Source organism: Pseudomonas sp. GW821-FHT07G10 (assembly GCF_059418545.1).
In genome coordinates this window covers 226,705-275,915 of the sequence record NZ_JBWKQB010000004.1, presented here as the reverse complement: position 1 = coordinate 275,915, position 49,211 = coordinate 226,705, and the positions used below count along the sequence as shown (strand labels likewise).

45 protein-coding genes, 2 tRNA genes and 2 pseudogenes (2 of these 49 only partly in view) are annotated in these 49,211 nt (G+C 58.1%); 17 read left to right on the top strand and 32 right to left on the bottom strand.

The features are described 5' to 3' along the window. From AC07O1_RS08865 to AC07O1_RS08850, 4 genes are all read left to right on the top strand, one after another. Positions 1–62 (top strand) — tRNA-Met (locus tag AC07O1_RS08865) (it extends 115 nt beyond the left edge of the window). A gap of 240 nt (positions 63–302) precedes the next feature. Next, positions 303–379, top strand: a tRNA-Met gene (locus tag AC07O1_RS08860). Between the two features lie 280 nt (positions 380–659). Beyond that, positions 660–3,302: a bifunctional lysylphosphatidylglycerol flippase/synthetase MprF gene (gene mprF, locus AC07O1_RS08855; protein WP_495088533.1), complete on the top strand. Its 2,643-nt coding sequence runs from the start codon at positions 660–662 to the stop codon at positions 3,300–3,302. Then, a complete protein-coding gene (locus AC07O1_RS08850; protein WP_495088532.1) occupies positions 3,302–4,597 on the top strand; it encodes a virulence factor family protein in 1,296 nt (431 codons plus the stop codon). Before mprF ends, AC07O1_RS08850 begins: the two co-directional genes overlap by 1 nt. Before the next feature lie 60 nt (positions 4,598–4,657). Here AC07O1_RS08850 and AC07O1_RS08845 read toward each other — a convergent pair whose 3' ends face one another. After that, positions 4,658–6,499 carry a potassium transporter Kup gene (locus AC07O1_RS08845; RefSeq protein WP_495010375.1) on the bottom strand — a complete coding sequence of 614 codons (1,842 nt, stop codon included), beginning with the start codon at positions 6,497–6,499 and terminating at the stop codon, positions 4,658–4,660. 350 nt (positions 6,500–6,849) lie between these two features. Here AC07O1_RS08845 and rimO point away from each other — a divergent pair, with 350 nt between their 5' ends. The 6 genes and pseudogenes from rimO (at position 6,850) to tsaA (ending at position 11,046) form a co-directional block, all read left to right on the top strand. Continuing rightward, positions 6,850–8,184 (top strand): 30S ribosomal protein S12 methylthiotransferase RimO, encoded by a 1,335-nt coding sequence (gene rimO / locus AC07O1_RS08840; protein ID WP_495088531.1) that lies wholly within the window; start codon positions 6,850–6,852, stop codon positions 8,182–8,184. Between the two features lie 115 nt (positions 8,185–8,299). Next, positions 8,300–8,773: a GNAT family N-acetyltransferase gene (locus AC07O1_RS08835; protein WP_494992596.1), complete on the top strand. Its 474-nt coding sequence runs from the start codon at positions 8,300–8,302 to the stop codon at positions 8,771–8,773. Positions 8,774–8,855: 82 nt separating this feature from the next. Beyond that, positions 8,856–9,566 (top strand): rRNA pseudouridine synthase, encoded by a 711-nt coding sequence (locus AC07O1_RS08830; protein WP_495088530.1) that lies wholly within the window; start codon positions 8,856–8,858, stop codon positions 9,564–9,566. Positions 9,567–9,633: 67 nt separating this feature from the next. Beyond that, positions 9,634–10,095 carry a YehS family protein gene (locus tag AC07O1_RS08825; protein WP_495088529.1) on the top strand — a complete coding sequence of 154 codons (462 nt, stop codon included), beginning with the start codon at positions 9,634–9,636 and terminating at the stop codon, positions 10,093–10,095. Positions 10,096–10,164: 69 nt separating this feature from the next. After that, positions 10,165–10,254, top strand: a pseudogene (locus tag AC07O1_RS08820) (3-oxoacyl-ACP reductase); the annotation flags it as partial. Between the two features lie 96 nt (positions 10,255–10,350). Then, positions 10,351–11,046, top strand: a complete 696-nt coding sequence (gene tsaA, locus AC07O1_RS08815) for a tRNA (N6-threonylcarbamoyladenosine(37)-N6)-methyltransferase TrmO (RefSeq protein ID WP_495023418.1) — start codon at positions 10,351–10,353, stop codon at positions 11,044–11,046. 113 nt (positions 11,047–11,159) lie between these two features. On the opposite strand, the gene fpr is transcribed toward tsaA, so the two are convergent. Further along, on the bottom strand, positions 11,160–11,939 hold the full coding sequence (fpr, locus tag AC07O1_RS08810) for a ferredoxin-NADP reductase (RefSeq protein WP_494992593.1): 780 nt from the start codon (positions 11,937–11,939) through the stop codon (positions 11,160–11,162). A 148-nt stretch (positions 11,940–12,087) separates the two neighbouring features. Here fpr and AC07O1_RS08805 point away from each other — a divergent pair, with 148 nt between their 5' ends. Next, positions 12,088–13,014, top strand: a complete 927-nt coding sequence (locus tag AC07O1_RS08805; protein WP_494992592.1) for a LysR family transcriptional regulator — start codon at positions 12,088–12,090, stop codon at positions 13,012–13,014. Positions 13,015–13,021: 7 nt separating this feature from the next. On the opposite strand, the gene AC07O1_RS08800 is transcribed toward AC07O1_RS08805, so the two are convergent. Together AC07O1_RS08800 and erdR are read right to left on the bottom strand one after the other, a co-directional pair. Beyond that, positions 13,022–13,384 carry a diacylglycerol kinase gene (locus AC07O1_RS08800; protein ID WP_495088528.1) on the bottom strand — a complete coding sequence of 121 codons (363 nt, stop codon included), beginning with the start codon at positions 13,382–13,384 and terminating at the stop codon, positions 13,022–13,024. A gap of 73 nt (positions 13,385–13,457) precedes the next feature. Further along, entirely contained in the window at positions 13,458–14,108 is a 651-nt protein-coding gene (gene erdR / locus AC07O1_RS08795; protein ID WP_495088527.1) for a response regulator transcription factor ErdR, read from the bottom strand. Between the two features lie 238 nt (positions 14,109–14,346). On the opposite strand from erdR, the gene AC07O1_RS08790 reads away from it, so the two are divergent. Continuing rightward, on the top strand, positions 14,347–15,240 hold the full coding sequence (locus AC07O1_RS08790; RefSeq protein WP_495088526.1) for a DMT family transporter: 894 nt from the start codon (positions 14,347–14,349) through the stop codon (positions 15,238–15,240). A 3-nt stretch (positions 15,241–15,243) separates the two neighbouring features. Here AC07O1_RS08790 and AC07O1_RS08785 read toward each other — a convergent pair whose 3' ends face one another. Next, positions 15,244–15,954, bottom strand: coding sequence for a tRNA-uridine aminocarboxypropyltransferase (locus AC07O1_RS08785; protein ID WP_495088525.1), 711 nt, complete (start codon positions 15,952–15,954; stop codon positions 15,244–15,246). A gap of 190 nt (positions 15,955–16,144) precedes the next feature. On the opposite strand from AC07O1_RS08785, the gene AC07O1_RS08780 reads away from it, so the two are divergent. Next, positions 16,145–16,564 carry a quorum-sensing-regulated virulence factor family protein gene (locus tag AC07O1_RS08780; protein ID WP_494992587.1) on the top strand — a complete coding sequence of 140 codons (420 nt, stop codon included), beginning with the start codon at positions 16,145–16,147 and terminating at the stop codon, positions 16,562–16,564. Here the strand turns inward: AC07O1_RS08780 and AC07O1_RS08775 are convergent, their stop codons facing one another. Continuing rightward, entirely contained in the window at positions 16,565–16,759 is a 195-nt protein-coding gene (locus tag AC07O1_RS08775; protein ID WP_494992586.1) for a hypothetical protein, read from the bottom strand. Between the two features lie 506 nt (positions 16,760–17,265). Between AC07O1_RS08775 and AC07O1_RS08770 the strand changes: the two genes are divergently transcribed. Beyond that, positions 17,266–18,384: an LOG family protein gene (locus tag AC07O1_RS08770; protein WP_495088524.1), complete on the top strand. Its 1,119-nt coding sequence runs from the start codon at positions 17,266–17,268 to the stop codon at positions 18,382–18,384. A 60-nt stretch (positions 18,385–18,444) separates the two neighbouring features. Here AC07O1_RS08770 and recX read toward each other — a convergent pair whose 3' ends face one another. From recX to AC07O1_RS08750, 4 genes and pseudogenes are all read right to left on the bottom strand, one after another. Next, a complete protein-coding gene (gene recX / locus AC07O1_RS08765; protein ID WP_494992584.1) occupies positions 18,445–18,912 on the bottom strand; it encodes a recombination regulator RecX in 468 nt (155 codons plus the stop codon). 8 nt (positions 18,913–18,920) lie between these two features. After that, positions 18,921–19,973, bottom strand: a complete 1,053-nt coding sequence (gene recA, locus AC07O1_RS08760; protein WP_495088523.1) for a recombinase RecA — start codon at positions 19,971–19,973, stop codon at positions 18,921–18,923. A gap of 83 nt (positions 19,974–20,056) precedes the next feature. Beyond that, positions 20,057–20,557, bottom strand: coding sequence for a CinA family protein (locus AC07O1_RS08755; RefSeq protein ID WP_495088522.1), 501 nt, complete (start codon positions 20,555–20,557; stop codon positions 20,057–20,059). 399 nt (positions 20,558–20,956) lie between these two features. Further along, positions 20,957–21,526 (bottom strand): annotated as a pseudogene (locus AC07O1_RS08750) (XRE family transcriptional regulator). Between the two features lie 51 nt (positions 21,527–21,577). On the opposite strand from AC07O1_RS08750, the gene mutS reads away from it, so the two are divergent. Then, on the top strand, positions 21,578–24,145 hold the full coding sequence (gene mutS / locus AC07O1_RS08745; protein ID WP_495088542.1) for a DNA mismatch repair protein MutS: 2,568 nt from the start codon (positions 21,578–21,580) through the stop codon (positions 24,143–24,145). A 190-nt stretch (positions 24,146–24,335) separates the two neighbouring features. Continuing rightward, positions 24,336–24,659, top strand: a complete 324-nt coding sequence (fdxA, locus tag AC07O1_RS08740) for a ferredoxin FdxA (RefSeq protein ID WP_007908827.1) — start codon at positions 24,336–24,338, stop codon at positions 24,657–24,659. Positions 24,660–25,224: 565 nt separating this feature from the next. On the opposite strand, the gene rpoS is transcribed toward fdxA, so the two are convergent. From rpoS to AC07O1_RS08700, 8 genes are all read right to left on the bottom strand, one after another. After that, complete coding sequence (rpoS, locus tag AC07O1_RS08735; protein ID WP_495088521.1) at positions 25,225–26,229, bottom strand: RNA polymerase sigma factor RpoS; 1,005 nt, start codon at positions 26,227–26,229, stop codon at positions 25,225–25,227. Between the two features lie 105 nt (positions 26,230–26,334). Next, positions 26,335–27,192, bottom strand: coding sequence for a peptidoglycan DD-metalloendopeptidase family protein (locus AC07O1_RS08730; protein WP_495088520.1), 858 nt, complete (start codon positions 27,190–27,192; stop codon positions 26,335–26,337). A 209-nt stretch (positions 27,193–27,401) separates the two neighbouring features. After that, entirely contained in the window at positions 27,402–28,037 is a 636-nt protein-coding gene (locus AC07O1_RS08725) for a protein-L-isoaspartate(D-aspartate) O-methyltransferase (protein WP_494992579.1), read from the bottom strand. Positions 28,038–28,078: 41 nt separating this feature from the next. Beyond that, on the bottom strand, positions 28,079–28,828 hold the full coding sequence (gene surE / locus AC07O1_RS08720) for a 5'/3'-nucleotidase SurE (RefSeq protein ID WP_494992578.1): 750 nt from the start codon (positions 28,826–28,828) through the stop codon (positions 28,079–28,081). Next, the gene (gene truD / locus AC07O1_RS08715; protein WP_495088519.1) at positions 28,816–29,874 is read right to left on the bottom strand and encodes a tRNA pseudouridine(13) synthase TruD; all 1,059 of its coding nucleotides are present in this window, start codon (positions 29,872–29,874) and stop codon (positions 28,816–28,818) included. Before truD ends, surE begins: the two co-directional genes overlap by 13 nt. Further along, the gene (ispF, locus tag AC07O1_RS08710) at positions 29,871–30,344 is read right to left on the bottom strand and encodes a 2-C-methyl-D-erythritol 2,4-cyclodiphosphate synthase (RefSeq protein WP_495088518.1); all 474 of its coding nucleotides are present in this window, start codon (positions 30,342–30,344) and stop codon (positions 29,871–29,873) included. The genes truD and ispF overlap by 4 nt, the downstream gene beginning before the upstream one ends. A 52-nt stretch (positions 30,345–30,396) precedes the next feature. Then, the gene (gene fghA, locus AC07O1_RS08705; RefSeq protein WP_495088517.1) at positions 30,397–31,242 is read right to left on the bottom strand and encodes an S-formylglutathione hydrolase; all 846 of its coding nucleotides are present in this window, start codon (positions 31,240–31,242) and stop codon (positions 30,397–30,399) included. A gap of 8 nt (positions 31,243–31,250) precedes the next feature. After that, positions 31,251–32,363, bottom strand: coding sequence for an S-(hydroxymethyl)glutathione dehydrogenase/class III alcohol dehydrogenase (locus AC07O1_RS08700; protein WP_019692107.1), 1,113 nt, complete (start codon positions 32,361–32,363; stop codon positions 31,251–31,253). 106 nt (positions 32,364–32,469) lie between these two features. On the opposite strand from AC07O1_RS08700, the gene AC07O1_RS08695 reads away from it, so the two are divergent. Further along, positions 32,470–33,366 carry a LysR substrate-binding domain-containing protein gene (locus AC07O1_RS08695; protein ID WP_494992574.1) on the top strand — a complete coding sequence of 299 codons (897 nt, stop codon included), beginning with the start codon at positions 32,470–32,472 and terminating at the stop codon, positions 33,364–33,366. Positions 33,367–33,418: 52 nt separating this feature from the next. On the opposite strand, the gene ispD is transcribed toward AC07O1_RS08695, so the two are convergent. The 14 genes from ispD to AC07O1_RS08625 all read right to left on the bottom strand — a co-directional run. Beyond that, a complete protein-coding gene (gene ispD, locus AC07O1_RS08690; RefSeq protein ID WP_495088516.1) occupies positions 33,419–34,126 on the bottom strand; it encodes a 2-C-methyl-D-erythritol 4-phosphate cytidylyltransferase in 708 nt (235 codons plus the stop codon). Further along, positions 34,123–34,401 (bottom strand): cell division protein FtsB, encoded by a 279-nt coding sequence (gene ftsB, locus AC07O1_RS08685; RefSeq protein ID WP_494992572.1) that lies wholly within the window; start codon positions 34,399–34,401, stop codon positions 34,123–34,125. The genes ispD and ftsB overlap by 4 nt, the downstream gene beginning before the upstream one ends. Before the next feature lie 289 nt (positions 34,402–34,690). Next, positions 34,691–35,980 (bottom strand): phosphopyruvate hydratase, encoded by a 1,290-nt coding sequence (eno, locus tag AC07O1_RS08680; protein ID WP_494992571.1) that lies wholly within the window; start codon positions 35,978–35,980, stop codon positions 34,691–34,693. A 163-nt stretch (positions 35,981–36,143) separates the two neighbouring features. Continuing rightward, the gene (gene kdsA / locus AC07O1_RS08675) at positions 36,144–36,989 is read right to left on the bottom strand and encodes a 3-deoxy-8-phosphooctulonate synthase (protein WP_494992570.1); all 846 of its coding nucleotides are present in this window, start codon (positions 36,987–36,989) and stop codon (positions 36,144–36,146) included. 17 nt (positions 36,990–37,006) lie between these two features. Beyond that, the gene (gene pyrG, locus AC07O1_RS08670) at positions 37,007–38,638 is read right to left on the bottom strand and encodes a CTP synthase (RefSeq protein WP_494992569.1); all 1,632 of its coding nucleotides are present in this window, start codon (positions 38,636–38,638) and stop codon (positions 37,007–37,009) included. A 273-nt stretch (positions 38,639–38,911) separates the two neighbouring features. Beyond that, positions 38,912–40,225 carry a tRNA lysidine(34) synthetase TilS gene (gene tilS, locus AC07O1_RS08665; RefSeq protein ID WP_495088515.1) on the bottom strand — a complete coding sequence of 438 codons (1,314 nt, stop codon included), beginning with the start codon at positions 40,223–40,225 and terminating at the stop codon, positions 38,912–38,914. A gap of 136 nt (positions 40,226–40,361) precedes the next feature. Continuing rightward, positions 40,362–41,309: an acetyl-CoA carboxylase carboxyltransferase subunit alpha gene (locus AC07O1_RS08660; RefSeq protein WP_494992567.1), complete on the bottom strand. Its 948-nt coding sequence runs from the start codon at positions 41,307–41,309 to the stop codon at positions 40,362–40,364. A 151-nt stretch (positions 41,310–41,460) separates the two neighbouring features. Further along, entirely contained in the window at positions 41,461–44,982 is a 3,522-nt protein-coding gene (gene dnaE, locus AC07O1_RS08655) for a DNA polymerase III subunit alpha (RefSeq protein ID WP_495088514.1), read from the bottom strand. Between the two features lie 75 nt (positions 44,983–45,057). Next, positions 45,058–45,684 carry a ribonuclease HII gene (rnhB, locus tag AC07O1_RS08650; protein ID WP_494992769.1) on the bottom strand — a complete coding sequence of 209 codons (627 nt, stop codon included), beginning with the start codon at positions 45,682–45,684 and terminating at the stop codon, positions 45,058–45,060. 11 nt (positions 45,685–45,695) lie between these two features. After that, positions 45,696–46,826 carry a lipid-A-disaccharide synthase gene (gene lpxB / locus AC07O1_RS08645; RefSeq protein WP_494992565.1) on the bottom strand — a complete coding sequence of 377 codons (1,131 nt, stop codon included), beginning with the start codon at positions 46,824–46,826 and terminating at the stop codon, positions 45,696–45,698. A gap of 2 nt (positions 46,827–46,828) precedes the next feature. After that, positions 46,829–47,605, bottom strand: a complete 777-nt coding sequence (gene lpxA / locus AC07O1_RS08640; protein ID WP_494992564.1) for an acyl-ACP--UDP-N-acetylglucosamine O-acyltransferase — start codon at positions 47,603–47,605, stop codon at positions 46,829–46,831. Continuing rightward, positions 47,602–48,042, bottom strand: a complete 441-nt coding sequence (gene fabZ, locus AC07O1_RS08635; RefSeq protein WP_494992563.1) for a 3-hydroxyacyl-ACP dehydratase FabZ — start codon at positions 48,040–48,042, stop codon at positions 47,602–47,604. The genes lpxA and fabZ overlap by 4 nt, the downstream gene beginning before the upstream one ends. Before the next feature lie 109 nt (positions 48,043–48,151). Beyond that, on the bottom strand, positions 48,152–49,207 hold the full coding sequence (lpxD, locus tag AC07O1_RS08630) for a UDP-3-O-(3-hydroxymyristoyl)glucosamine N-acyltransferase (RefSeq protein WP_494992562.1): 1,056 nt from the start codon (positions 49,205–49,207) through the stop codon (positions 48,152–48,154). A 3-nt stretch (positions 49,208–49,210) separates the two neighbouring features. Further along, position 49,211, bottom strand: partial view of an OmpH/Skp family outer membrane protein gene (locus AC07O1_RS08625; RefSeq protein WP_017130863.1) — a 1-nt sliver only. It continues 503 nt past the right edge of the window; just 1 of its 504 coding nucleotides falls inside the window; its start codon lies off the right edge, out of view; its stop codon straddles the right edge of the window (only 1 of its three bases is visible, at position 49,211).

The window sequence follows — 49,211 nt, the reverse complement described above, 5'->3', positions numbered from 1 at the left end:
TCTGGTAGCTCGTCGGGCTCATAACCCGAAGGTCGTCGGTTCAAATCCGGCTCCCGCAACCAAACATCAAAAAAGGCTACTCGAAAGAGTGGCCTTTTTTGTGCGCGTCGATTTTTACAACCCCATCCTCTGGCAGCACCTCTCCCGTCAGCGACTGAAAACAGTGCAAAAGGAAAACCCTTTGCGCTTCTGGCACTTACCCCACCCAACCGACCGTTCGCCACTTATTTGCGCTTATTTGACCCAATAGACTATTAACGGTTGACACTCAAGCGATCGCCTGTAGAATGCCGCCACACAGACGCGGGATGGAGCAGTCTGGTAGCTCGTCGGGCTCATAACCCGAAGGTCGTCGGTTCAAATCCGGCTCCCGCAACCAAACATCAAAAAAGGCTGCTCGAAAGAGTGGCCTTTTTTGTATCTGTCGAAAATGCCCTTTCGCAACAATGATCTGGCAATGTGTGCCGCGCTGTCGACGGTCAATCGGAATCATCTCGGCGCAGGCTATGCTGAGTCGCAGGCAATACTCTCTACTGCTGGTTGCGCGCAGTCGTCCAGTTACGATGAGACGCGTTAATATTTGAAATTATTTTTTTCATAGGGATTGGTAACTTGGCTGGATACCCCCATCCTGTCGCGCACAATCCAAGAGGTGATTGATGCGCGCCAACTCGTCTGATCCACAAGACACCGTCACAGCGACCCAACCGATTACAGCCACTCGCCTGCGCTGGCTGGAGCTGTTGAGCAAATACCGTCAACCCATCGGCCTGGCAGTCACTCTGCTGCTATTCTCGATCGCGCTGATTGCCTGTCGCCACCTGCTGAGCGAACTCGATCTGTATGCCCTGCACGACTCAATCCTGGAAGTGCCGAAGCCGGCCTTGCTCGGTGCATTAGGGGCGACCATTGCTGGCTTCATCATTTTGCTGGGCTATGAGTGGTCAGCCAGCCGTTATGCCGGCGTGAAATTACCGCCGCGCACGCTGGCCCTTGGGGGATTCACCGCGTTCGCCATCGGCAATGCCATTGGCCTTTCGCTGCTCTCCGGCGGTTCGGTGCGTTACCGCTTGTATGCACGCTTTGGCCTGGGGGCCTCTGACGTCGCCCACATGACGCTGTTCGCCAGCCTTTCACTGGGTTGCGCCCTACCACCACTGGCAGCCCTGGCGACGCTCAGCAACCTGCCAGCAGCCGCTGCTGCGCTAAACCTGTCCGAATCCCTGCTGGCCGGGATTGCCCTCACAGTGCTGTTTCTCGGGGCGGTACTGGCGATCGGCATCTACCGTCGCCGTCTGCCGGAACAACCATCCCCGGACAACTTGCTGGTCCGTGTCGGGCGCCGTACCCTGCGCCTGCCAAGCCGCCGCCTGACCCTCCTGCAGCTGGTGATCACGGCACTGGATGTGGCCGCTGCCGCCACCGTGCTCTATCTATTGCTACCTGAAGCGCCCCCCTTCGGCGCCTTCGTACTGATCTACCTGTTGGCGCTGGCTGCCGGTGTACTCAGCCATGTGCCCGGCGGCGTCGGGGTGTTTGAAGCCATTCTGCTGGCAGCCTTCGCCGACAAGCTCGGTGCCGCACCACTGGCGGCAGCCCTGCTGCTGTATCGCCTGATCTACGTGGTTCTGCCACTACTGGTAGCTTGCCTGTTACTGCTGATCAGCGAAGCACAACGGCTGTTCCAGTCTCGCCAATCGCTGCGGGTAGCCTCGGGCCTTGCTGCGCCAATCCTCGCGGTGCTGGTGTTCCTGTCCGGTATGGTTCTGCTGTTTTCCGGTGCTACACCGGAAATCGATACCCGCCTCGAAGCCATCGACTTCCTGGTCCCGGACCGTTTGATCGATGCCTCACATTTCGGTGCCAGCCTGATCGGCGTACTGTGCCTGCTCCTGGCACAGGGGCTGCGACGCCGCCTGTCCGCAGCATGGATGCTGACCATGGTGATGTTGCTGGTCGGTGCTCTGCTTTCACTGCTCAAAGGCTTCGACTGGGAAGAAGCTTGTCTTCTGACACTGATCGCCTGCCTGCTCGGCGTGTTCAGGCGTTCGTTTTATCGCCCGAGCCGCCTGACCGAGTTACCGTTTTCACCACTTTATCTGGTCGCCAGCCTCTGCGTACTTGGCGCATCGACCTGGCTGTTACTGTTTGCCTATCAGGACGTGCCCTACAGTCATCAACTCTGGTGGCAGTTCACCCTCGACGCCGATGCTCCGCGCGGTTTGCGCTCGTTACTCGGCGCCGCGGTGCTGCTGGTGGTAGTGTCGCTGACCTGGCTGCTACGCACTGCACGCCCGGTGATCCATCTACCGACCGCCGAAGAGCTCGACAAGGCGGTAAAAATCCTTATGTCCTCAGCCCAACCGGACGGCGGTCTGGCCTTGACCGGTGACAAGGCGTTGCTCTTTCATCCCAACAACGACGCATTCCTGATGTACGCCCGTCGCGGTCGCAGCCTGGTAGCGTTGTACGACCCGATTGGCCCGACCCAGCAACGGGCCGAGATGATCTGGCAATTCCGCGACCTTTGCGACGTCCATCACGCCCGCCCAGTGTTCTATCAGGTGCGCGCCGAAAATCTGCCGTATTACATGGACATTGGTCTGTCGGCAATCAAACTCGGTGAGGAAGCCCGGGTCGATCTGCAGCGCTTTGATCTCGAAGCCAAGGGCAAAGAGATGAAGGACCTGCGTTACACTTGGAACCGTGGCACACGGGACGGCCTGTCGCTGGAAATCCACGAGCCGGGTCAAGCCCCCATGGATGAATTGAAAGTCATCTCCGATGCCTGGCTGACCGGCAAGAACGTACGCGAGAAAGGGTTTTCCCTTGGCCGTTTCAGTGATGATTACATCAAGCATTTTCGCGTTGCGATTATCCGTTTCGAAGGGCGCCCGGTAGCGTTTTCCAACCTGCTTGAGACTTACGGCCATGAACTGGCCAGCCTCGACCTGATGCGCGCCCATCCAGATGCGCCCAAACTGACCATGGAGTTCATGATGGTCGGCCTGATTCAACATTATAAAAGTCATGGATATGCACGATTCAGCCTGGGCATGGTCCCATTGTCGGGGCTTCAACCCCGTCGTGGCGCACCACTGACTCAGCGCCTCGGCTCGATGGTGTTCAGCCGTGGCGAGCAACTCTACAACTTCCAGGGTTTGCGTCGCTTCAAAGACAAGTTCCAGCCTGACTGGGAACCCCGTTACATGGCCGTGCCCGCCGGACTCGATCCGCTGGTGGCGCTGGCCGATACCGCCGCCCTGATTGCGGGCGGCTTGACTGGATTGGTGAAACGCTGATGATTCAACGCTCCTGGCGGTATTTACTGGCCACTCTGGTGGCGCTTGCCCTGCTCCTCGGTGGCGGCTATTGGTTCTGGAACCGCCCAGCGCCAGAACCGACACTTGAACACCTGGCACAAGCCGATGGCTCGACAATGACTCGCGTCGTTCCTGGTACCACTGCGCGCGCGCAAGTGGTCGTGGCAGTGACCGATGAACAAAAGCTCAGCGATGCACAACTGCTGACCCTGGGCCGTGGCGGTGCTGCGCAGATTGTTCAAGTCATCCTGCCTGCCGACTGCACGTTGCAGGGCAGCGCACTGCAGTCGGCCATGAAACAACTCAACGGTCCAGCCACCCTGGTCAGCGGTATCGGCCCTGGAGCAATTCTGGCCTGGCGCTGGCTGTCCGAGCAAACCAGTGACAAGGCCCAGGCCGTGTCCGTGGACCTGGCACTGGAAAAGCCCGGCTGTACCCATCTGCTGCCCAAAACCGCAGCTCACGGTCACTGGCTGGTGGCCTGGAACGACAACCCTGACGACACAAGCGCAGGCTTTGTCCGCGATCAACCCAACGCCGAAACCAGTATCAGCGACTACGATATCCACTTGCCGCAAGTCCTGAACAATGAGTTACGCAAGATCCTCGTCGGCTCAGACAAGGGCAATGGCGGGCTGAATATCCCGGTGGTCGAAGTACCCGCCGGCCAGGCAAAAGACACGGTGACCCTGTTCCTGTCGGGTGACGGCGGCTGGCGCGACCTGGACCGTGATGTGGCCGGCGAAATGGCCAAGATTGGCTACCCGGTGGTCGGCATCGACACCCTGCGCTACTACTGGCAGCACAAGAGCCCGGAGCAAAGCGCCACTGACCTCGCCGAACTGATGCAGCACTATCGCCAGAAATGGGGCACCAAACGCTTCGTACTGACCGGTTACTCCTTCGGCGCCGATGTATTGCCGGCCATTTACAACCGTCTGCCAGAAGCCGAGCAGCAAAGGGTTGACGTTATTATACTGCTGGCCTTCGCCCGCACCGGCAGCTTCGAAATCCAGGTCGAAGGCTGGTTGGGCAACGCCGGTAAAGAAGCCGCCACCGGCCCGGAAATGGCCAAGCTGCCAGCAGACAAAGTGGTATGCATCTATGGCGCAGAAGAAGTCGACGAAAGCGGTTGCACCGAGAAGACCGCAGTGGGTGAAGCCATGAAACTGCCTGGTGGGCACCACTTCGACGAAAACTATCCGGCCCTGGCTCAACGCCTGGTCGATGCGATCGAGAAGCGTCAGGGCAAGACCAAGGTCGCTGAAGAGTGATCTGATCGCCCACAAAAAAGCCCCCGCTGCCGCAAGGCAACGGGGGCTTTTTTGTGGGGCTTACATTTCGACCTGAGTACCCAGTTCGATCACCCGGTTCACCGGCAACTTGAAGAACCGCAGGTTACCGTTGGCGTTCTTCAGCATGAAAGCGAACAACCCTTCACGCCAACGGGCCATGCCTTCGAGCTTGGAAGCGATGACCGTCTCACGGCTGAGGAAGTAGGTGGTGCGCATCGGGCTGAAATCCAGCTCATCGAGATGGCACAGTTTCAGGGCTTCTGGCACATCCGGCTCGTCGATAAAGCCGAAGTGCAGGATCACCCGGAAGAACCCCTGGCCATAAGACTCCACCTCGAAACGCCGTTGCGCAGGAACTCGCGGAGTGTCCTCGTTCTGCACCGTCAGCAACACGACCTGCTCATGCAGCACCTGGTTATGCAACAGGTTGTGCAATAAGGCATGAGGTACCGCATCCGCCCGGGCCGTGAGGAAAACCGCAGTACCTTGCACGCGATGGGGCGGCTGCACACTGATACTGCTGATAAATATCGGCAACGGCAGGCCACCTTCGTCCAGACGATCCACCAGCAACTGCTTGCCGCGCTTCCAGGTGGTCATCAGGATGAACAGCACAATCCCCGCCAATACCGGAAAGGCACCGCCCTGAATGATTTTCGGCACGTTGGCGGCGAAGAACAGCCCGTCCACCAGCAGGAAGCCGATCAGGATCGGTACCGTCAAGATCGGCGGCCATTTCCACAGCAACAGCATCACCGCCGCAACCAGAATACTGGTGATCAACATGGTCCCGGTCACCGCCACGCCGTAGGCCGAAGCCAGCGCACTGGAAGACCCGAAGCCGAGCACCAGCAGGATCACCCCGACCATCAGCGCCCAGTTCACCGCACCGATATAGATCTGGCCTTTTTCAGCGCTGGAGGTGTACTGGATGTGCATGCGCGGTATGTAACCCAGCTGGATCGCCTGAAGGGTCAGGGAGAACGCGCCGGAGATAACCGCCTGGGAAGCAATCACCGTGGCCAGGGTCGACAGGATCACCAACGGAATCAGCGCCCAACCCGGTGCCAGCAGGTAGAACGGGTTCCGCGCCGCTTCCGGGTTTTCCAGCAGCAATGCGCCCTGGCCGAAGTAGTTCAGCACCAGCGCCGGCAGCACGAGGGCGAACCAGGCACGAGCGATCGGCTTACGACCGAAGTGGCCCATGTCCGCATACAAGGCTTCAGCACCGGTCAGGGCCAGTACCACCGCTCCCAGAATCGCCAGGCCCACGCCCGGATGAACGCTGAAGAAGCGCACGCCCCACGCCGGATTGAGCGCATGGAGCACTTCGGGATGCTGGACGATGCCATGAACGCCCAGCACACCCAACAGGACGAACCACAACACCATCACCGGCCCGAACAGCTTGCCGATTCGGTCCGTGCCGTGCTTCTGGATCAGGAACAATCCGACCAATATGATCAGTGACAGCGGCACGACCCAGCGCTCGAGCCCATCGAATGCCAGCTCCAGACCTTCGACTGCTGACAAAACCGAGATCGCCGGGGTGATCATGCTGTCGCCGTAGAACAGCGAGGCGCCGATCAGACCGAGAATCACCAGCACCATCCGCAGCCGCGGATAGGGCGCAGCCGCGCTCCGGGCCAGCGCAGTAAGGGCCATAATCCCACCCTCGCCCTGGTTGTCAGCCCGCAGAATGAACAGCACGTATTTGATCGAGACCACCCAGATCAGCGACCAGAAAATCAGCGCCAGAATCCCCAATACTCCGTCATGGCTGACCGTAACCCCGTAACCGCCGGAAAACACCTCTTTGAGGGTGTACAAGGGGCTGGTGCCGATATCGCCGTAAACTACCCCGACCGCCGCCACCAACATTCCCAAGGGCCTCGCCCCGGAATGCTCAGAGCCCACCGCCTGACTACTTGCCTGACCCATCAACCACTCCTACTACTCAGACCCGGACTTCTTTGAAAGAAGCACTATGCTTTGCCGTGCAGCATGCGCTGTTTTTCTTATCGTTACAGTCGATTTGTCGACCGTAAAAACTCTCTATCGCGCGACGCGGCGAAGCATAGCGCAGCAGTCGTCGCATTTCCCTGCATAAAGCTGGTCAAGTGCGCTGCCCATCGATAGAATTGCGCACTTTTTGATCAGAGGCGCGCCAAGCGCCCGTCCGTCGCCTTGCCGCTCACGGCTGGAGGCGTCACAAAACACCGAGGTTAGACATGTCCACCACAACGCCAGCCAACCCCAAAGTTGGCTTCGTATCCCTGGGTTGCCCGAAAGCACTGGTCGACTCCGAGCGCATCCTTACCCAACTGCGCATGGAAGGCTATGACGTCGTGTCCACGTATCAGGACGCCGATGTCGTGGTGGTCAATACCTGCGGCTTCATCGACTCGGCCAAGGCCGAGTCCCTGGAAGTCATTGGTGAAGCCATCAAGGAAAACGGCAAAGTCATCGTTACCGGTTGCATGGGCGTAGAAGAAGGCAATATCCGCAACGTTCACCCAAGCGTGCTTGCGGTGACCGGTCCGCAGCAATACGAGCAAGTGGTCAACGCTGTACACAACGTCGTGCCGCCGCGTCTGGATCATAATCCGCTGATCGACCTGGTACCGCCGCAAGGCATCAAGCTGACTCCGCGGCACTACGCCTACCTGAAGATATCCGAAGGCTGCAACCACAGCTGCAGCTTCTGCATCATTCCCTCGATGCGCGGCAAACTGGTCAGCCGTCCGGTCGGTGATGTGCTCGACGAAGCCCAGCGCCTGGTCAAATCCGGCGTCAAAGAGCTGCTGGTGATTTCTCAGGACACCAGCGCCTACGGTGTCGACGTAAAATATCGCACTGGCTTCTGGAACGGCGCACCGGTTAAAACCCGCATGACTGAACTGTGCGAAGCGCTGAGCAGCCTCGGCGTCTGGGTTCGCCTGCACTATGTTTACCCGTACCCGCACGTCGATGAGCTGATCCCGCTGATGGCCGCCGGAAAAATCCTGCCGTACCTGGACATCCCGTTCCAGCACGCCAGCCCGAAAGTGCTGAAGGCGATGAAACGCCCGGCCTTCGAAGACAAGACCCTGGCACGCATCAAGAACTGGCGCGTGATCTGCCCGGACCTGATCATCCGTTCGACCTTCATCGTCGGTTTCCCCGGCGAAACCGAAGAAGACTTCCAGTACCTGCTCGACTGGCTGACCGAAGCCCAGCTCGATCGCGTCGGCTGCTTCCAGTACTCGCCAGTTGAAGGCGCACCGGCCAACGACCTGAATCTGGACGTGGTACCGGATGACGTCAAACAAGACCGTTGGGAGCGCTTCATGGCCCACCAGCAGGCCATCAGCTCGGCGCGCCTGCAAATGCGCGTCGGCCGTGAAATCGAAGTACTGGTCGATGAAGTCGACGAGCAAGGCGCGGTCGGCCGTTGCTTCTTCGATGCCCCGGAAATCGACGGCAACGTGTTCATCGACAACGGCAGCAACCTCAAGCCAGGCGACAAGGTCTGGTGCAAAGTGACCGATGCCGACGAATACGACCTGTGGGCTGAACAGATCTAAACGCAAGAAATACGAAAAGCCCTGCTCTCTTCACGGGATGCGGGGCTTTTTTACGTCTATCGTTTTGTTCAGCAAAAGGATTTCACCTCACACTCAGCACAAGGGGCAGGCGGGCATGCGCCATCATTCGGTCATCCACACACCGAAACACAGCGACTACGAAGAACTGACCCGGGTCTGGGAGGCATCGGTGCGTGCTACTCATGACTTTTTGCCGGACAGTTACATCGACCTGCTGAAAAACCTGGTGCTCACCCGCTATCTGGATGCCGTCATGCTGATCTGCACCCGCGACCGACGCCAGAACATCACCGGGTTCGCCGGTGTCGCGGCGGGCAAGATCGAAATGCTCTTTATCGCCCCCGAACACCGTGGCGAGGGCCTGGGCAAACAACTGCTGCGCTATGCCCTGGAACACCTCAACGCCGATGAACTGGACGTCAACGAACAAAACCCCCAAGCCTTGGGCTTTTATTTCAAACAGGGCTTCGAAGTCATAGGACGCTCGGATCACGACGGCATGGGCCAGCCCTATCCGCTACTGCATATGCGCCTCAAACAGGCAAATCAGCGGGCCCGGCGCGGCTAAAAAACACACGCTTTAAATGGACCCGCGATTAACCGGCGCCAGGCAGGTACAATGGGCGCCCTCTTTTGTTACGGCCCCTGTCATGACTGACCCGATTCGTCTCTCCAAACGCCTGATCGAACTCGTCGGCTGTTCCCGTCGGGAGGCTGAGCTGTTCATCGAGGGCGGCTGGGTAACGGTGGACGGCGAAGTCATCGATGAGCCGCAGTTCAAGGTCGACACGCAAAAAGTCGAGCTCGACCCCGAAGCCAAGGCCACTGCACCGGAGCCGGTGACCATCCTGCTGCACGCGCCGGCGGGTATGGATGCACAAAGCGCCATGCAATTGATCGGCCCTGAAACCCTGAGTGAAGAACACCGCTTCAGCAAACGCCCACTCAAGGGGCATTTCCTGCGCCTGACCGCCAGCCCCGACCTGCAAGCCAACGCCAGCGGGCTGCTGGTATTCACCCAGGACTGGAAGATCCTGCGCAAACTCACGGCCGATGCCGGCAAGATCGAGCAAGAGTATGTGGTCGAGGTCGAGGGCGAGATGGTCGCCCACGGGCTCAACCGCCTGAACCACGGCCTGAGCTACAAGGGCAAGGAACTGCCGGCGGTCAAAGCCAGCTGGCAAAACGAAAACCGCCTGCGCTTCGCGATGAAAAACCCCCAGCCGGGTGTCATCGCTCTGCTCTGCCAGGCCGTCGGCCTCAAGGTCGTTGCCATCCGCCGCATCCGCATCGGCGGGGTTTCCATCGGCAAAGTACCGATGGGCCAATGGCGCTACCTGTCGGCCAAAGAGAAGTTCTAAGGCTGCCACACACTTTGGCGTCGCAGCTCCCTGCGGCGCCCACAGCTGAATGATCAGGACTGCACACATGATTCATAACGACGTACTGCGCAGCGTGCGCTACATGCTCGACATCAGCGACAACAAGGTCGTCGAGATCATCAAGCTCACCGGTTTCGAAGTCAGTAAAGAAGACCTCATAACCTACCTCAAGAAAGACGAGGAAGAAGGCTACGTATTCTGCCCGGACGAGGTCATGGCGCATTTCCTCGACGGCCTGGTGATCTTCAAGCGTGGAAAGGACGAAAGCCGTCCTCTGCAGCCAATCGAGCTGCCGGTGACCAACAACATCATCCTGAAGAAACTGCGGGTGGCCTTCGAACTGAAGGAAGACGACATGCACGCGATCCTCAAGGCCGCCGAGTTCCCGGTGTCCAAACCCGAGTTGAGTGCGTTGTTCCGCAAATTCGGCCACACCAACTACCGCACCTGCGGTGATCAACTGCTACGCAACTTCCTGAAAGGCCTGACCCTGCGCGTTCGCGGCTGATTGCCCTGGTTTCAGGTGGCGACTCTGAGCCACCTGAAACCTTATGATTGCTCATTGCGCTGCACAATAATGGCTCCACTGGCCATCAGCCTGGCAAGCACCGCCGGGGCTTACATGACCGGGAACATCATTCCACTCGATGGTGAGTTCAGTCTCTGAGATTGGCGGCGGGGCCATAGCGCTCTGTCAGTCACCACCGATCCAGAGGTCGCTCGGGTTATGATGCCCACCCTCACCCCCGCCTCGATCCAGACCATGACCTACAGCGTTTCCCCCATCGGTTTCGTGCGCTCCTGTTTCAAGGAGAAATTCGCCATTCCGCGCCAACCGCAACTGGCTCCTGCCGCTCGCGGCGTTCTGGAACTGGTGGCGCCGTTTGATCAGGGCGATGCCGTGCAAGGGCTTGAGCAGGTCAGTCATGTCTGGCTGCTGTTCCTGTTCCATCAAGCCCTGGAAGACAAACCACGGCTCAAGGTCCGCCCGCCCCGCCTGGGCGGCAATAAATCCATGGGTGTATTCGCCACCCGCGCCACCCATCGCCCGAACGGCATCGGCCAGTCGGTGGTCAGGCTGGACAAAGTCGAGGCCAATCGCCTGTGGATCTCCGGCATCGATTTGCTGGACGGCACCCCTATTCTCGATATCAAGCCTTACGTGCCTTATGCGGACATCGTCAACACGGCGTCCAATAGCATCGCCAGCGCCGCGCCGGACCTTATCCCGGTGCAGTGGACGGACTCCGCCCTGCAACAGGCTCACGAGCACGCTCAGCGCCTGCAAGAGCCTTTAGTTGAGCTGGTCGAGCAGTGCCTGGCCCAAGACCCACGCCCGGCTTACCAGATTCCTACTGCGGAACGCGAATACGGCGCGCAGTTTTGGGATCTGGACGTGCGCTGGCATTACCCCGAGCCCGGCCTGATCCGAGTGCTGGAAGTCATCCCCGCCGAATAAATCGCCAGAAACCAAAAAGCCCGCGCTGCCTTCTCAGGCAACGCGGGCTGATCGTTCCCACGCTCTGCGTGGGAATGCCTCCGGTGACGCTCTGCGTCACAAGAGCTAAAAGCTTACTTCTCGACGAACGCGCGCTCGATCAGGTAGTCACCCGGCTCACGCATACGCGGAGAAACCTTCAAACCGAAGCTGTTGAGCACTTCGCTGGTTTCGTCGAGCATGCTCGGGCTGCCGCACAGCATGGCGCGGTCGTCCTGCGCATTGATCGGCGGCAGACCGATATCGCTGAACAGCTTGCCGCTGCGCATCAGATCGGTCAGACGACCTTCGTTCTCGAACGGCTCGCGGGTCACGGTTGGGTAGTAGATCAACTTGTCACGCAGCGCTTCGCCAAAGAACTCGTTCTGCGGCAGGTGCTCGGTGATGAACTCGCGGTAAGCGACTTCGTTGACGTAACGCACGCCGTGGCACAGGATCACTTTTTCGAAACGCTCGTAGGTTTCCGGATCCTGGATGACGCTCATGAACGGCGCCAGACCGGTACCGGTGCTGAGCAGGTACAAATGCTTACCAGGCTTCAAATCGTCCAGCACCAGGGTGCCAGTCGGTTTTTTGCTGATGATGATCTCGTCGCCTTCCTTCAAGTGCTGCAGCTGGGAAGTCAGCGGACCATCCGGAACCTTGATGCTGAAGAACTCGAGATGCTCTTCCCAGTTAGGGCTTGCAATCGAGTAAGCGCGCATAAGCGGGCGGCCGTTGGGCTGTTGCAGGCCGATCATCACGAACTGACCGTTCTCGAAGCGCAGGCCCGGATCGCGGGTGCACTTGAAGCTGAACAGAGTGTCGTTCCAGTGATGAACACTGAGGACACGCTCGTGGTTCATGTTGCTCATGTACGGGGACTCCTGGGAATTTATCTGCGCATGCTCTGCGCCTGCTCTGCAAAAGATGAGCTGCCGAGCGCAATTGCATAGCATTCTAATGGCGGCGACAATATCTGTTAAATGGATTATTAAGATAAGGGTTATCGGTTATATAGATATGCGATTTACTCTCCGTCAACTTCAAGTATTCGTCGCCGTCGCCCAGCAGGAAAGCGTGTCCCGTGCTGCGGGCTTACTGGCGCTTTCCCAATCGGCCGCCAGCACCTCAATCACCGAGCTTGAGCGCCAATCCAGCTGCCAGCTTTTCGATCGCGCCGGCAAGCGCCTGAGCCTCAATGCCCTGGGCCGGCAACTGCTGCCACAGGCCGTAGCCCTGCTGGATCAGGCCAAGGAGATCGAGGATCTGCTCAATGGCAAGTCCAGCTTCGGCTCACTGGCGGTCGGCGCCACGCTGACCATCGGCAATTACCTGGCGACCTTGCTGATCGGCAGCTTTATGCAGCGGCATCCCGAAAGCCAGGTGAAACTCCATGTACAAAATACTGCGAATATCGTGCAACAGGTTGCCCATTACGAAATTGATCTGGGTCTGATCGAAGGCGATTGCAGCCACCCGGATATCGAGGTGCAAAGTTGGGTCGAAGATGAGCTGGTAGTGTTTTGCGCCCCCCAGCATCCCTTGGCCAAGCGCGGTCAGGCGAGCATGGAAGAACTGACGCACGAGGCCTGGATTCTGCGCGAACAAGGCTCTGGAACAAGGCTGACCTTCGACCAGGCCATGCGTCATCACCGCAGCGCGCTGAACATCCGCCTCGAACTCGAACACACTGAGGCGATCAAACGCGCAGTGGAATCGGGGCTGGGGATTGGCTGCATATCTCGACTGGCGCTGCGCGATGCGTTCCGCCGCGGCAGCCTGGTGGCGGTAGAAACGCCGGATCTGGACCTGGCGCGGCAGTTCTATTTCATCTGGCACAAACAGAAGTACCAGACCTCGGCCATGCGCGAGTTTCTTGAACTGTGCCGCGCCTTCACCGCCGGGGTACAGCGCAGTGACGAAATAGTCCTGCCGACGATCGCTTGAGCGGCCGTTAAATCAGAATCACGGCCCACACCACGGCGATCATGCTCAGGGCGATGAGTTGGGCGGCGCTACCCATGTCCTTGGCATTTTTCGACAAGGGGTGCAGATCAAGGGAAATCCGGTCGATCGCCGCTTCCACTGCCGAATTGAGCAGCTCGACAATCAATGCCAGCAGACACACGGCGATCAGCATTGCCCGCTCTACGTGACTGACGTTGAACAGAAAGCTTAACGGAATCAGGATGACGTTGAGCAACACCAATTGACGAAAAGCCGCTTCTCCCCTGAAGGCAGCACGCAAGCCGTCGAAAGAGTAGCCGGCGGCATTGAGGATGCGTTTAAGACCCGTTTGACCTTTGAAAGGCGACATAAAGTAGACAACTGAAAAAATGAGTGGGGAAACTAGTTTAATGAAAGTTAAAAAAGCGTGAAGAAATAGGCTGTTACTGGGTCGAAATTGACTCAAGTTGTTGCAAGAGCAAAGCCGCCTGAGTCCGGGTGCGCACCCCCAGTTTGCGGAAAATCGCCGTCACGTGGGCTTTGATCGTCGCTTCCGAAACGCCCAGTTCGTAGGCAATCTGCTTGTTCAGCAACCCCTCACAAACCATGGTCAGTACACGAAACTGCTGGGGAGTCAGACTGGCCAGTCCATCTCTGGCGGCTTTGGCCTCGTCCGAGACGCTTACCGCTTCGAAAGCCTGCGGCGGCCACCAGACATCGCCATCCAAAACGCTACGCACCGCTTTCTGAATGACTTCCAGTGAACTGGATTTGGGGATGAAACCGCTCGCACCAAACTCACGGGAGCGCACCATAATCGATGCCTCTTCCTGTGCCGAAACCATCACCACCGGGATCTGCGGATATTGGCCGCGCAACAACACCAGCCCGGAAAATCCATAAGCACCCGGCATGTTCAGATCCAGCAACACCAGGTCCCAGTCAGCCTTTTCGGTCAGACGGGTTTCCAGTTCCGCAATGCTCGCAACCTCGACCAGACGAACCTCGGGGCCAAGGCCCAGCGTCACCGCCTGATGCAGCGCGCTGCGAAACAACGGGTGATCATCGGCAATCAGGATTTCGTATGTGGCCATTTTTCAAATGATCCTGTTTTTACGGGAGGCCTGATGAATTCAGTCCTCGCCAACGCAACACAAGGCGACAGCCAAAAATGCTGTACCCGCAAGGCGCGTTCAACGCCAGGAGTCCAGCAAACCAGCGTTCAAAACTTCAGTCGCGCCTTAATCGGCGCCAAGCATGCCCAGCGAAGGCGGGGTGGTCAAGCTGGATACTTTGCGGCAAAGTCATCGGCTAACTAATAAGAGTGCCATCATGCGAAGCCAAGCCTTGCGTGCCGATGTCCTGATGCTTGTAACCGCCATGATCTGGGGATCGGGATTTGTCGCACAAACCTCAGGGATGGATCATATCGGTCCTTACCTTTATTCCGGCCTGCGCTTTGCCCTTGGCTCGCTCTGCCTGCTACCGCTGGTGCTGCGTGGCAATCACCATCACACCAAATCAGAGCCCTTGCTTACCCGCGGCCTGCTAATGGGCGGGGGGCTGATGGGCCTGGCACTGGCTCTCGGAATCAACCTCCAGCAAGTTGGCTTGTTATTCACCAGCGTGACCAATGCCGGCTTCATCACCGGCCTCTATGTCATTGTAGTGCCACTATTGGGCCTGATCATTGGCCACAAGACGGGGCTGGGCACCTGGTTCGGCGCAATATTGGCGGTAGTCGGGATGTTTCTGCTCAGCGTAGGCGAGAACTTTCAGGTCGCCCCAGGGGACTGGCTACAGCTCACCGGAGCCATTGTCTGGGGTGGGCATGTGGTGTTGGTCGGGGTTTTCGCCAGCCGTCATGACCCGATTCGCCTGGCCTTCCTGCAATTCGCCACGTGCTCATTGGTCAGCCTGGTCCTGGCGTTGTGCTTTGAGACCTTGCAGTGGAACGCAATTATCGCCGCTGGTCCGGCCATTCTGTATGGCGGCATCGTTGCAGTGGGCATTGGCTACACACTGCAGGTGATTGCACAAAAGGATGCAATCGCCTCGCACGCAGCGATCATCTTCTCACTGGAAGCTGTCTTCGCAGCTATTGCCGGTGCCTGGCTGCTCGATGAGTCTTTGCAACTGCGTGGCTATTTCGGCTGTGCGTTGATGCTGATCGGGATGCTGGTGGCGCAGCTCTGGCCAAAAAGGCCGGAGCTGGTGCTTGCATGATCGCTAGAGAAAAGGTTTCAGACGTGTGTGGGTTTCATCGTTCGGGTCGATCACCTGTTGATATTTCGCCGCCAGATAATGCGTACTGAACACATCCAGATAAGCGTCCAGTACTTCACTGGCCGGTTGATCCTCGGCCAGCTCCAGGCATAAGGCAGCAACTTCTGCGGTGCAGAAGTGATCGTCGCGCTTGGAGCGCCGCAATCTATAGCGTGAGAGCTGCTCGGGCTCCAGGCTGAGCACCGGCAAGTGTTCCAGGTAAGGACTCTTGCGGAACATTTTGCGCGCTTCGCTCCAGGTGGCGTCCAGCAGAATGAACAGCGCACGCTTGCCCTGCTCCAGCTTGACCTCGGTCACCACACGCTCCGGCGCGACAAACTCGCCTGGAAATACAATGTAGGGTTGCCACTGCGGGTCAGCAATCAGCGCCAGCAACCCCGGTTCGACTTCCGTACGCGACCACGGGAACGCACTGGTGTCAGCAATGACATCGGCAATCAGCCAGCCGGTATTGCTCGGTTTCAGCGGTTCGACATCATGCATTACCAGGCACATCGCCGATTTGGCCGAAACCTGCGGCCGCCACACACACATGCAGTGGCTGGGGATCACTCGGCAACCCGGGCAACGTTCCGCCCGCGAACCACGTGCGACAAAAGGTTTGACCGCACGGGCCAGGCGTTGGGCACGCAAGCGGGAAACGGCGTGGCTCATGGTAGCTGAAGGTGGCAAGAGGAAAGAATCGACACGAAAAGAACTCGGTTGGCCAAAAAGTCGTCGCAGTTTACCAGAGCAACCTGCGCAAGCCTGTACCGTCCACCCCCTGCTCCCCTATAATTCGCCGCCATTGAACGCACAGTCCCGTGGCGGGTCGAAGCACCAGTCACTGAACCAGGAGAGTTTCATGCTGCGCCTTATCGTTCCCACCGTTGCCCTTCTGCTGGCGCTGCCCTTCACTGCCCAGGCTGCGTCCAAACAAGACTACGAACTGAGCAAGATGCTGGAACAGGTTGCCACGCAAAGCAGTGCTGGCACCCCACGGGCGATCAACGAGGACATTCTCGATCAAGGCTACACCGTTGAAGGTAAAGAGCTGATCAACCACCTCAGCGTGCAGTCAAGCCATGCAGAAAAAATGCGCGCGAACCCACAAGCGGTGTATTTCCAGTTAGGCGCTACCGTCTGCCGTAACGAGAGCTATCGCAAGTTGATGGCCAAGGGGGCGATCATGCGCTACGAATTTACTGAATATAAAACCAATCGCCCGGTAGCCTCTGAACGCTTCAAAGAGTCTGACTGCCTACAGCAGAAAAAGAAGAAGTAATCACTGCTCTGCTGCGCGTCGCTGTTGATCATCGGCGCGCAGCTCTGCCACCAACACCTGCAAATACCGCGAACGCCGCTCAGAACCCTCCAGACGTCGCCGACACTCTTCCTCAAAACTCAGATGATTGGCCGCAGCCGCCGATTGCAACAACCGATACAACTGCGTATCGATTTCCAGAACCACACTGGTCATTTCAAGCCTCCTTGCATCCGCCGATTCGCCAATAATTGCGCGATCAAACCCTCAGCCCTATGCCTTGCGTCCCACCTTGACGCATAGATGTCTTACTGCGGCTGTAACTTAGTAAATCAGAGCTGACACAGCCCTGCACAGGTTCTGACGAGCGGTGAAACCCCGTTGCGAATCAGCAGTAAGCTGTTGCCAGCCAAGACTTTCCGGGCACATGATCAAGTCAGCAAAAACCGCCTGGAGGGTCTAGATTCAGAGTGTGCCGGTTAACTTTTTTGGGGCAGAAAAGGGGGTTGCCCAACAGCGTCTTGCAGTGCGAATGTTTCTTTCATCCAAGGAAAAAACAGAGCCCGTATGGATGACTCGATCGCCACAGTCAGTGTTTCAGGCACTGTCGAGTCAGGTGTAATGCTCAGGCGTTAGTCTGGGTTGACAGCGACACATGGAGTGTCGTGGCGCTAGCGAATATCTCGCCGGTGCCAAGGGGTCTGTCCAGAAGGAGAAGTTGAATGCCTTACCAACCGAATGACCTCCTAAGCCGTCATTTTCAAAGCAACGGTAGCGACCTCACCAGCAAGGTCGAAGAGCAACTCAACCTGGTTGCACCCAATAGCCCGAATACCCCGATTTATCGCGACATGATGCTGACTGTCTTGCGCATGGCCCAGGAAGACCACAATCGCTGGAATGCCAAGATCACCCTACAAGCCCTGCGCGAACTGGAGCATGCCTTCCGTGTGCTGGAACAGTTCAAAGGTCGACGCAAGGTCACCGTCTTTGGCTCGGCACGTACGCCGATCGAACACCCCCTCTACGGTCTGGCCCGGGAACTCGGTGCGACCCTGGCTCGCTCGAACATGATGGTCATCACCGGCGCCGGCGGAGGCATCATGGCTGCCGCCCATGAAGGCGCTGGTCTCGAACACAGCCTTGGATTTAATATCACACTGCCATTTGAGCAGCATGCGAATCCAACCGTCGAAGGCACAGCCAATCTGCTGCCATTCCACTTTTTCTTTACCCGCAAGCTGTTTTTCGTCAAAGAGGCCGACGCCCTGGTGCTTTGCCCTGGCGGCTTTGGCACGCTGGACGAAGCGCTGGAAGTACTGACACTGATCCAGACCGGCAAAAGCCCGCTGGTACCGGTGGTGCTGCTGGACGCTCCGGGCGGCAGTTTCTGGCAAGGCGCTCTGGACTTTATTCGCAATCAACTGGAGGACAATCGTTACATTCTTCCCAGCGACATGAAACTGATTCGCCTGGTGCATAGCGCCGATGAAGCCGTGGAGGAAATCAACCAGTTCTACAGCAACTTCCACTCCAGCCGCTGGCTGAAGCATCAGTTTGTGATTCGCATGAACCATAAACTGAGCGAGCAGGCGCTTGAGCACATGCAGAAGGCCTTTGCCGACCTCTGCCTGAGCGATCACTTTCATCAGCATGCTTACAGTGGAGAGGAGCACGACGAAGCACAGTACAGCCATCTGGCGCGACTCTCGTTCACCTTCAACGCCCGCGATCACGGTCGTCTGCGTGAACTGGTCGACTTCATCAACCTGCCGGAAAACTGGGCCAAGGCTCAGAACAAGACACAACAACGTGCACGGGAACCAATCAAGGTCACTTGATCGACAAGCAACTCAGTGGTTCGCGCCCTCTAACGTAAACAGTGGGGCGAGCCACATCAGTCAGTCATCCGTCCCACGGCCGCTCAACAAGCGGCCGATCATTTCCATTGAATAACCCCGATAACTCAGAAAGCGGCCTTGTTTGGCACGCTCGCGGGCGTCTATCGGCAAATGCCCGGCAAACTTGCGACGCCAGGTATCTTCCAGTTGCTCTTGCCAACTGATACCGCACTCACGCAAGGCGAGTTCAATATCGGCACGTTGCAGACCGCGCTGGCTCAACTCTTCGCGAATGCGCAAAGGGCCATAACCGGAACGGGCACGGTAGGAAACAAAGCTTTCGAGGTAACGGGATTCGGACAGCAGGCCCTCTTCCGTCAGACGGTCAAGTGCTGTGTCGATCATTTCAGGAGAGGCGCCGCGCTGACGCAGTTTACGCGTCAGCTCGACTCGACCGTGCTCGCGTCGCGCGAGCAGGTCCATTGCGGTTCGCCGCACCGCGACGAGTGTATCGAGTACGGCGTTCATCGGATCGATCAGATATCAGCGTCGGCCAGATCGTCAACAGTCTCGCGGATCGCATTGGCTTTCACGTCCGGCGTCGCCGTCAGCAGCTTGTCGCGGATCTGCTTCTCAAGGGCCGCGGCAACATCCGGGTTGTCCTGCAGGAACTTGGCCGAGTTGGCCTTGCCCTGACCGATCTTGCTGCCATTGTAGGCATACCAGGCTCCCGATTTTTCCACGAAGCCATGCAGTACGCCGAGGTCGATCATCTCGCCGTTCAGGTAGATACCCTTGCCGTAGAGAATCTGGAACTCAGCCTGACGGAACGGCGGAGCCACTTTGTTCTTGACGACTTTGACGCGGGTTTCGCTACCGACGACTTCGTCACCTTCTTTCACCGCGCCAGTACGGCGGATATCCAGACGAACCGAAGCGTAGAACTTCAGCGCGTTACCGCCGGTGGTGGTTTCCGGGCTGCCGAACATCACGCCGATTTTCATACGGATCTGGTTGATGAAGATAACCAGGCAATTGGCGTTCTTGATGTTACCGGTGATTTTACGCAGTGCCTGGGACATCAGACGGGCTTGCAGGCCCACGTGCATGTCGCCCATTTCGCCTTCGATCTCGGCTTTTGGCACCAGAGCTGCCACGGAGTCGATGACGATCACGTCGATGGCGTTGGAGCGCACCAGCATGTCGGTGATTTCCAGCGCTTGCTCGCCGGTATCCGGCTGGGAGACCAGCAGGTCGTCAACGTTGACGCCCAGTTTGCCAGCGTATTCCGGATCCAGTGCATGCTCGGCATCGACGAAAGCGCAGGTGGCGCCCATCTTCTGCGCCTGAGCAATCACGGAGAGAGTCAGTGTGGTTTTACCGGAAGATTCCGGACCGTAGATTTCAACGATACGGCCTTTTGGCAGACCGCCAATGCCGAGTGCGATATCCAGACCCAGAGAGCCAGTGGAGATAGCCGGGATCGCCTGACGGTCGTGATCGCCCATACGCATTACGGCACCCTTGCCGAATTGACGTTCGATCTGACCCAGGGCCGCAGCCAAGGCTTTCTTCTTGTTGTCGTCCATTAAAGTCCTCACGTAATCAATAAGGCCTGACGGCCAACACCTGTATAAGTAGCCAGTATTATTCCACAGCGCTTGAGGATCGCCTACCCCTGATTTGAGATTTCTCCCGCGGCATACAGCAGCAACCCCTCTAGCGCGGCCTTCACCGTTTGTCGGCGAACGTCATCGCGGTTACCGGGGAAGTAGCGGCACTCGGCATTGATCGCCTCTCCGACCCCCCAGGCCAGCCATACGGTGCCCACCGGTTTCTGCGGCGAACCGCCGTCCGGCCCCGCCACACCACTGACGGCCACGGCAAAACGCGCACGGCTTTTGTCCTGAGCACCACGAACCATGGCCTCGACCACTTCACGACTGACCGCCCCCACCTGCTCGAACAGCTCGGCGGGCACATTCAGTTGCTGGGTTTTCTGACGATTGGAGTAGGTGACATAACCAGCTTCGAACCACGCCGAGCTACCCGGAATACGGGTAATGGCCTCGGCGATCCCACCGCCAGTGCAGGACTCGGCGGTACTGACGTGCGTATTGAGAACCTGCAAACGCCTGCCGAGTTCAGCGGCAAGCTGGGTGATTTCGTCCATGGTCCTCTCCTGATCAGGCTGGCGTGAGACCTACCGTACACGAGCGTATGGCGCTTGCAAGACGCCTGGTCGGTCAAAATGTTAATGAGCGATAGCTCTGAACACATCCTTGCGGGCCGGGCTCGTAGTCATTGCCCCTGGTCTGCCAATCCATTGGTTCTGGAAACTGAACGCCATCTAGTGATCCTGACTGGAATCACGTGGTGGTACTTCACAGACCCCGATGCGCGTGACTGCTCACCGCTCGTAAAGTCCGATGGCCGCAGATTGCACAAATGCAATTATTTATGCACAACAAATGCATCAAAGCATCGAGACCTGCATGGACAAAGGCTCAGGCGGTTCTCTACAGACGAAAATAAGCCCGCTCAATGCGGGCTCTATCTGGAAGAGGTGAGGTTAACGGGCGTACATGCCCCACCAGAAGACGTGAACAAGGTCGCCGTCGACGATATCGCCAATCGCGCATTTAGCGGCATTGACCCGACCGTGGCGCCATCACGCAGCACCGGCAGCATGCTGTTGCCGCGGACGGTCACGCATTTGGCCTGGTCGAACTGCACACCATTGTGCCGCAGGCTCCGCTTGCCGAAACGCAGGCTGGCTGATGACGAATCTTCCTGATCCAGCAGCCAATTCAACCTCGCGAAGAAAGGGAATCGACACCTCGTCGTCTTCGACGGGGGTATCGTCATCCCACAGACTTATGTCCTTGAGTTCTGAATGCAACTCGTCGCGCGTTGGGGCTTTGGCGGGGGCAACATCCGCACGCCCGCGCAATTGATCGGTGCTCACGCGAAAATACTCGGCGATCCGCGAGATGTGCTTATCCGAAGGATCGACAATCTTGCCGCTGAGAATGCGTGAAAGCGTGGATTGAGGCACACCGGTTCGACGATGAAGCTCCATGGTGGAGATCCCGTGGTAACCTTGCGCCCATCGCGAAAAAGCCGGGCCGTAGGGCCCCAATTTTGCCCCTCACTTTTAACGAATCGCTCTAAGCCACTGATGAATAAAGCTATTTCAGACTTGTCAAGCCACACGCCGATGATGCAGCAATATTGGCGGTTGAAGAACCAGCACCCCGACCAGTTGATGTTCTATCGCATGGGTGACTTCTACGAGATCTTCTACGAAGACGCGAAGAAAGCCGCCAGGTTGCTGGACATCACCCTGACCGCGCGCGGGCAGTCGGCAGGACAAGCGATTCCGATGTGCGGGATTCCTTACCACGCGGCCGAAGGTTATTTGGCGAAACTGGTAAAGCTCGGCGAGTCGGTGGTGATCTGTGAGCAAGTCGGCGATCCGGCGACCAGCAAAGGTCCGGTAGACCGACAGGTGGTGCGGATCATTACTCCGGGCACGGTCAGCGATGAAGCACTGCTCGATGAGCGCAGGGACAACCTGATCGCGGCGGTGCTGGGTGACGAGCGCTTGTTCGGTCTGGCCGTGCTGGACATCACCAGCGGTAACTTCACGGTTCTGGAAATCAAAGGCTGGGAAAACCTGCTGGCGGAGCTGGAGCGCGTCAACCCGGTCGAACTGATGATCCCGGATGATTGGCCAAAGGATCTACCGGCCGAAAAGCGCCGTGGTGTACGTCGCCGCGCGCCGTGGGATTTCGAGCGCGACTCGGCGCTCAAAAGCCTCTGCCAACAATTCTCCACCCAGGACCTGAAGGGTTTTGGCTGCGAGAACCTGACCCTGGCCATCGGTGCTGCAGGTTGCCTGCTCAGCTACGCCAAAGAAACCCAGCGCACTGCCTTGCCGCACTTGCGCAGCCTGCGCCACGAACGTCTTGACGACACCGTCGTACTGGACGGCGCGAGCCGCCGCAATCTGGAACTGGATACCAACCTCTCCGGCGGACGCGACAACACCCTGCAATCGGTGGTCGACCGTTGCCAGACCGCCATGGGCAGCCGCCTGTTGACGCGCTGGCTGAACCGTCCGCTGCGTGACTTGCAGGTATTGCTGGCCCGCCAGACCTCGATCACCTGCCTGCTGGACGGCTATCGCTTTGAAAAGCTGCAACCGCAGCTCAAGGAAATCGGCGATATCGAACGGATCCTCGCCCGTATCGGCCTGCGTAACGCCCGTCCTCGGGACCTGGCGCGCCTGCGCGATGCCTTGGGTGCCTTGCCGGAACTGCAAGTGGCCATGAGCGAACTTGAGGCCCCCCACCTCAAGCAACTGGCCGTGACCACCAGCACCTATCCAGAACTCGCGGCCCTGCTGGAAAAAGCCATCATCGACAACCCGCCTGCGGTGATCCGTGACGGCGGCGTGTTGAAAACCGGTTACGACGCCGAGCTGGATGAACTGCAATCACTGAGCGAAAACGCCGGGCAGTTCCTGATCGACCTCGAAGCCCGTGAAAAAGCCCGTACGGGCCTTGCCAACCTGAAAGTCGGCTACAACCGGATTCACGGCTATTTCATCGAATTGCCGAGCAAACAGGCCGAACAGGCACCGGCTGACTACATTCGCCGCCAGACCCTCAAAGGTGCCGAGCGCTTCATCACCCCGGAGCTCAAGGCCTTCGAAGACAAAGCCTTGTCCGCCAAGAGCCGCGCACTGGCCCGCGAGAAGATGCTCTACGAAGCCCTGCTCGAGAACCTGATCGGCCGCCTGCCGCCGTTGCAAGACACTGCTGCGGCATTGGCCGAGCTGGACGTGCTGAGCAACCTGGCTGAACGCGCACTGAACCTGGACCTGAACTGCCCACGCTTCGTCAGCGAGCCTTGCATGCGCATCACTCAGGGTCGTCACCCGGTGGTCGAACAAGTGCTGAGCACGCCGTTCGTGGCCAACGATCTGAGTCTGGATGACAGCACCCGGATGCTGGTGATCACCGGCCCGAACATGGGCGGTAAATCCACTTACATGCGACAAACCGCATTGATCGTGTTGCTGGCGCATATCGGCAGCTTTGTGCCGGCCGCCAGTTGCGAGTTGTCACTGGTTGACCGCATCTTCACCCGTATCGGCTCCAGCGATGACTTGGCTGGCGGGCGTTCGACCTTTATGGTCGAAATGAGCGAAACGGCGAATATCTTGCACAACGCCACCGAGCGCAGCCTGGTGTTGATGGATGAAGTCGGTCGCGGCACCAGTACCTTTGACGGTCTGTCCCTGGCCTGGGCAGCAGCCGAGCGATTGGCTCATCTGCGCGCCTACACGTTGTTCGCCACCCACTACTTCGAGCTGACGGTATTGCCGGAAAGCCAGCCGCTGGTGGCCAACGTCCACCTCAACGCCACAGAGCATAACGAGCGCATCGTATTCCTCCACCATGTACTGCCTGGCCCTGCCAGCCAGAGCTACGGGCTGGCGGTTGCACAACTGGCCGGCGTACCGAGCGAGGTGATAGTGCGTGCTCGCGAGCACTTGAGCCGGCTGGAAACCACCAGCCTGCCCCACGAAGTGCCAGCGCCTGCCAAAGGCAAACCCGCAGCGCCGCAGCAGAGCGATATGTTCGCCAGCCTGCCCCATCCGGTGCTGGATGAGCTGGCCAAACTCGATCTGGATGACATGACCCCGCGTAGAGCGCTCGAAATACTCTATACATTAAAGACACGGATATAGAGTCTGTTGACGTTTGGTGGCGAGCCGCCACCAAACGTCAACAGCCCCTAACGCAGATGCCTGCAAGCTGTTAGAATCTCGCGCGGTTTGGGATGCTGCCGGCTCAGCCTGCCTGCAGACTATCGCTCCCAAACCTGGCGACCCCACCGTGAAGGGGCGCAGCAAGCCGCGCCTGAGGAGAGAATTAGAAATGACCTTCGTCGTCACCGACAACTGCATCAAGTGCAAGTACACCGACTGCGTAGAAGTCTGTCCGGTGGACTGCTTTTACGAAGGCCCGAACTTCCTGGTGATTCACCCGGATGAGTGCATTGACTGCGCACTTTGTGAGCCAGAATGCCCTGCTGTGGCCATTTTTTCCGAAGATGAAGTCCCGGAAGAGATGCAGGAATTCATTCAGTTGAACGTTGAACTGGCCGAAATCTGGCCAAACATTACTGAGAAAAAAGAATCGCTGCCGGACGCTGAAGAGTGGGATGGCGTGAAGGGCAAGATCAAAGACCTCGAACGCTGATAATCATCGCGCTCCCGAAAAGGCCCCTCGTGGGCTTTTTTGCTTTTCGGGGTTTGCCTGATGTCTGTCAGCTATGCGTCGCGGCTTAAAAAATCGGCGGCCCGAACCTGCGGCAGCTACAGACAGGCAAAAAAAGGGGCGGTATGACCCGCCCACATTTTTCCCCTAGTCCTTGTGTTCCTTTTCATCATCCTGATGAACCGCTTCCTGCGATGTCCTTGACCATCATCCTTGATGGTTGTGTCTATCCGTTGACACAGCGCTGATAGTAGAGGGTTCCACAGCAAGAGCAATCACACAGCCCGGGGAAAATGGTGAGTAAACCACCACCAAGCCACCAGAAAAATCTCTTTAAAATCAATCGAATAGAAAAAAACAACAACGCTAATGGATGTCTGCCCTGAAGCAAAAAAACCGAACACTTACGAAAGAGTAGGCCAAGGCTTACACCAGCAAAAGACTAAACCTGAAACACCGACAGGACGCTGCTCTGCCCATCAACTCTCTCGAAAATAAAGAGCCCCGAACCAGTCGGGGCTTTTATTTGCGAGCTAATGCGTTCCAGCTACTGGAACAGCGACTCACTCGACAGGCCGTTCTTCTCAAGAATTTCTCGAAGGCGTTTGAGGCCTTCAACCTGAATCTGTCTGACCCGCTCGCGGGTCAGGCCAATCTCCAGGCCTACATCTTCCAGAGTGCTGCTCTCATGGCCGCGCAACCCGAAGCGGCGTATCACCACTTCTCGCTGCTTGTCAGTCAGTTCCGAGAGCCACTGATCAATGCTTTGCGACAGATCATCGTCCTGGAGCAACTCGCAAGGGTCGGTTGGACGGTCATCAGTCAGGGTGTCCAGCAGGGTTTTATCCGAATCCGGACCCAGTGAGACGTCGACCGAAGAAACCCGCTCATTGAGGCCCAGCATGCGCTTGACCTCACCTACCGGCTTTTCCAGCAGGTTGGCGATTTCTTCAGGGGAAGGTTCATGATCGAGCTTTTGAGTCAGCTCACGTGCTGCCCGCAGGTAGACGTTGAGCTCTTTGACCACATGGATCGGCAACCGGATGGTCCGGGTCTGATTCATGATCGCGCGCTCGATGGTCTGACGAATCCACCAGGTTGCGTAGGTCGAGAAGCGGAAGCCGCGTTCCGGATCAAACTTTTCCACTGCGCGGATCAAGCCGAGGTTGCCCTCTTCGATCAGGTCCAGCAGCGACAGCCCACGATTGACATATCGTCGGGCGATTTTCACCACCAGCCGCAGGTTGCTTTCAATCATGCGCTTACGCCCGGCCGGATCGCCACTCTGCGACAAACGCGCAAAATGAACTTCCTCTTCCGGGGAGAGCAATGGGGAAAAGCCGATTTCATTGAGATACAACTGGGTCGCATCGAGCGCCCGCGTGTAATCAATGTATTTATGTTGCTTTAGTGAAGCGGAGTGTTTGGATTTGGCACGAACTGAAGGTGCAGCAAATCCTTCATTCGACATCGAATCCATAGCGATGCCGGCCTCCATCAGGAGAACCTCATCGTCGATGTCAAACTCCGGCACTTCTTTACTGAGAGCCATTGTTATAGTCCTTTGGTGAGTTCGACCTCAAGCTCAAGCGACGCCTTTATCCTTGGCAACGCTGGAGCCTGTTCCTTCTACGTGAGGGAACAGGCTGGTAACCGATCAACGACGTGGCAGGAATTGCAGCGGATCTACAGGTTTACCCTGACGGCGAATCTCAAAGTGCAGTTTCACCCGGTCCGTACCAGTTGACCCCATTTCGGCAATTGCCTGTCCGACTTTGACCTGCTGCCCCTCCCGAACCAACAGCCTACGGTTGTGGCCGTAAGCACTTACGTAGGTATCGCTGTGTTTGATAATGACTAACTCGCCGTAGCCCCGCAAGCCACTCCCGGCGTAAACAACCGTCCCATCAGACGCAGCTAAAACAGGCTGTCCCAAATCTCCGGCGATATCAATGCCTTTATTCAAACTGCCGTTTGAAGAGAATTTCCCGATCAAAATGCCGCTCGAAGGCCACCCCCAACCGGTCGGAGCGGGCCCTGCCGGCGGTAGCGGAGCCGGTGCCGGCTTGCTCTCGACACTGGTTGCAGTACCGGCTGTGGTGCCGGCTACAGCGCCTGCCGGACGCCTGATTACCGTGGTTTTAAGGGAAGAGGATGGTGTTGAATCCTGTTTTGTAACAACGGTGGTCGGCGTGGAACCTGAACGGCCGTCAAAGCGAATCGTCTGACCCGGATGAATTGTATAAGGCTCAGCAATATTGTTGCGTGCCGCCAGGGCTTTGTAGTCCCAACCATAGCGAAAAGCGATCGAGAACAATGTATCGCCACGGCGAACGACATACTGGCCAGTGGTCACGACCGGCCGCTGGGCCACTGCATTATTACCGTCGACTACCCGCACGCCGTCCGAAGGTTTGCTGGAGCACGCAACCAACGTGGAACTCAAGACAAGGCCAATCACCAGTCGCTGAAAGCTTGTTATACCCATACGCTGCGCAATGACTGTGAGACTCACCCGCCGCTCCCTATGTGGTGGCTGATAATAAAGATTGCCTGTTCAGGCCTGGAATGTCGCCAGTATAACCGGCCGTTCATTCTTTACCGCTGGCAAAGCGAAATCGAGAGAAGGACACAACTGCTGACCGACATTCAATAGTGTTTATATGAATAGCCCGCTGTAAGACAAACGCTATCAAGCAGAATTCACCGCTATTAAACAAAAGCTCAAGCCAATGGACCGTTGAGTAAAGGCACAAAGCGTACAGCGTCCAGAACTTGCCGAGAGAAACCCTGCTCTTCACGAATGATCAGCATCAGATGTTGATCCTCACCCGCGCCGACCGGAATCACCAAGCGCCCGCCGGGAGCCAGCTGATCGAGCAAGGCCTGAGGGACATCGGTGGCAACAGCGGTAACAATGATGCCGTTGTACGGCGCCAGTGCCGGCCAGCCTTCCCAGCCATCACCCCAGCGGAACACTACATTACGCAGGTTCAATTCGACCAGGCGCTCCTTGGCGCGATCTTGCAGCACTTTGATCCGTTCGACCGAGAACACACGCTCAACCAGTTGCGACAGGACCGCCGTCTGATAACCGGACCCGGTGCCAATCTCCAGAACTTTGTCCAATGGACCTGCCGCCAACAACAGCTCGCTCATGCGAGCCACCATATAGGGCTGGGAAATTGTCTGGTTATGACCGATCGGTAACGCGGTGTCTTCATAGGCGCGGTGCGCCAGTGCCTCATCGACGAATAGATGACGCGGGGTACGGCGGATGACTTCCAATACCTGGGCGTTGGACAGTCCCTCCTCGTACAACCGCTGGATCAAGCGCTCGCGAGTTCGTTGAGAGGTCATACCGATACCTCGACGCAACAGGTCGTCTTGTTCACGCCCCATTAACGCAACCCCTCCAGCCAGCCATCGAGACTACTGAAGGCATCATTGAAGGTGCGATCGAGCTGCAACGGGGTGATCGAAACATAACCTTGCATCACCGCATGAAAGTCAGTGCCCGGGCCGCCGTCTTCGGCATCGCCTGCCGCCGCAATCCAATAACCGGACTTGCCTCGCGGGTCGACCACTTTCATCGGCGCCGCAGCACGGGCGCGATGGCCCAGACGGGTCAGCTGGATGCCACGTATGTGATCGAGCGGCAGATTGGGGATATTCACATTCAGCACAGTACGTGGTGGCAAATCCAGTTGGGCATGCGCCTCTACCAGTTTGCGCGCGAAGTACGCAGCGGTCGACAGGTTCTCGACCTGACGCGACACCAGCGAAAAGGCGAAGGATGGCCGATCCAGAAAACGCCCTTCCAGCGCGGCGGCGACAGTACCGGAATACAGCACATCGTCACCCAGGTTGGCACCCAGGTTGATCCCGGAAACCACCATGTCCGGCTCGCGCTCCAACAGACCATTGAGGCCCAGATGAACACAATCGGTGGGGGTTCCGTTGATGCTGATAAAGCCGTTTGCCAGGGTTTGCGGGTGCAACGGACGATCGAGTGTCAGCGAGCTGCTGGCGCCGCTTTTGTCTTGGTCCGGGGCGATAACCACGCACTCGGTGTAATCCGCCAGCGCAGCATAAAGCGCGGCGAGACCGGGTGCTGTTACCCCATCGTCGTTAGATATCAGAATACGCATGGGCTGTCCGTCTGCCCCACCGGCACCAGATCGACGAGTTCGCGCACCAATACAGTGGCGAAGCATCCGGCCGGCAGGACGAATTCCAGTTGCAGAATGTCAGGCTCGGGATAATGCCACGTCAACCCGCCAATGGGCAGCCGCAGGATGCGACGTTCATGGCTCATTCCGGCTTTAATCAACCAATCGCGCAGATCGGCTTCGCGGGCAGCGACTTCTTGCTCAAGAACATGAGTGGCGCCGCTCGCCGGTGACTCCCCCTCGCCCCACTGTGGCCCTGTCGGGTGCAGATCAAGGATCGCCAGACGTGGGTCGCTGCATTCCGCTTCGCCTGCCGGGAAAAAGCTGCGGCTATCGGTGAACGCGAGCAAATCGCCAATCTGCGCTCGCTGCCAACTGCCATCGGCGACACGGGCGGCCAGCACCTGATTGAACAGATAACTGCGGGCGGTCGAGAGTAAACGCGAGCGCACATTGCGCTGTTCCGGCAGGGCCTTGCGAGCGGCCCAGTCACGGGCATCGAGCACATTGCCGCCCTGATGGCCGAAGCGCTGGGCACCGAAATAATTTGGAATGCCCTGCCTGGCGATCAGTTGCAGGCGCTCGTCGATAGCCGCCTTGTCCCCCACCAGTTCAGTCAAACGCAGGGTAAAACCGTTGGCCGCGTGGGCCCCGCGTTGCAACTTGCGTTTATGCCGAGTGCTTTTCAGAATTTTCAGCGTGTCGTTTTCTGCCGCCGACAGATCGGGGTCGGCCTTGCCCGGCAGTTGCAGGCTGAACCACTGTCGGGTCAGCGCCTGGCGATCCTTCAACCCCGCGTAACTCACGGTGCGAAGCGGTACACCCGCAGCCTTGGCAATGCGCCGGGCCGCGTCTTCGGTGTTCAGGCCGCGTTTTTCCACCCATAACCACAGGTGTTCACCGTCGCCGCTCAAGGGAATATCCAGTACTTCGTCGACCTGAAAGTCTTCAGCGGTGGCTTTCAGTACCGCCGTTCCCAGTGCTTCGCCATAGGCACGCGGGCCGAGCAATTGCAGTTCGTTCATGCGCGCAGCAACAAGGCAACGGAGTGCACGGCAATGCCTTCTTCGCGACCGACAAAGCCGAGCTTTTCGGTGGTGGTAGCTTTCACGTTCACTTGATCCAACTCAACTTGAAGATCCGCGGCAATCAGTGCGCGCATCGATTCTATATGCGGGGCCATTTTTGGCGCCTGGGCAACGATGGTGTTATCGACATTACCGACCTTCCAGCCCTTGGCGTGGATCAGTGCGACAACATGACGCAACAGTACGCGGCTGTCAGCACCTTTGAATTGCGGGTCGGTGTCCGGGAAGTGTCTACCGATATCACCCAGCGCCGCCGCGCCGAGCAAGGCATCGCTCAACGAGTGCAGCAAGACGTCGCCGTCGGAATGGGCGAGCAGCCCGAAGCTGTGTGCAATTCGCACGCCGCCCAGAGTGATGAAATCGCCTTCAGCGAAACGGTGCACATCATAGCCGTGGCCAATACGCATAAAAAAACGCCCCGATTTAGTCAGGGCGTGATTCTACCTGCTTTGGCGGACATTAGGCGCCTAGAGCGTGTGCGTGATGTCGCAAGTGATCATCGATGAAGCTGGCGATGAAGAAATAGCTGTGGTCGTAGCCTGGTTGCAGACGCAAGGTCAGCGGATGGCCGGCAAGTTTCGCCGCCTGCTGTAGCACTTCGGGCTTGAGCTGAGTGGCCAGAAAGTCATCTCGATCCCCCTGATCCACCAGTAATGGCAGCTTTTCACTGGCCTCGGCGATCAGCACACTGGCATCCCATTCGCGCCATTTCGAGCGCTCCCCACCCAGATAGCGGGAAAACGCCTTCTGCCCCCAAGGGCAATCCATCGGATTGTTGATCGGCGCAAAAGCCGACACCGACTGATAACGCCCGGGGTTGCGCAACGCACACACCAAGGCACCGTGGCCACCCATGGAGTGACCACTGATTCCACGCTTGTCGGACGCCGGGAAATGCGCCTCGACCAGTGCCGGCAACTCCTGCACCACGTAGTCATGCATCCGATAATGCCTGGCCCAAGGTTCCTGCGTGGCATTCAGATAAAAGCCCGCACCCAGTCCAAAATCCCAGGCGCCATCCGGATCACCCGGCACATCGACGCCGCGCGGACTGGTATCCGGTGCGACGATGATCAGACCAAGCTCGGCCGCCATGCGCATGGCACCAGCCTTGTGCATGAAGTTTTCGTCGGTGCAGGTCAATCCCGACAACCAGTACAACACCGGCAGATTGCCGCCCTGCTCCGCTTGCGGCGGCAGGTACACGGCAAACACCATGTCGCAGCCCAGTACTTCGGAATGATGTTTGTAGCGTTTATGCCAGCCACCGAAGCTCTTCTGGCATGAGAGGTTCTCCAGACTCATGACCGACCTCAGAAATGGATGACAGAGCGGATGCTTTTGCCTTCATGCATCAGGTCGAATGCCTTGTTGATGTCTTCCAGACCCATCGTGTGGGTAATGAAAGTGTCCAACGGGATTTCGCCGGTCTGGGCCATTTCGACGTAGCTTGGCAACTCCGTGCGACCGCGCACGCCACCGAACGCCGAACCGCGCCAGACGCGGCCGGTTACCAGTTGGAACGGACGGGTGGAAATCTCTTGGCCAGCACCGGCAACGCCGATGATCACCGACTCACCCCAGCCTTTGTGGCAGCATTCCAACGCAGCGCGCATCAGTTGCACGTTGCCGATGCACTCGAAGGAAAAGTCCACACCGCCATCGGTCATGTCGACGATAACGTCCTGAATCGGGCGATCGAAGTCTTTCGGGTTCACACAATCGGTGGCGCCCAACTGCTTGGCGATTTCGAACTTGGCCGGGTTGATGTCGATGGCGATGATTCGCCCGGCTTTGGCTTTGACCGCACCGATGACCGCTGACAGGCCAATGCCACCTAGACCGAAGATTGCCACGGTGTCGCCCGGTTTGACCTTGGCGGTGTTGATGACAGCACCGATCCCCGTGGTGACGCCACAGCCCAGCAGGCAGACTTTTTCCAGTGGCGCTTCTTTAGGGATCTTCGCGACAGAGATTTCCGGCAACACCGTGTATTCGGAGAAGGTCGAGGTGCCCATGTAGTGGAAAATCGGCTGACCTTTGTAGGAGAAGCGCGTTGTGCCGTCTGGCATCAGGCCTTTGCCCTGGGTCGCACGGATGGCTTGGCAGAGGTTGGTTTTGCCTGATTTGCAGAATTTGCACTGGCCGCATTCCGGTGTGTACAGCGGAATCACGTGATCGCCCACCGCTACCGAAGTCACACCCTCGCCGATGGCCTCGACAATCGCGCCACCTTCGTGGCCGAGGATCGACGGGAATATGCCTTCCGGGTCGGCGCCCGACAGGGTGTAGGCGTCGGTATGGCAAACGCCGGACGCAACCACACGCAACAGGACTTCACCGGCCTTGGGCATGGCGACATCGACTTCAACGATCTCAAGGGGTTTCTTGGCCTCGAAGGCAACGGCGGCGCGCGACTTGATCATCCTGACTCTCCAGCGAATAAAAACAAGACAGGGAGTGTAAAACACCGCCAAGAGATGAATAATCCAGCCAAAAGCAAAACATTATTGCTGCACAGGGATAATCCTCATGTCCGAGAACCGCTGGGAAGGCATCGATGAGTTCGTCGCCGTCGCTGAATGCAACCAGTTCACGGCTGCCGCCGAACGCCTTGGGGTTTCGTCTTCGCACATCAGTCGACAAATCGTACGACTCGAAGAGCGCCTGCAAACCCGCCTGCTCTACCGCAGTACCCGCCGGGTGACCCTGACCGAAGCCGGGCAAACTTTCCTGCAACACTGCCAACGCTTGCAGGACGGACGCGAAGAAGCCTTACGCGCAGTCGGCGACCTGACCAGCGAGCCCAAAGGCATGCTGCGCATGACCTGCGCGGTGGCGTATGGCGAGCGCTTTATCGTGCCGCTGGTGACCAGCTTCATGGGGCTTTATCCGCAATTGCGGGTCGATATCGAATTGAGCAACCGCCCGCTCGATCTGGTGCACGAAGGTCTGGATCTGGCGATTCGGCTTGGCCGCCTGCAAGACTCACGACTGGTAGCCACGCGCCTGGCGCCACGGCGCATGTACTTGTGTGCCTCGCCGTCCTATCTGGAACGTTATGGTCGTCCGCACAGTTTGTCCGAGCTGAGCCGACACAACTGTTTGATCGGCAGCTCGGACATCTGGCAACTGGAGCAGGGCGGGAGAGAGTTTTCCCAGCGGGTACAGGGCAATTGGCGCTGCAACAGTGGGCAAGCGGTGCTGGACGCTGCGCTACAAGGCGTTGGGTTGTGTCAGCTGCCGGACTATTACGTGCTCGAACACCTGAAAAGCGGCGCACTGGTGTCGTTGCTGGATGCTCATCAACCACCGAACACCGCCGTCTGGGCGTTGTATCCGCAGCAACGGCATCTGTCGCCGAAGGTGCGCAAGCTGGTGGATTATCTGAAGGAGGGACTGGCCAAACGGCCGGAGTATCTGGAGTAGTTGCAACTCCACCCGTAGCAGCAGGCTTCGCCAGCTGCTACGAAAAGCTCTTCTACCGGCGATTCGCCCAGCGCAGGCGTAGCCACTCCAGGTCTTCGGGACGGGTGACCTTGATATTGTCCGAGCGACCTTCAATCAGGCGTGGGGCCAAACCTGCCCACTCCATGGCCGAGGCCTCGTCGGTGATCACCACGTCAGCCACCAGACTGTCAGCCAAGGCCCGATGCAATGCGCCGAGACGGAACATCTGTGGTGTATAGGCTTGCCAGATCAAACTGCGATCAACGGTTTCAACCACCCGCCCCTGTTTGTCGACACGTTTCAGGGTGTCGCGCGCTGGCACAGCCAATAGCCCGCCAACAGAATCATCCGCGAGCTCAATCAGCAGCTTGTCCAAATCATCGCGAGAAAGATTCGGTCGCGCGGCATCGTGGACCAACACCCAGTCCTCGTCGGCAGCGCCTTGTGCATGCAAATGCAGCAACGCGTTGAGTACCGAGCCCGAGCGCTCCTGACCGCCATCCACCCGCTGAATTCGCGGATCATGGGCGCAGGCCAGAGTCGGCCAATAGGGGTCGTCAATAGCAAGACTGACCACCAGCCCCTTCAAGGCGGGATGGTCGAGGAAACAGCCGAGGCTGTGTTCGAGAATTGTGCGCCCACCCAATTGCAAATATTGCTTGGGGCGGTCCGCAGCCATACGGGCACCAACGCCCGCGGCAGGAATCACGGCCCAGAAGGCCGGTAGCGTCTGAATCATTGGGCCAACTGGTAGAGGGTTTCACCCTCCTTGACCATGCCCAACTCATGGCGAGCCCGCTCTTCAACGGTCTCCATACCTTTTTTCAACTCAAGGACTTCGGCATCCAGAACGCGGTTACGCTCCAGCAGTGCCTCGTTTTCGGCGTGCTGGTCAGCAATTTGCTGGGTCAGCTCGGCGACCTGCGCCAGACTGCCATTCCCCACCCACAGGCGGTACTGCAGGCCAGCCAGCAGCAAGAGCAAGACGAGGAACAACCAATTGGGACTGCGCATCGAATATCGGGTTTCCAGTGAAAAAAGACAGCCATGCCAACAATTTTGAAGCGACCAATAGCACGAAGCCTGGAAGAACCAGGCTCGTACTCTAAGACGTCAGATTAGTGGCAAAAAAGCCGCTGTAGCGTTCTTTCCGACACAATCCGGTGTCTTTTTACCATCTAGTGTCCCGCCTCACAAACACGCTCATCTTTTGACGAGTGGCTGTTGTCGTCAGGCAACGCTGCATGAAGGCAACAGACGCCGTCAAAAAGGAGCAGCTATTTGCGAGGCAGGATACTTCAGCTTAGCCGCGAAACTCGCTGCGGCCGTTGTACTTGGCCTTGGCGCCCAGTTGCTCTTCGATGCGCAGCAATTGGTTGTACTTGGAAACACGGTCGGAACGGCACAGCGAACCGGTTTTGATCTGGCCAGCCGAGGTGCCCACAGCCAGGTCGGCAATGGTCGAATCTTCGGTTTCGCCGGAACGGTGCGAGATCACCGCAGTGTAACCAGCAGCCTTGGCCATCTGGATGGCTTCCAGGGTTTCGGTCAGGGTGCCGATCTGGTTGAACTTGATCAGGATCGAGTTGGCGATCTTCTTGTCGATGCCCTCTTTCAGGATCTTGGTGTTGGTCACGAACAGGTCGTCGCCGACCAGTTGAACCTTGTCGCCGATCTTGTCGGTAAGGATTTTCCAGCCATCCCAGTCGGACTCATCCAGGCCATCTTCGATGGAGATGATCGGGTAACGGCTGGCCAGACCGGCCAGGTAGTCAGCGAAACCGGCAGCATCGAACACCTGGCCTTCGCCAGCCAGATCGTACTTGCCATTTTCGTAGAACTCGCTGGCAGCGCAATCCAGAGCCAGGGTGACGTCGGTGCCCAGCTTGTAACCAGCGTTGGCCACAGCTTCGGAGATCACTTTCAAAGCGTCTTCGTTGGACGCCAGGTTCGGCGCGAAACCACCTTCGTCACCGACGGCGGTGCTCAGGCCACGAGCCTTCAGCACAGCTTTGAGGTGATGGAAAATCTCGGTGCCCATGCGCAGGCCATCGGCGAAAGTCTTGGCGCCAACCGGCTGAACCATGAATTCCTGGATGTCGACGTTGTTATCGGCGTGCTCGCCACCGTTGATGATGTTCATCATCGGAACCGGCATCGAGTAAACACCCGGGGTGCCGTTCAGGTTGGCGATGTGTGCATACAGAGGCAGGTCCTGGTCCTGTGCTGCTGCCTTGGCCGCAGCCAGGGAAACGGCGAGGATCGCATTGGCGCCCAGGGTTGCCTTGTTTTCGGTACCGTCCAGCGCGATCATCGCGCGGTCCAGTGCCTGCTGGTCAACCGGATCCTTACCCAGCAACAGGTCACGAATCGGACCGTTGATGTTGGCTACAGCCTTGAGCACACCCTTGCCCAGGTAACGGCTCTTGTCGCCATCACGCAGCTCGAGTGCTTCACGCGAGCCAGTGGAAGCACCGGACGGCGCGCATGCACTGCCGATGATGCCGTTATCGAGAAGCACATCTGCTTCGACGGTGGGATTGCCACGGGAGTCGAGAACTTCACGACCTTTGATGTCGACGATTTTTGCCATTGTTGTAAACACTCCAAAGTTGACTAGAACGCTGTGGGAGCATGGCTTGCCAGCGAAGGAGCCCACAAGGACACCATCACTGGCAAGCCGTACTCCTACAAGAGCAGTGCGGCCCGCAGGCCAGAGCGATAAATCGAGCGGTACTTTACCGGAGAAATCAGGTTTACGCGGTTTCTACTGTCGGAAAACTCTTCACCAGTTCATCCAGAGCCTTGAGCTGGGCCAGGAATGGCTCCAGCTTGTCCAGACGCAAGGCGCAAGGGCCATCGCATTTGGCGTTGTCCGGATCTGGATGCGCTTCGAGGAACAAGCCAGCCAACGACTGACTCATGCCAGCCTTGGCCAGATCAGTGACCTGGGCGCGACGACCACCGGCGGAATCGGAGCGACCGCCAGGCATTTGCAGCGCGTGGGTCACATCGAAAAATACCGGGTATTCGAACTGCTTCATGATGCCGAAACCGAGCATGTCCACAACTAGGTTGTTGTAGCCGAAACTCGAACCGCGCTCACAGAGGATCAACTGATCGTTACCCGCCTCTACGCACTTGCTCAGAATGTGTTTCATTTCATGAGGGGCGAGAAACTGGGCTTTCTTGATGTTGATCACCGCGCCGGTCTTGGCCATGGCCACCACCAGATCGGTCTGCCGCGACAGGAAGGCTGGCAGCTGGATGATGTCGCAGACCTCGGCGACCACCGCAGCCTGTTCAGGCTCGTGGACGTCAGTAATGATCGGCACACCGAACGCCTGTTTCACGTCCTGGAAAATCCGCATCCCCTCTTCCAGGCCCGGGCCACGATAAGAGGTCACGGACGAGCGGTTAGCCTTGTCGAAGCTGGCCTTGAACACGTAAGGGATACCGAGTTTTTCGGTAACCCGCACGTACTCTTCACAGACCTGCATAGCCATGTCGCGGCTTTCCAGCACGTTCATGCCGCCGAACAGCACCATCGGCTTATCGTTGGCGATCTCGATGTTGCCTACGCGGATGATTTTCTGCGCCATGCGTTTTATCTCCGGGCTCAAGCTTTCTTCTGATGCTGAACCAAAGCAGCCTTGACGAAGCCGCTGAACAACGGGTGACCGTCGCGCGGTGTCGAGGTGAACTCAGGGTGGAACTGGCACGCGACGAACCATGGGTGATCCGGTGCTTCAACCACTTCAACCAACGCGCCATCACCGGAACGACCGGAGATTTTCAGGCCGGCTTCCATCAGGCTCGGCAGCAGCTTGTTGTTCACTTCATAACGATGACGATGACGCTCGACGATGACGTCCTTGGCATAGCAGTCATGGACCAGGGACCCGGCTTCCAGCAGGCAATCCTGAGCGCCGAGACGCATGGTGCCACCCAGATCGGAGGTTTCGGTACGGGTTTCGACTGCGCCGGTGGCGTCTTCCCACTCGGTGATCAAGCCAACGACCGGGTGACCGCTATTACGATCGAATTCAGTGGAGTTGGCGTCTTTCCAGCCCAGCACGTTACGAGCGAACTCGATCACGGCCACTTGCATACCGAGGCAGATACCCAGGTAAGGAATCTTGTTTTCGCGAGCGAATTGAACGGCGGTGATCTTGCCTTCCACGCCACGCAGACCGAAACCGCCTGGCACCAGAATCGCATCGACGCCATCAAGCAGCGCAGTGCCCTGGTTCTCGATGTCTTCGGAATCGATGTAACGCAGGTTGACCTTGGTGCGGTTGCTGATACCGGCGTGACTCATCGCTTCGATCAGCGATTTGTAGGCGTCCAGCAGCTCCATGTACTTGCCGACCATGGCGATGGTGACTTCGTGCTCCGGGTTGAGCTTGGCGTCAACCACAGCTTCCCACTCGGACAGATCGGCACCAGCACATTGCAGGCCGAAACGCTCGACGACGAAATCATCCAGTCCCTGGGAGTGCAGAATGCCCGGGATCTTGTAGATGGTGTCGGCGTCTTCCAGCGCGATGACCGCACGTTCTTCAACGTTGGTGAACTGCGCGATCTTGCGGCGCGAAGAGATATCGATCGGGTGGTCGGAACGGCACACCAGCACGTCTGGCTGCAAGCCGATGGAACGCAGCTCCTTGACCGAATGCTGAGTAGGCTTGGTTTTGGTTTCACCGGCAGTGGCGATGTACGGTACCAGCGTCAGGTGCATCAGCATCGCGCGTTTGGCGCCAACTTCGAAACGCAATTGACGGATCGCTTCGAGGAACGGTTGGGATTCGATGTCACCCACGGTGCCACCGATCTCGACCATGGCCACGTCGGCATCGCCGGCCCCCTTGATGATCCGGCGCTTGATCTCGTCGGTGATGTGCGGAATCACCTGGATCGTTGCGCCCAGATAATCACCACGGCGCTCCTTGCGCAGGACGTGTTCGTAGACACGGCCGGTGGTGAAGTTGTTGTTCTGGGTCATGGTCGTGCGGATGAACCGCTCGTAATGGCCCAAGTCCAGGTCGGTTTCGGCGCCGTCGTGGGTGACGAACACTTCACCGTGCTGGAACGGGCTCATGGTGCCCGGATCAACGTTGATGTAGGGGTCCAGTTTGAGCATGGTGACCTTAAGTCCCCGCGCCTCCAGGATGGCTGCCAATGAAGCCGAGGCAATGCCTTTCCCCAATGAAGAAACAACACCGCCCGTGACGAAGATGTAGCGCGTCATGAAAAACCCTAGAAGTCTGCGTTAAAGCGGTCAGAGCCGCCGGGGAAAGCGAAGGAAGGCCGAAGCCCCCGATCACCTGCATTAATTACAGTGCATCTTTCGAAAAATTGCTGCGTTGGAACAGATCGGCACAGAACACCGATACGGTACGCGCTACACATTTTTTTGAGAATCGCCCAGCAAAGACTGCTTGGTAATCGGCAACTCCTGCAATTCATGGGAATCCACAGAAGTTGTATCAAGAAGGGAGCGTAGTCTACCGGAAAGCCCCTTTCAGCTCAAACCTTGATCGCTCGTCGGTGGCAGCCAATGCAATTGCCAACATTCATGGGCACTTGCGCTCAGTCCAGGGAGGTTCGCAACCGCTAGTAATTGCTCACCGCGGTACACCAGCGGCAATCTGCCACGGGCGAACAATGGCAGGCGGCTTTCGTTGAGCAAGCGCTTCAGGTCCCGGTGACCACGCCCCGGCAGGTGCATGACTTCACCGCCCTGACGGTAATGAACGTGTAATGGCCCTTCGGGGATTTGACCACTGAATCTCAGCCTACCGTTATCGGGCAACAGCAAAGCCGAGGCCGGATCCGTCCAGATTGGAGCCGGTTCCGGAGCTCGCAGCCAACTGCCAGACAGCCACCAGATTCGCCCTGCGGCCCGATGCAACTCTCCGTCTGCCAGACACCAGATGGGCCTTGCATCGCCCGCAGCGTCGCGCAAGGCCTGCCAGCCCGACCAGTGGTCGCTATCAGGCAAAAGGGTCCACGCGGCCAGCCAGTGACTCAAGGCATTGCGCTGGCGAGCCAACGACAGATTTTCCAGGGGGGCCAACGCCAGCGACGGTAATCCCAGCCAATCGAACTCGCTGACAGTGCAGGCATTAGCGAGATCCATTTCAGCCAGCTCATCGAGCAGCCCTTGCGCCTCACTAAGATGCGCAGCACTGCGAGCGATGGTCGTCACCGCCTGTGGCCAGCGCTCGGTCAGTACCGGGAACACCTGATGGCGCAAATAATTGCGGGAGAACTGCCGATCATCATTCGAGGGATCTTCGATCCAGTTCAACTGATGTTCAGCGGCATAAGCCTCCAACTCGGCCCGCGACACATGGAGCAGTGGTCGCAGCAAATGTCCGTGCCCCAGCGGGCGCTGTTCGGGCATCGCCGACAACCCTCTCACCCCTGCCCCACGCAACAAACGGAAAAGCAGTGTTTCAGCCTGATCGTCGCGGTGCTGAGCGGTCAACAGCAATTCATTGGCCCCGGTCGCCGCGATGAAGGCGCCATAACGCGCATCCCGGGCGGCACGCTCAAGACTGGCGCCAGGCCGGACCTCGACGCGAATCACCTGCAGCGGCACGCCCAACGCATCACAGACCGCCTGACAATGTTCCGGCCACGCATCGGCCACAGCCTGAAGGCCATGATGGACATGGATGGCAGAGAGTGTCGGCAGGGATTCGGTTTTAGCGAGTTGCGCGAGCAGATGCAGCAGAACGGTGGAGTCGAGCCCGCCGGAGAAGGCGATGCGCCAGGTCCAGGCGTTGCGCCAGGGGGCAAGTTGCTTGAGAAGTGTTGCGCAAAGAGTCATGAACGCACCAAAACCTGTAGGAGCCGAGCTTGCTCGCGATGAACGATAACGCGGTCAGTCAGATTGACCGAGGCGCCTCTATCGCGGGCAAGTCCGATCGCCGCACGGCTCGCTCCTACAGTAGATCAGCGTCAAATCAGAGACCGTAGCTCATCAGACGCTCGTAGCGACGAGCCAACAGCTTGTCGTTATCCAGCTTCTTCAACATCGCCAGTTGCGAGCTGAGTTCGGCACGGATCGACGCTGCTGCGCCAGCCGGATCACGGTGCGCACCACCCAACGGCTCATTGATAACCTTGTCGACAATACCCAGGCCTTTGAGGCGCTCGGCAGTAATGCCCATGGCTTCAGCCGCATCCGGTGCCTTCTCGGCAGTTTTCCACAGAATCGAGGCGCAACCTTCCGGAGAGATAACCGCGTAAGTCGAGTATTGCAGCATGTTCAGCTGATCGCAGACACCAATCGCCAGCGCACCACCGGAACCACCCTCACCGATCACGGTGGCGATGATTGGGGTTTTCAGGCGTGCCATGACGCGCAGGTTCCAGGCAATCGCTTCGCTCTGGTTACGCTCTTCAGCGTCGATGCCAGGGTATGCGCCCGGAGTGTCGATGAAGGTCAGGATCGGCATCTTGAAGCGTTCGGCCATTTCCATCAGACGGCAGGCCTTACGATAGCCTTCCGGACGTGGCATGCCAAAGTTGCGGCGAACTTTCTCGCGCACTTCGCGGCCTTTCTGGTGACCGATGATCATCACCGGCTGGTCGTCCAGACGGGCAACACCACCGACAATGGCAGCGTCATCGGAGAAGTGCCGATCGCCGTGCAGCTCATCGAACTCGGTGAAAATGTGTTCGATGTAGTCGAGGGTATACGGGCGACGCGGGTGACGCGCCAGGCGCGCGATCTGCCAGCTGGTCAGCTTGCCGAAGATGTCCTCGGTCAGTGTGCTGCTCTTGTCTTGCAGACGAGAGATTTCATCGCCGATATTCAGCGAATTGTCATTACCGACCAAGCGCAACTCTTCGATCTTGGCTTGCAGGTCGGCGATCGGCTGTTCGAAATCAAGAAAATTCGGGTTCATAGGCGTCCGTCTTGGGTCGACGTCCAAGAGAGCTTGGGCCGGCCAGTTGTCTATTCGCGCCCTACCTTAAGGGAGAGGCGCGTTCAGGTCGAGATTAAAAATTTGGTCGAGATCAGGGCGTGCTCAAATGACAAAGAGCGGCACCTCACCGTCAACGGTATTGGAGGAAGACGTTGTCTCGCCCGAACTGGTCACGCAGGGCTTGAATCAAGCTGTCTGCCGGGTCGATTCGCCAGGTTTCGCCAAACTGCAGCAACGCCCTGGCGTCCGGGCCGGTGTACTCCACGGTAATCGGGCACGCCCCGCGATGACGCTTGAACAACTCGCCCAGCCAGCGAAGCCGATCACCTTTCAAGGCCTCGGTGTGCACCTTCAGGCGCAGGCTTTCGGCCAGGTTGGTGCGAGCATCTTCCATGCTCATTACCCGCTTGACTCGCAGGCGCAGGCCGCCGGAGAAGTCGTCGTTGCTGACTTCACCTTCGACCACCACCATCGCATCGGTCTGCAACAAGGACTGTGCCGAGTGGAACGCCTCGGCAAACAGCGACGCTTCGATGCGCGCCGAGCGATCGTCGAGGGTAATGAAACCCATCTTGTCGCCCTTTTTGTTCTTCATCACCCGCAGTGCGATGATCATGCCCGCGACGGTCTGAGTATCCCGAGCCGGCTTCAGGTCGATGATGCGCTGACGGGCAAAGCGTCGGATTTCACCCTCGTATTCATCGATCGGGTGACCGGTGAGGTACAGGCCGAGGGTTTCCTTCTCCCCGCGCAGACGATCCTTGAGCGTCAATTCCTTGGCCTTGCGGTGGCTGGCGTAGACGTCGGCGTCTTCTTCGACGAACAGGCCGCCAAACAGGTCCGCATGACCGCTGTCATGGGTGCGAGCGGTTTGTTCGGCGGCCTTGATCGCCTCCTCCATTGCCGCCAGCAATACCGCACGGTTCTGGTCGATGCCGGCCTGATAGGCTTTCGGCTCGTCATGGAAGTACGGACCGAGGCGATCCAGCGCGCCGCTGCGGATCAAACCGTCCAGCGTGCGCTTGTTGATGCGTTTGAGGTCAACCCGGGCGCAGAAATCGAACAGGTCCTTGAACGGCCCCTCCTGACGCGCCTCGGTGATGGCTTCCACCGGACCTTCACCAACACCCTTGATCGCACCGAGGCCGTAAACGATGCGACCTTCGTCGTTCACCGTAAACTTGAATTCGGAGGTATTCACATCCGGCGCGTCGAGGCGCAGCTTCATGGTGCGCACTTCTTCGATCAAGGTCACGACCTTGTCGGTGTTGTGCATATCCGCAGAAAGTACCGCGGCCATGAACGGTGCCGGGTAGTGAGTCTTCAGCCATGCCGTCTGGTACGAGACCAGCCCATAGGCGGCCGAGTGGGATTTGTTGAAGCCATAACCGGCAAATTTCTCTACCAGGTCGAAGATGTTACCGGCAAGGTCGGCATCGATATTATTGGTCGCGCAACCTTCAATGAAACCGCCGCGCTGCTTGGCCATTTCCTCGGGCTTTTTCTTACCCATGGCTCGACGCAGCATGTCCGCACCACCAAGGGTGTAACCGGCCATGACCTGCGCAATCTGCATCACCTGTTCCTGATACAGGATGATGCCGTAGGTCGGCGCCAATACTGGCTTCAAGCCTTCGTACTGGTAATCGGAGTGAGGGTAGGCGAGTTCGGCGCGACCGTGCTTACGGTTGATGAAGTCATCCACCATGCCCGATTGCAGCGGACCCGGACGGAACAACGCCACCAGTGCGATCAAGTCCTCCAGGCAGTCGGGCTTGAGCTTTTTGATCAGCTCTTTCATGCCGCGCGACTCGAGCTGGAAAACCGCAGTGGTTTCAGCTTTTTGCAGCAGCGTGTAGGTCGGCTTGTCGTCCAGCGGAATAAACGCAATATCCAGCGGCGGCTCGTTGACCTTGGCGCGGTCGCGGTTGATGGTTTTCAGCGCCCAATCGATGATGGTCAGGGTCCGCAGCCCCAGGAAGTCGAACTTCACCAGACCGGCGGCCTCGACGTCGTCCTTGTCGAACTGGGTTACCAGACCGTCGCCTTCCTCATCGCAATAGATCGGCGAGAAGTCGGTGAGTTTGGTCGGTGCGATAACCACGCCACCGGCGTGCTTGCCCACGTTACGCACAACACCTTCAAGCTTGCGCGCCATCTCCCAGATTTCCGCGGCCTCTTCATCGATCTTGATGAAGTCCCGGAGGATTTCTTCCTGCTCGTAGGCTTTTTCCAGGGTCATGCCGACTTCGAAGGGAATCATCTTCGACAGCCGATCCGCCAAGCCGTAGGACTTGCCTTGCACCCGTGCCACGTCACGAATCACAGCTTTCGCTGCCATGGAGCCGAAGGTAATGATCTGGCTTACCGCGTTGCGACCATATTTCTCGGCCACATATTCAATTACGCGATCACGACCATCCATGCAGAAGTCGACGTCGAAGTCGGGCATGGAAACTCGTTCCGGGTTAAGGAATCGCTCGAACAGCAGGTCATATTCCAACGGGTCAAGGTCGGTGATCTTCTGCACATAAGCCACCAGCGATCCGGCACCTGACCCTCGACCCGGACCGACCGGCACACCGTTACTCTTGGCCCACTGGATAAAGTCCATAACGATCAGGAAGTAACCGGGGAAACCCATCTGGATGATGATATCCAGCTCGAAATTCAACCGGTCGACGTAGACCTGGCGCCTGGCCTCATAATCTTCGGTAGTGTCCTTGGGCAGCAGGACGGACAACCGCTCCTCCAGGCCGTCGAACGAGACCTTGCGGAAATACTCATCGATGGTCATGCCATCGGGAATCGGGAAGTTGGGCAGGAAGTGCTTGCCCAGCTTCACTTCGATGTTGCAGCGCTTGGCGATCTCGACCGAGTTTTCCAGCGCTTCAGGCAAGTCGCTGAACAACTCAGCCATTTCATCGGCGCTTTTGAGGTACTGCTGGTCGCTGTAGTTCTTCGAACGGCGCGGATCGTCGAGGGCGCGGCCTTCGCCGATGCAGACGCGGGTTTCGTGGGCTTCGAAGTCTTCGCGCTTGAGGAAGCGCACGTCGTTGGTCGCTACCAATGGCGCGCCGATCTTCTCGGCCAGGGCGACGGCACCGTGCAGTTGCTCTTCGTCATTCGGGCGATTGGTGCGCTGTACTTCCAGATAGAAACGATCCGGGAACACCGCCATCCATTCACGGGCCAGCGTCTCGGCCTCATCCGGATTGCCGCCAAGCAGAGCGATACCAATCTCGCCCTCCTTCGCCGCCGACAGCATGATCAAGCCTTCGCTGGCCTCGGCCACCCACTCGCGCTCGATGATAATCTGGCCATTGCGCTGACCATCGATAAAGCCGCGGGAGATCAACTCGGTGAGATTGCGATAACCGACGCCATTCATTGCCAACAGGCTAATGCGGCTGAGCGGGTTTTCAGGATCCTTGTTCGACAGCCACAGGTCAGCACCGCAGATCGGCTTGATCCCGGCGCCCATGGCTGCCTTGTAAAACTTGACCAGGGAACACATGTTGTTCTGGTCGGTGACTGCCACGGCAGGCATGTTCATGCCGACCAGCGTCTTGACCAGCGGTTTGATCCGCACCAGACCGTCGACCAGGGAATATTCAGTGTGCAGGCGTAGGTGAACGAATGAAGCCGGCATAGTGATCCTGTCATAAGCGTGAAGACAACAAGGCCCGGATTGTACCGGGCCCTGAGCAAAACATCAGCCTGTTGACTAAACCTCAGTCAACCCTTCCAGCGCCTCATACGCCAGACGCACAGGCGCGAACGAGCGTCGGTGAATCGGCGTCGGACCCAAGCGGGCCAAGGCCTCCAGATGTACGGGAGTCGGGTAGCCTTTGTGCCCGCCAATGCCGTAGCCAGGATAAATCAATTCGAAAGCAGCCATTTCACGGTCACGGCTAACCTTTGCCAGAATCGAGGCTGCGGCAATCGCCGGGACCTTGCTATCACCCTTGACCACCGCTTCAGCCGGCATCGCCAGCTTCGGGCAGCGGTTGCCGTCGATCATCGCCAGTTTGGGGGTGATGCTTAGCCCTTCCACTGCGCGCTGCATGGCCAGCATGGTGGCGTGCAAGATATTCAGCTCGTCGATTTCTTCAACTTCAGCCCGGGCAATGCACCAGCTCAGGGCCTTTTCACAGATCTCGTCATACAGCTTTTCGCGACGGGCTTCGGTGAGCTTTTTCGAATCGTTGAGCCCGAGAATCGGCCGATTCGGATCGAGAATCACCGCCGCGGTCACCACAGCACCGCATAAAGGCCCGCGTCCGACTTCATCAACACCGGCAACCAGGTCTTCAGCGTCGGCAACCAAGGTGAAATCCAGACCCATTTGCATCTTTACACCACTCATACTGGTTTGCCGATCAGGTTCAATACCGCTTCGGCGGCCTGATTCGAGGCATCGCGACGCAAGGTCCGATGAATCTCGTCAAAACCACGGGTTTGTTCTTCGCCGCCGTCGATCAATGGCAACACCGTCTGCGCCAGCGCCTCGGCAGTTGCATCGTCCTGCAACAACTCGGGCACCAGCAAACGCTGCGCCAGCAAGTTCGGCAGAGATATATAGGGGCTTTTTACCATGCGTTTGAGAATCCAGAACGTCAGCGGCGCCAGGCGATAAGCGACCACCATCGGCCGCTTGTACAGCAGGGCTTCCAGGGTCGCGGTGCCGGAGGCAATCAACACTGCGTCACAGGCAGCGAGAGCCTGATGGGAACGTCCGTCGAGCAGGGTCAACGGCAAGTCGCGGCCTGCCAGCAACTCTTCGAGCTGCACACGGCGCTCAGGACTGGCGCATGGCATGACAAAACGCACGCCTGGACGCAAGGCACGCAGACGCTCGGCGGTGTCAAGAAACAAACCTCCCAGACGACCGACCTCGCCACCGCGACTACCGGGCATCAAGGCAACCAGGGGTCCATCAGGCAACCCCAGCTCTGCACGGACTGCGGCGCGATCTGCCTCAAGCGGGATCGCATCGGCCAGGGAGTGACCGACAAAACGTACCGGCACGCCCTTCTCTTCGTAGAATTTCGCCTCGAACGGAAACAGCGTCAGCATCAGATCGCAGCCTTCACGAATCTTCAGCACGCGCTTCTGACGCCAGGCCCAGACAGACGGGCTGACGTAGTGCACGGTCTTGATCCCGGCCTGCCGCAGTTTGAGTTCGATATTCAGCGTGAAATCCGGCGCATCGATACCGATGAATACGTCCGGCTTCTCCGCGATCAAGGTCTGAATAAGCTTCTTGCGTCGAGCCAGCAGCTCACGCAAACGCCCCAGAACCTCAACCAGCCCCATGACGGCCAGACGCTCCATCGGGAAATAGGAAGTCAAGCCTTCGGCCTGCATCAGCGGTCCGCCGACACCGATAAACTCAACCGCAGGATGTTGTGCCTTGAGGGCGCGCATCAAGCCAGCGCCCAAGATATCGCCGGAGGCCTCGCCCGCCACCAGTGCAACACGCAAAGTGGCCATGATTAACGAGTAATGCCGCGAGTCGAAGACTGGATAGAATCACGGAAAACCGCGACTTCCGGAAACTGTGCGGACGGCTCGGCCAGCTCGGCAAGTGCCTGATCGACAGTCAGCCCCTGACGGTAAACCACCTTGTAGGCGCGACGCAGAGCGTGGATCGCGTCGTCGCTGAAACCACGACGGCGCATGCCTTCGAAGTTCATGCTGCGCGCCTCGGCAGGGTTGCCGAACACCGTGACGTAGGCCGGAACATCCTTGCCGATAGCGGTACCCATGCCAGAAAAGCTGTGAGCGCCGATATGGCAGTACTGATGAACCAGGGTAAAGCCGGAGAGAATCGCCCAGTCTTCAACGTGCACATGACCGGCCAACGCGGTGTTGTTGACCAGAATGCAATGGTTGCCGATGACACTGTCGTGGCCGATGTGCGCATAGGCCATGATCAGATTGTGATCGCCCAGGGTCGTTTCGGCACGATCCTGAATGGTCCCACGGTGAATGGTTACGCCTTCACGGATGACGTTATGGTCGCCGATCACCAGACGTGTTTCTTCACCTTTGTATTTGAGATCGGGCGTGTCCTCACCTACCGAGGAAAACTGGTAGATGCGGTTTTGCTTACCGATTCGGGTCGGGCCTTTGAGAATCACATGTGGCCCGATCACTGTACCCTCGCCGATTTCCACACCAGCGCCGATGATCGACCAGGGGCCGACCTCGACGTCGTCGGCCAGAACGGCCGTCGGATCGATGATTGCGCGAGGGTCAATCAAACTCATAGTTTGCGTTCCGCGCAAATGATCTCGGCGGAGCAGACCGGCTTGCCATCGACCGAAGCCTGGCATTCAAACTTCCAGATCTGACGCTTGCAGCTCAAGAACCTGGCTTCAAGAATCAACTGATCACCTGGCAGTACCGGCTGGCGGAAGCGCAGCTTGTCGGAACCGACGAAATAGTAAAGGGTGCCATCGGCCGGTTTCACATCCAGCATCTTGAAACCAAGGATTCCGGCAGCCTGAGCCATCGCCTCGATAATCAGCACGCCCGGCATGATCGGATGTGCCGGAAAGTGACCATTGAAGAATGGTTCGTTGATGCTGACATTCTTGTAGGCACGAATGCACTTGCCTTCAACATCCAGATCCACTACCCGGTCCACCAACAGGAAAGGGTAACGGTGAGGCAGGTATTCGCGAATCTCGTTGATGTCCATCATTTCGGGGGGAAGCCTGTAGTAAAGATTGGGAGCGCGCGACTGACGCGCACTCCTCTAGCAAATCAAGGAGGCAGTCTAGCGGCTGTGCACACTTGATATGGAAATGGTTTCAGCCATCTGATGAAGCATTACCGCCAGGGGTCACGTCACCTACACGCTTTTCCAATTGCCGCAGGCGCCGCGCTATATCGTCGAGCTGACGAATGCGTGCCGCGCTTTTGCGCCATTCGGCAGCAGGCTGCATCGCCGTACCGGAAGAATAGGAGCCCGGCTCTGTAATCGAGTGAGTCACCATGGTCATTCCGGTCAGGAAAACGTTGTCGCAAATATCAATGTGCCCAACCAGACCGACACCACCGGCGAGCATGCAGTGCTTGCCGATTTTGGTACTGCCGGAGATCCCCACGCACGCCGCCATGGCGGTGTGATCACCGACCTGCACGTTGTGGGCGATCTGAATCTGGTTATCCAGTTTCACGCCATTACCGATCACGGTATCGGCCAGCGCACCGCGGTCGATGGCAGTGTTCACGCCGATCTCCACATCGTCACCGACCAACACGCCGCCGATCTGGGCAATCTTCTGCCAGACACCTTTTTCATTGGCGAAGCCAAAACCTTCACCACCAATGACAGCGCCGGACTGAATCACCACGCGTTTTCCGATCCGTACGTCGTGATAAAGCGTCACTCGAGGAGCCAGCCAACCGTCTTCACCGATTTCAGAGCGAGCACCAACAAAGCAGTGAGCGCCGACCGTGACACCAGCGGCAATGCGCGCGGCGCTTTCGATCACGGCAAATGCACCAATGCTCGCAGCCGGATCGACCACCGCATCCTCAGCCACAACCGCAGTCGGATGAATACCGGCACTGGCTTTAGGCTTGGGATCGAACAGATGGGAAATCCGCGCGTACGCAAGGTATGGATCAGCTACAACCAGCGCATCACCGGCAAAACCTTCAGCGTCAGCGGCCTTCAGCAACACGGCTGCAGCCTGGCTGCCGACCAGATATTTACGGTATTGGGGATTTGCCAGAAAGCTCAACTGAGCTGGGCCAGCCTCCTGCAAGGTGGCTAGCCCAGTAATTTCTTTCTCCGCGGAACCACGTAGCGTGGCGCCGAGGAACTCGGCCAACTGGCCGAGCTTTATAGTCGCAGTCATGGAT

Coding starts and splice junctions, on each gene's coding strand:
- mprF (WP_495088533.1), top strand. CDS start 660: ATGCGCGCCAACTCGTCTGATCCACAAGACACCGTCACAGCGACCCAA.
- AC07O1_RS08850 (WP_495088532.1), top strand. CDS start 3,302: ATGATTCAACGCTCCTGGCGGTATTTACTGGCCACTCTGGTGGCGCTT.
- AC07O1_RS08845 (WP_495010375.1), bottom strand. CDS start 6,499: ATGTTGGTGGCGGCGGTCGGGGTAGTTTACGGCGATATCGGCACCAGC.
- rimO (WP_495088531.1), top strand. CDS start 6,850: ATGTCCACCACAACGCCAGCCAACCCCAAAGTTGGCTTCGTATCCCTG.
- AC07O1_RS08835 (WP_494992596.1), top strand. CDS start 8,300: ATGCGCCATCATTCGGTCATCCACACACCGAAACACAGCGACTACGAA.
- AC07O1_RS08830 (WP_495088530.1), top strand. CDS start 8,856: ATGACTGACCCGATTCGTCTCTCCAAACGCCTGATCGAACTCGTCGGC.
- AC07O1_RS08825 (WP_495088529.1), top strand. CDS start 9,634: ATGATTCATAACGACGTACTGCGCAGCGTGCGCTACATGCTCGACATC.
- tsaA (WP_495023418.1), top strand. CDS start 10,351: ATGACCTACAGCGTTTCCCCCATCGGTTTCGTGCGCTCCTGTTTCAAG.
- fpr (WP_494992593.1), bottom strand. CDS start 11,939: ATGAGCAACATGAACCACGAGCGTGTCCTCAGTGTTCATCACTGGAAC.
- AC07O1_RS08805 (WP_494992592.1), top strand. CDS start 12,088: ATGCGATTTACTCTCCGTCAACTTCAAGTATTCGTCGCCGTCGCCCAG.
- AC07O1_RS08800 (WP_495088528.1), bottom strand. CDS start 13,384: ATGTCGCCTTTCAAAGGTCAAACGGGTCTTAAACGCATCCTCAATGCC.
- erdR (WP_495088527.1), bottom strand. CDS start 14,108: ATGGCCACATACGAAATCCTGATTGCCGATGATCACCCGTTGTTTCGC.
- AC07O1_RS08790 (WP_495088526.1), top strand. CDS start 14,347: ATGCGAAGCCAAGCCTTGCGTGCCGATGTCCTGATGCTTGTAACCGCC.
- AC07O1_RS08785 (WP_495088525.1), bottom strand. CDS start 15,954: ATGAGCCACGCCGTTTCCCGCTTGCGTGCCCAACGCCTGGCCCGTGCG.
- AC07O1_RS08780 (WP_494992587.1), top strand. CDS start 16,145: ATGCTGCGCCTTATCGTTCCCACCGTTGCCCTTCTGCTGGCGCTGCCC.
- AC07O1_RS08775 (WP_494992586.1), bottom strand. CDS start 16,759: ATGACCAGTGTGGTTCTGGAAATCGATACGCAGTTGTATCGGTTGTTG.
- AC07O1_RS08770 (WP_495088524.1), top strand. CDS start 17,266: ATGCCTTACCAACCGAATGACCTCCTAAGCCGTCATTTTCAAAGCAAC.
- recX (WP_494992584.1), bottom strand. CDS start 18,912: ATGAACGCCGTACTCGATACACTCGTCGCGGTGCGGCGAACCGCAATG.
- recA (WP_495088523.1), bottom strand. CDS start 19,973: ATGGACGACAACAAGAAGAAAGCCTTGGCTGCGGCCCTGGGTCAGATC.
- AC07O1_RS08755 (WP_495088522.1), bottom strand. CDS start 20,557: ATGGACGAAATCACCCAGCTTGCCGCTGAACTCGGCAGGCGTTTGCAG.
- fdxA (WP_007908827.1), top strand. CDS start 24,336: ATGACCTTCGTCGTCACCGACAACTGCATCAAGTGCAAGTACACCGAC.
- rpoS (WP_495088521.1), bottom strand. CDS start 26,229: ATGGCTCTCAGTAAAGAAGTGCCGGAGTTTGACATCGACGATGAGGTT.
- AC07O1_RS08725 (WP_494992579.1), bottom strand. CDS start 28,037: ATGACCTCTCAACGAACTCGCGAGCGCTTGATCCAGCGGTTGTACGAG.
- surE (WP_494992578.1), bottom strand. CDS start 28,828: ATGCGTATTCTGATATCTAACGACGATGGGGTAACAGCACCCGGTCTC.
- truD (WP_495088519.1), bottom strand. CDS start 29,874: ATGAACGAACTGCAATTGCTCGGCCCGCGTGCCTATGGCGAAGCACTG.
- ispF (WP_495088518.1), bottom strand. CDS start 30,344: ATGCGTATTGGCCACGGCTATGATGTGCACCGTTTCGCTGAAGGCGAT.
- fghA (WP_495088517.1), bottom strand. CDS start 31,242: ATGAGTCTGGAGAACCTCTCATGCCAGAAGAGCTTCGGTGGCTGGCAT.
- AC07O1_RS08700 (WP_019692107.1), bottom strand. CDS start 32,363: ATGATCAAGTCGCGCGCCGCCGTTGCCTTCGAGGCCAAGAAACCCCTT.
- AC07O1_RS08695 (WP_494992574.1), top strand. CDS start 32,470: ATGTCCGAGAACCGCTGGGAAGGCATCGATGAGTTCGTCGCCGTCGCT.
- ispD (WP_495088516.1), bottom strand. CDS start 34,126: ATGATTCAGACGCTACCGGCCTTCTGGGCCGTGATTCCTGCCGCGGGC.
- ftsB (WP_494992572.1), bottom strand. CDS start 34,401: ATGCGCAGTCCCAATTGGTTGTTCCTCGTCTTGCTCTTGCTGCTGGCT.
- eno (WP_494992571.1), bottom strand. CDS start 35,980: ATGGCAAAAATCGTCGACATCAAAGGTCGTGAAGTTCTCGACTCCCGT.
- kdsA (WP_494992570.1), bottom strand. CDS start 36,989: ATGGCGCAGAAAATCATCCGCGTAGGCAACATCGAGATCGCCAACGAT.
- pyrG (WP_494992569.1), bottom strand. CDS start 38,638: ATGACGCGCTACATCTTCGTCACGGGCGGTGTTGTTTCTTCATTGGGG.
- tilS (WP_495088515.1), bottom strand. CDS start 40,225: ATGACTCTTTGCGCAACACTTCTCAAGCAACTTGCCCCCTGGCGCAAC.
- AC07O1_RS08660 (WP_494992567.1), bottom strand. CDS start 41,309: ATGAACCCGAATTTTCTTGATTTCGAACAGCCGATCGCCGACCTGCAA.
- dnaE (WP_495088514.1), bottom strand. CDS start 44,982: ATGCCGGCTTCATTCGTTCACCTACGCCTGCACACTGAATATTCCCTG.
- rnhB (WP_494992769.1), bottom strand. CDS start 45,684: ATGCAAATGGGTCTGGATTTCACCTTGGTTGCCGACGCTGAAGACCTG.
- lpxB (WP_494992565.1), bottom strand. CDS start 46,826: ATGGCCACTTTGCGTGTTGCACTGGTGGCGGGCGAGGCCTCCGGCGAT.
- lpxA (WP_494992564.1), bottom strand. CDS start 47,605: ATGAGTTTGATTGACCCTCGCGCAATCATCGATCCGACGGCCGTTCTG.
- fabZ (WP_494992563.1), bottom strand. CDS start 48,042: ATGATGGACATCAACGAGATTCGCGAATACCTGCCTCACCGTTACCCT.
- lpxD (WP_494992562.1), bottom strand. CDS start 49,207: ATGACTGCGACTATAAAGCTCGGCCAGTTGGCCGAGTTCCTCGGCGCC.